Genomic DNA, 52,803 nt, shown 5'->3' on the forward strand with positions numbered 1-52,803 from the left:
GGTCCGGCGCCCCCAGAGTCGTCAATGATGGCATCATCGACGATCGCGTCGTCGATGATCGCGGCGGCGAAATCGCCGCCGGCGACCGCCGCCTCGGCCGCCGCCGCCGCCGCCACCGCCGTGGCGGCGAAATCGGCCGACGCCGCGAACTGCTCGCCCAACAGCGCGCGCAGCGCGCTGTTGCCGCAGGCGAGAAGAAGCCGTTTTCTGGCGTCGGGCGTGTCGGATGCGATGACCATGGCCGGGCAATCTAGCATGACCCGCGAAGATGGCGACCGAGAGGAGACGAAGCGGTGGAGGTGGTGGTCTCGGCGGAGGGACGGATCGACTGGGGCGCAGGCGGCCTGCGCCCTGGGCAAGGGCGGCGTGCGGCCGGACAAGCGCGAAGGCGACGGGGCGACGCCGGCCGGGCGGTTCCCGCTGCGCCGGGTCCTGTACCGGCCGGACCGCGGCCCCGCCCCCGCGACCGCCCTGCCCTGCGCCGCGATCGCGCCCGGGGACGGCTGGTGCGACGATCCCGCCGACCCGGCCTATAACCGCCCGGTCCGCCTGCCCCACCCGGCCGGGCACGAACGGATGTGGCGCGACGACGCCCTCTACGACCTGGTGATCGTGATCGGCCACAACGACGACCCGCCGGTCGCCGGCCTCGGCAGCGCCGTGTTCGTCCATCTGGTCCGGCCGGACGGAGGCCCGACCGAGGGCTGCGTCGCCCTCGCCCGGACCGATCTGCTCGAACTGCTGGCCGCGGCCGCGCCCGGCGACACGCTGATGATCAGGCAGCCGTAGGCTGGGGAGCGACCCGGGTGCCGAACAGCGCGGTGCCGACCCGGACATGGGTGGCGCCGTAGCGCACCGCGGTCTCGAAATCGTCGCTCATACCCATGCTCAGCACCGGCAGGCCGAGCCGTGCGGCCAGGTCGGCCAGCAGCGCGAAATGCAGCGCCGGCGGCTCCGCCACCGGCGGAATGCACATCAGGCCGCGAATCGAGAGGCCGCACTCCCCGGTGCACAGCCGGTAGAGATCCTCGGTCTCGCGCGGCATCACGCCGGCCTTCTGCGGCTCCTCGCCGGTGTTGACCTGGATCAGGCAGTCGAGCCTCCGGCCGGTCGCCGCCATCGCCTCGGCCAGGCTGCGCGCCAGCTTCGGGCGGTCGACCGACTCGATCACGTCGAACAGCCGCACCGCATCCTTGGCCTTGTTGGTCTGCAGCGGCCCGATCAGCCGCAGCTGCAGGTCCGGCCGGGCCGCGCGGCGCTCGGCCCAGCGGCCCTGCGCCTCCTGCACCCGGTTCTCGCCGAACACCCGCTGGCCGGCGGCGAGCGCGGCCTCGATGCGGTCCTCCGGCTGGACCTTGGAGACGGCGACGAGGGTGACCGCGGCGGGATCGCGGCCGGCGGTCCGGGCGGCGGCCTCGATCCGCGACCGGAGCGCGGCGATCGAGTCTGCGAGTGTGTTGGTCGTCATGCCGCCAGAATCCGGCACAACGAGGCGGCATTGCAACGCCCGCGGCAAGGGGCGCGGCGCGGCGTCGCCGATGGCGGCGTCGACCGGCGGCCGCGGCGGGCGGCGGAGTCCGCAGGTGTGATGGCCGTCATACTGCGACAATCCGGCACGCCGATGCGCAATTGCAACGCCCGCGGCCGGAGCGCGGCCTGGCGCCGCAGGGCCTTAACAGGCGCGGATCCCCGCCCCTTCGTCGCCGGACAACCCCCGGTTTGCCAGCGTTCCGGCCGATCGCAGACGCCCGCTCCGATTCCCGTCGGAACCGTTTCAGCCGCATGTTGCAATGGAACCACACGTCCGAGCTTTTGTGACTTCTGTGCAACTTGCGGATTGTCGGGTGGCATGGCTGCCCCGTATAACCTGCAGATCGACGCCATTCGCACCCTGGCTGTGGTGTCGTCTTCGAGGGGACATCTAAGGGACATCACGGCCGTTTCGGCCGCGTTAGGAGGTTAGGAATGAAGAAGATTCTGCTGGGTGGGACGGCGTTGGCCGCTGCCGCTCTGGTGGCGATGCCGGCGATGGCGGAAGACACCCCGGTGACGTCCGGTCTGAGCATGAAGATCAGTGGCTTCGTCGCCTGGGAAGCCGGCCTGATCATCGGCTCGGACGACGACGAACGCGACCGCGAATACGACTTCAACTCGAACGGCCGTCTGCAGTTCGACATCAAGAACGTCACGGATGGCGGCCTCGAATACGGCGCCCGCATCCGTATGAACAACGTCAACCGTCGCCAGGACGTCACGGTCGACCGCCAGTACATCTATTTGAAGGGCGAGTTCGGTATCATCACCCTGGGCGATTCGCCCCAGGTGGCCGGTGACTTCGGCTACTTCTTCGCGCCCGACGACATCCTGAACGCGCAGGGCGGCTACGGCGACAACCTGGACGGCAACTACCGCTACGGCGGCGGCGACTTCTTCTCGCTCGATCCGACCTACCATTCGGGCCTGGATAAGAGCACCAGCATCAAGTACTCGTCGCCGAGCTTCGGCGGCTTCATCTTCGCCGTCGGCTTCACCCCGGTGATCTCCACCGACAAGAACCTGAGCAACGGCACCCAGGGCCGCGCCGACCTGTTCGACGGCGGCCAGTTGTTCGAGAACGCCATCAGCGGCGGCGTCGGCTATGAGGGCGAGTTCGACGGCACCAGCGTCAAGGTCCGCGGCACCGCCAGCTATGCCAACGGCATCGACCAGCATTGGGACCTCGAGACCTACAGCGCCGGTGCCCAGGTCGGCTTCGGTCCGTTCGTCGCCAGCCTGGTCTGGGTCGGCACGCCGAGCGGCTTCGCCAACGGCACCACCGACAAGGGCGTGGACACGATCGGTGCCGGCTTCGGCTGGAGCCTGGGCGCGCTCAACCTCGGCCTCGGCTATGCCTACACCTGGGCCGAGAAGGGCAATGGCCTTGAGGGCTCCGACGACAAGGGCAATGATCTGAAGGACAACCACGTCGCGGTTGCGACCGTGAACTACAACCTGGCGCCGGGCCTGAACACCTACGCCGAGGTGGTTTACGAAATCCAGAACTTCCGTTTCACCAACAACAACAACGTCGAGACCTCCTGGGAGCAGGCTGTCTTCCAGACCGGCGTCTCGGTCGCGTTCTGATCGAACCGATAAAAAGCTAGCCTTCGAGAAGGGAGCGGCTATCATGCCGCTCCCTTTTTCTATCTGGCCCCGCCCATGCCGCCGAGAGTCCTGATCGCCCTGACGACGGTTGCCCTGTCGCTCGCCGCCTGCTCATCCGACGAGGGCATCAAGGTCGGACCCACCCCGGAATTGGGTCCATCCCGCGAGCGCACCCCGGCGGAGAACCAGAGCATCTTCGGATCGCGCGGCCTGACCTTCGGCGCCGGCGCCGACCAGAACAAGGATCTCGGCGAGGGCGCTGTCCTCGGCGTCAACGCCTATCTGTGGCGCGCCAGCCTCGACACCGTGTCCTTCATGCCGATCACCAGCGCCGACCCGTTCGGCGGCACCATCGTCACCGACTGGTACACCGACACGCGGGAGCCGAACGCCCGCTACAAGCTGAATGTCTACATCCTCGGCCGCGAGTTGCGCTCCGACGGCATCAAGGTCAGTGTGTTCCGCCAGGTCCAGGGCAGGGGCGGCTGGTCCGACTCGCCAGCGCCGGCCACCATGGGGACTGCGCTCGAGGACACCATCCTGACCAAGGCGCGGCAGCTGCGCATCACCGGGCTCGAGCAGTCGACCGCCCAGTGAGTTTCGCCGCAGGGCCGGGGATCTTCCGGGCGCCGCGGGATTGATCCCCGGCGCCCTTTCCTTGTAAATGCCTGGGACGGCTTCGCCCCCGTGGCGAAGCCGCAGAGATTCGTGTTTGCAGGACGCCCGCCCCCGGGCGCCCGGCCAGGCTTTCCCGCACAGAGCATCGAGATGTCCCGCTACAACCACCGAGAGACCGAAGCGCAGTGGCAGGCCGTGTGGCGGGAGCGCGGCACCTTCCGGCTCGAGACGCTCGGGGACCGGCCAAAATACTATGTGCTGGAGATGTTCCCCTATCCGTCGGGGCGCATCCATATGGGCCATGTCCGCAACTACACGCTGGGCGACGTGGTGGCGCGGCACCGCCGGGCGCTGGGCTTCGACGTGCTGCACCCGATGGGCTGGGACGCCTTCGGCCTGCCGGCGGAGAACGCGGCGATCGAGCGCGGCGCCCATCCGGCCGCCTGGACCTACGAGAACATCGCGGCGATGCGGGGCCAGCTGCAGTCGATGGGGCTGTCGCTGGACTGGGACCGCGAGATCGCGACCTGCCACCCGGACTATTACCGCCACGAACAGAAGATGTTCCTGGACTTCCTGGCGGTGGGCCTGGCCTACCGCAAGGAATCCTGGGTCAACTGGGACCCGGTCGAGAACACCGTCCTGGCCAATGAGCAGGTGATCGACGGCCGCGGCTGGCGCTCCGGCGCGCTGGTCGAGCGGCGCAAGTTGAACCAGTGGTTCCTGCGCATCACCGAATACGCCGACGACCTGCTGGCGGCGCTGCCGACGCTGGAGCGCTGGCCCGAGCGCGTGCGGCTGATGCAGGAGAACTGGATCGGCCGGTCGGTCGGCGCCCGGGTGACCTTCCCGCTGCAGGGACGTGAGGACGGGCTGGAGATCTTCACCACCCGGCCGGACACGCTGTTCGGCGCCAGCTTCTGCGCCGTCTCGCCCGACCATCCGCTGGCCGACGAGATCGGCCGCGCCGACCCGGCGGTGGCCGAGTTCGTCGCCGAATGCCGCCGCAGCGGCACCAGCGAGGCGGCGATCGAGACGCAGGAGAAGCGCGGCATCGACACCGGCCTGCGCGCCGTGCATCCGCTGGATCCGAACGTCACCGTCCCGGTCTATGTCGCCAATTTCGTGCTGATGGAATACGGCACCGGCGCCATCTTCGGCTGCCCGGCGCATGACCAGCGCGACTTCGACTTCGCCCGCGCCTACGGCCTGCCGATCATCCCGGTGCTGTGGCCGGCCGGCCAGGCGCGGCCCGACGGCGCCACCATGGCCGAGGCGATGGTCAATGCCGATGGCGCCTTCGCCTACGATCTGGGCCCGCTGACGCCCGATCGCCCGCTGTCGGTGGACGAGGCCAAGGACATCGCCATCGCCGCCCTGCAGCAGCGCAAGGCGGGCGAGGGGACGGTGCGCTATCGCCTGCGCGACTGGGGCGTGTCGCGCCAGCGCTACTGGGGCTGCCCGATCCCGATCATCCACTGCGAGCGCTGCGGCATCGTGCCGGTGCCGGAGGACCAGCTGCCGGTGACCCTGCCGGAGGACGTGACCTTCGACCAGCCGGGCAACCCGCTGGACCGCCACCCGACCTGGAAGCACGTCGCCTGCCCGAGCTGCGGCGGCGCGGCCCGGCGCGAGACCGACACCTTCGACACCTTCTTCGAATCCTCCTGGTACTTCGCGCGCTTCTGCTCGCCACGGGCCGAGGGCGCCTTCGATCGCGCCGCGGTCGACCGCTGGCTGCCGGTCGACCAGTATGTCGGCGGCATCGAGCACGCGGTGCTGCACCTGCTGTATTCGCGCTTCTTCGTCCGCGCCCTGAAGCGCTGCGGCTATCTGGGCATCGACGAGCCCTTCGCCGGGCTGTTCACCCAGGGCATGGTCACCCACCAGACCTATCGCGACGCCCACGGCGCCTGGCTGTACCCGACCGAGGTCAGCCGCGACGACCAGGGCGTGTGGACGACGCTGGCCGCCGGCGCGCCGGTCACTGCCGGCCGCATCGAGAAGATGTCGAAGTCCAAGCGCAACACGGTCGATCCGCAGGTGATCATCGAGACCTACGGCGCCGATGCGGCGCGGCTGTTCATCCTGTCGGACAGCCCGCCGGACCGCGACATGGAGTGGACCGAATCCGGTATCGAGGGCGCCTGGCGCTACCTGCAGCAGCTGTGGCGCCTGGTCACCGAGACCCCGGTGGCGCTGCCCGCGGCCGGGTCGCCGCCGCCGAACGGCTTCAGCCCTGCGGCCGAAGGGCTGCGCCGGGCGCTGCACAAGACCATCGCCGGCGTCGGCGAGGATCTGGAGCGGTTCCACTTCAACAAGGCCGTGGCCCGCATCCGCGAGCTGACCAACCTGGTCGCCAAGATTGACGGCGCGGGGCAGGGCGAGGCCTGGGCGCTGCGCGAGGCCTTCGACGGCGTCGTCCGGCTGATCGGCCCGATGGTGCCGCATGTCGGCGAGGCGCTGTGGCAGCATCTGGGCCATGACGGACTGCTGGCCGACGCGCCCTGGCCGAAGGCCGATCCGGCGCTGCTGGTCGACGACACCGCCAAGGTCGCGGTCCAGGTCAACGGCAAGCTGCGCGCCACCATCGTGCTGCCGCGCGACGTGGACGAGGCGACGGCGCGCGAGGCCGCGCTGGCCGACGCCAATGTCGCCCGGGCCCTGGAGGGCCGCACCGTCCGCAAGGTCATCGTCGTCCCGAACAGGATCGTCAATGTTGTCGGCTAAATCCTGGGTTCAACGCGCAGCGCCGCTGCTCCTGATCCTCGCGCTCGGGGCCTGCGGGCTCAGGCCGCTCTACGGCACCAACTCGGTCGGCGCGGCGATGTCCGACCGGCTGGGCCAGGTCAATGTCGGCATCATCGGCGACCGCTCGGGCCAGATCCTGCGGACCGAACTTATCCGCATGCTCAACCCGCAGGGCCGGCCGGCCCAGCCGGCCTACGACCTCGGGGTCACGCTCGCCGAATCGCAGCAGGACGTGAACCTGATCAGCGATCTGACCACGACCCGCCGGAACCTGACGATGACGGCCAGCTTCGTGCTGACCGACCGCAAGACCGGCCAGCCGGTCTTCTCCGACTCGGTCAATGAGATCACCAGCTATAACATCCTGGCCGACCAGTACACGACCCTGGTCGGCGAGCGCGATGCCCGCGAGCGGGCGCTGCGTTCGGTCGGCGAGGACATCCGCACCCGTCTCGCGCTCTATTTCGACCGCCACCCGTGAAGCTGCCGCCGGCCCGGATCGACAGCTTCGTCCGGCGGCCCGATCCCGGCATCCGCGCGGTGCTGCTGTACGGCCCGGATGCTGGCGCCGTGCGCGACCATGCCGACACGCTGGCCCGCGGCGTGATCGACCCGCCGACCGACCCGTTCCGCGTCGCCGAGCTGGCGGCCGCCGAGATCGGCCGCGACCCGTCCCGGCTGGTCGACGAGGTGTTCGCCCTGTCGCTGATCGGCGGCCGCCGCCTGGTGCGGGTGCGCGACGCCACCGATGTGGTTGCGCCGGCGCTGGAGGCGGCGCTGGCGGGCGGCGAGACCGATACGCTGATCGTGCTGGAGGCGGACGAGCTGACGCCGCGCTCGGCCCTGCGCAAGCTCGCGGAAGGGGCGGATGGCGCGGCTGCGATCGCCTGCTACATGCCGGATGAGGAGGCGATCGGCCGCTTCATCCATCGCCTGCTGGCCGAGGCCAGAGTCTCGGCCGATGGCGAGGCCGAGCATCTGCTGGCCGCGTCGCTGGTGGGCGACCGCCAGATCGCCCGGCGCGAGGTCGAGAAGCTGATCGCCTATGCCGGGGAGGGCGGCCGCGTCGATGTCGAGGCGGTGCGCGCCTGCATCGGCGACGCCACCGAGCGGTCGCTGGACGATTTGGCCATGGCGGTGGCCGATGGCGACCTGCCGGGCCTCGACCGCGCGCTCAACCGGCTGCTGTCGGAGGGGGGCGAGGCGGTCGGAACCTTACGCGCCGTGCAGCGCCATTTCCTGCGGCTGCACCAGCTGGCGGTGATGATCGACAGCGGCGACGCGCCGGACGCGGCCATGGCGGCGCTGCGGCCGCCGGTGTTCTTCAAGGCCAAGGCGGCGATCCGCGGCCAGGTCCGGCGCTGGAACCAGGGCCAGATCGGCGAGGCGCTGCGCCGCCTGATCGAGGCCGAGGCCGAATGCAAGCGCACCGGCCGCCCGCCCGAGACCGTCTGCGCCGCCACCCTGCTGCGGATCGCAAGAGCGGTGGCGCGGAAAAACTGAGTTATTTCATATAGTTATCTGAACACTGGTGATCCCCTTGCTGTCATTGCCGGGCTTGACCCGGCAATCCAGAAGGTGTCGACGCTCTCTGGATGCCCGGGTCAAGCCCGGCATGACAAAATGGGGGGACGGGTCCGCCGGCGCGAACCCGCCCCTACCTCGTCTCCTTCGTGCCCCGCAACCGCATCAGCACGGCGCCGAACTGGTCGAGGTTGCTGTACTGGATGTGGATCGTGCCGCTGGTGCTGTCGCGGGTGTCGATCTTCACCTTGAAGCCCAGCCGGGTCTCGATGTCCTGCTCCATCGCCACGATGTTCGGGTCGCGCGCCGTCGGCTTCGACGGGGCAGGGGGCTGCTCGCGGGCGTCGCGCGCCAGCTGCTCGGTCTGGCGGACGTTCAGCCCCTTGGCGATCACCGTCCGCGCCGCCGCCTCCGGGTCCGGGCAGCCCAGCAGGGCGCGGGCGTGGCCGGCCGTCAGCAGCCCTTCCTGCAGCTGCGCCAGCACCGTGTCCGGCAGGTCGAGCAGGCGCAGCGTGTTGGCGATGTGGCTGCGGCTCTTGCCCACCGCCTGGGCCACATCCTCCTGTGTCAGGCTGAAATCGGCGATCAGCCGCTGATAGCCCTCGGCCTCCTCCAGCGCCGTCAGGTCCTGGCGCTGGACGTTCTCGATGATCGCGATCTGCAGCGCGTCGCGGTCCGACATCGGCCGGACCACCACCGGCACCTCGTGCAGCTTGGCCTTCTGCGCCGCGCGCCAACGGCGTTCGCCGGCGATGATGTGGTAGCGGTCGGCCTTGCCCTCGACCGGGCGCACCAGGATCGGCTGCAGCACACCCTGGGCACGGATCGACTCGACCAGCCGGTCCATTTCCGCTTCGTCGAACTTCCGCCGCGGCTGGAACGGGCCCGGGCTCAGGAACTCGACCGGCAGGCTGCGCGGCGCCCGCGGCTCGCCGCCGGCGCTGGCGGCGGCGATGTCGGCCTCCTCGGCCTCGCCGAACAGGGCGTCGAGGCCGCGGCCCAGGCTGGGGCGGCGGCGATGGCTGCTCTCGGCCGCGCTCATGCAGCGCTCCTCTGCTCTTCGCGCTTCAGCATCTCGGAGGCGAGATGAACATAGGCCTGGGCGCCGGAGGAGGCGAGGTCGTAGACCAGAACCGGCTTGCCATGCGACGGCGCCTCGGAGACACGGACGTTCCGCGGGATCACCGTCTCATACACCTTGGCCCCGAGATGCTGGCGCACATCGCGCGCCACCATGTCGGAGAGGTTGTTCCGCCGGTCATACATGGTCAGCACGATTCCCTGCATCTCGAGCGCCGGGTTGAAGGCCTTGCGGACGCGCTCGATCGTCCGCATCAGGTGGCTGAGGCCCTCCAGCGCATAGAACTCGCATTGCAGCGGCACCAGCACGGCATCGGCCGCGGTCAGCGCGTTGAGGGTGAGGAGGCCGAGCGAGGGCGGGCAGTCGATCAACACATAGTCGTAGCCGTCGGCATGGGGCCTGAGCGCGCTGCGCAGCCGGTATTCGCGCCGCACCGCCTCGACCAGCTGCACCTCGGCGCCGGCCAGGTCGACCGAGGCCGGGATCAGGTCCAGCCCCGGCACCTCGGTCGTGACCGCCGAATCGGCGACGCTGGTTGTGCCGAACAGCAGGTCGTAGGAGCCGACGCCGCGCTTGGCCCGTGGCAGGCCCAAGCCGGTGGAGGCGTTGCCCTGCGGGTCGAGGTCGATCACCAGCACGCGCTTGCGCACGGCGGCAAGGGCTGTCGCCAGGTTGATCGCCGTGGTGGTCTTGCCGACGCCGCCCTTCTGGTTGGCAACGGCGATGGTGCGGGTGAGGCGGGGCGTGTCGGCCACCGGGCTCATGGTTGTCATGTGGGCGTCGTCAGCCACGGGCGAACCCCTCGATGCGGATGAGCACGGCGTTGGGATCGGTCCGGCTCGGATGGAGGTCTATGGTCATCTTCGGCGATGCGGCCAGGGTGGTCAAATCAACCGTGGTCAATTCGGCCTCGGCTCCGCGGCCCTTGGGAAAGAGCGCGACAGTGTGCGGGCCGGCGAATCGGGCGGCGTAGCCGAGCAGGACAGGCAGGGCGGCCAGGGCGCGGGCGGTCACCACATCGGCGGGGAAGGGCGGCACCAGCTCGATCCTCCTGGCATGGACCGTCACCGGCGCCCGTGTTTCACGTGAAACAGCGCGCAGAAACTCGGCCTTGCGCTGGTCGCTCTCGATCAGATGGGTCTCCAGCCCGGTCGCCAGCGCCAGCACCAGCCCGGGGAAGCCGGCGCCGCTGCCGAGATCGACCAGCGTCCTGGCGCCTGCCGGGATCAGCGGCACCAGCTGCAGCGAATCCTCGAAATGCCGCCGCCGCAGCTCCGGCAGGGTCGAGGACGCGACCAGGTTGATCGCGCCCTGCCACTTCCGCAGCAGCACCTCGTAGCGGTCGAGCTTGTCGGCGAGATCCGCCGGCGGCGGGAAGGCCGCCTCAGGCAATCGCACGCCGGTCCTCCCCCTCGCGCCGGACATGCTTCAGCAGGGCCACCAGCGCCGCCGGGGTCACGCCCGGCAGCCGGGCCGCAGCGCCCAGGGTCGGCGGCCGTGACCGCTTCAGGATCTGGCGGGTCTCGTTCGACAGGCTGCCGATCGCGTCGAAGTCCAGCTCTGCCGGCAAAGCCAGCCCCTCGTCGCGGCGGAAAGCGCGGATGTCGGCCTCCTGCCGGTCGAGATAGCCGGCGTATTTTGCCTCGGTCTCGATCTGCTCCGCCACCGCCTCGGGCCACGCCGCCAGCTCCGGCCAGATGCAAGCGAGGGCGGCCAGGTCGATTCCGGGATAGCGCAGCAGGTCCATGCCGTCGCGCCGCACGCCGTCCTGGTTCACCGTCAGGCCATGCCGCCGTGCCTCGGTCGGGGTCAGCGACAGCGCCCGGATCCGCTGCCGCGCCGCCTCTAGCGCCGCCGACTTGCGGGCGAACAGATCTTGCCGATCCGCCCCGACGCAGCCGGCGGCGATGCCGCGGGCGGTCAGGCGCTGGTCGGCGTTGTCGGCGCGCAGCACCAGCCGGTATTCGGCGCGCGAGGTGAACATGCGATAGGGCTCGGGCGCGCCGCGGGTGACCAGGTCGTCGATCATCACGCCGGTATAGGCCTCGGCCCGGTCGAGCAGCAGCGGGTCGTTGCCGGCCACGGCACGGGCGGCGTTCAGCCCGGCCATCAGCCCCTGGGCCGCCGCCTCCTCATAGCCGGTGGTGCCGTTGATCTGCCCGGCCAGGAACAGCCGCGGCACCGCCCGCAGCATCAGCGACCGGTCGAGCTGCCGCGGATCCACGAAGTCGTATTCGATGGCATAGCCGGGGCGCAGGATCACCGCCTTCTCCAGCCCCGGGATGCCGAGCACCAGCCCCTCCTGCACGTCGCGGGGCAGGGAGGTGGAGATGCCGTTCGGGTACACCGTCGGGTCGTCCAGCCCCTCCGGCTCCAGGAAGATCTGGTGCCGCTCCTTGTCGGCGAAGCGCACCACCTTGTCCTCGATCGACGGGCAGTAACGCGGGCCGACGCTGTCGATCTGGCCGGAATACATCGGCGCCCGGTGCAGGTTGGCGCGGATCAGCGCATGCGCCGCCGGCGTGGTGTAGGTGATGAAGCAGGAGACCTGCGGCACCGTGATCCGGTCGGTGAGGTCGGAGAAGGGCACCGGCGGGTCGTCGCCCTTCTGCTCCTCCAGCGCGGCCCAGTCGATGGTGCGGCCGTCGAGCCGCGGCGGCGTGCCGGTCTTCAGCCGGCCGAGGGTGAGGCCGAGCCGGTGCAGCGTCGCCGCCAAGCCGATCGACGGCGCGTCGCCGACCCTTCCGGCCGGGCGCTGCTCCTCGCCGATATGGATCAGCCCGTTGAGGAAGGTGCCGGTGGTCAGCACCACCGCCCCGGCACCGAGGGTTCGCCCGTCGGCCAGCACCACGCCGGAGACGCCGCCGGCCGCATCGAAGACCAGGTCCTCGACCGAGCCGGCGACCAAGTCGAGATCCGACTGCTCGGCCAGCACCGCCTGCATCGCCTGGCGGTACAGCTTGCGGTCAGCCTGGGCGCGCGGCCCGCGCACCGCCGGACCCTTGCTGCGGTTGAGGATGCGGAACTGGATGCCGGCGCGGTCGATCACCCGGCCCATGACGCCGTCCAGCGCATCGATCTCGCGCACCAGATGGCCCTTGCCCAGGCCGCCGATGGCCGGGTTGCAGGACATCTCGCCGATCGAATCGAGCCGCTGGGTGACCAGCGCCGTGCGCGCGCCGAACCGCGCAGCGGCCGCCGCCGCCTCGCATCCGGCATGGCCGCCGCCGACCACGATGACATCATACTGTTCCATGGCGGCGGACTTTACGGAGGCGCCGCCGCAGGGTCAAATGTGCCGGCCTGTTTCACGTGAAACACGCGTCAGCCAAGACCTCAGGCTTGAAGGTAAGGCGATTTGACATTACCTCTCAACAAGGCTGCTCCGGGAGGTCCTCCATGACGACATTAACGATCACCGCGAAAGGACAGGTCACGTTCCGGAAGGACCTGCTGCAGCATCTCGGCGTGGAGCCCGGCCAGAAGATCGAGGTCGACAAGCTGCCCGATGGGCGGATCGAGGTGAAAGCGGCACGGACCACAGGAAGCATCGACGACTTCATCGGGCTTCTCGCCGGCAAGACCAAGAAGGTCGCGACCATCGAGGAGATCGACCGGGCCGCCGCTGCCGGCTGGGCCGGCGAGGAATGAAGATCACAGCCGACACCAATGTCCTCATTCGCAGCGTCGTTGGCGATGACGTGGGGCAAGCCCGCGCCGCGGCAAAGATTCTGAAGGAGGCCGAACTGATCGCGGTTGCGCTGCCCAGCCTGTGCGAGTTCGTTTGGGTTCTCCGGAAGGTCTACGGCTTCGACCGGTCCAACATCGCCACTGCCCTGCGGGCCCTGATCGGCAGCAGGACTCTGGTCGTCAATCGACCGGCCGCCGAGGCCGGCTTAGCCGCGCTCGAGGCGGGCGGCGACTTCGCCGACGGCGTGATCGCCTACGAAGGAAGCTGGCTCGGCGGAGAAACCTTCATGTCCTTCGACAGGAAGGCCATCGCCGTTCTTACCAAACAGGGGCTGTCTGCCACACTGCTCTCCTGATCCTCCCGGGCAACGCCTCGTTGCGATGTTTCACGTGAAACACTGTTGCCAAGAAGGGACGTCGCCTGTGCTCTCCATCGTCTCCACCCTGGCTGGCGCTGCCACCGTGCTGGCGACCGCCCTGACCATCCCGCTGGCCCTGCCCCAGCCGGCCGTCCCGCCGGTCGCCGCGGCGACTGAATTCCGGCTGGCCGAAACGGAGCCCGGGCCGGGCCTGACCCCGATCGAGAAGGATGGCCAGACCCTCTATCTCCGGCCGGAGGTCATCATCTCGACGCCCGACATTGCCTCCGCCGAACAGAGCTTCGACCCGCTCTGGGGGCAGCCCGTCGTTTCGCTGGAGTTGAACAGCGCCGGCCGCGACCGCCTCGCCGCGTTCACCGGCGCTCATGTCGGCAAGATGCTCGCCATCACGGTCGACGGCGCCCTGCTGACGGCACCGGTCATCCAGAGCGTGATCCCCGATGGCCGGTTGCAGATCAGCGGCGTGCAGAGCCTGGCCGAGGCCATGGAGCTCGCCGGCAAGCTTGGCCACCCGCCGACACCGTCCAGCCGCTCGCTGGCCGATTCGCTCAGAAGCCGCTTCGAGCACCTCTGAGCCCAACGTTCCACGTGAAACATCTCACTTGCCGATGCAGAAACTGCCGAACAGCAGGTCGAGCATGTCCTCGACATCGACCCGGCCGGTGATGCGGCCGATCGCGCGCAGGGCCAGGCGCAGATCCTCCGCCGCCAGCTCGGGCAGCGGTGCCGACGGGACCCGGGCCAGGGCGTCGAGCGCATCCTCCAGCGCGGCGCGATGACGGGCGCGGGTGAGGGCGGGGGAACCGTCGCCGGTCAGCCGCCGCTCCACCGCCTCGGCCAGGACATCGAGCAGCCGGTCGAGTCCGGCGCCGGTGCGGACGGAGAGGGCGATCTCGTCCTCCGCCCGCGGCGCATCCGGAGCCCGGTCGATCTTGTTGACCACGCGGATGGTATCCGGCCCGGGACCAAGGGCCGGGTCGGGGGAGACCGGCTCGCCAGCGTCGCGGATCACCAAGCGCAGATCGGCCTCGGCGGCGCGGCGATGGGAGCGGCGGATGCCCTCGGCCTCGATCTCGTCGGCGGTGTCGCGCAGCCCGGCGGTGTCGGCCAGCACCACGGGAAAGCCGCGCAGGTCGAGCGCGACCTCGACCACGTCCCGGGTGGTGCCCGGCCGGTCCGAGACGATGGCGGCGTCGCGCCGGGCCAGCGCGTTCAGCAGGCTGGACTTGCCGGCATTGACCGGGCCGAGGATGGCGATGTGCACGCCCTCGCGCAGCCGCTCGCCGCGGCCGGCATCGTCGAGATGGACAGCGATCGCGGCCGAGACCTCGGCCACGATCCGCTCCGTCTCCGCCGCCAAGTCCGGCGGCAGGCCCTCATCGGGGAAGTCGAGCGCCGCCTCGGTCATCGCCAGCGCCCGCATCAGCGCGGAGCGCCAGCCTTCATAGAGCTGGCCCAGAGCGCCGCCCAATTGGCGCAGCGCCTGCAGCCGCTGGGCCCGGGTCTCGGCATCGACCAGGTCGGCGACCGCCTCGGCCTCGGTCAGGTCGAGCTTGCCGGCCAGGAAGGCGCGCTTGGTGAACTCGCCGGGCTCGGCCGGGCGCAGCCCCCCGATCCAGGACAGCGCCTCGACCACGCCGCGGGTCACCGCCCGGCCGCCATGGAGATGCAGCTCGACGACGTCCTCGCCGGTGTAGCTGGCCGGTCCTGGGAACCAGAGGGCGAGGCCGCGGTCCAACGCCGCGCCGTCGGCCGGGTCGCGCAGCTCGGCCAGGGTTGCCAGGCGAGGGGCGGGAAGGGGGCGGCCGGTCAGCGCCTGCAGCGCCGGCCCGGCGTCGGGGCCGGAGATCCGCAGCACCGCCACCCCGCCACGCCCGGCGGGGGTCGCCGGGGCGAAGATGGTGTCGCGGGTGGTCATCGGGCGGCAATCCGGGAGGCGGGTGTTTCACGTGAAACACGCACGCTCAGGACTTGCCTCCCTTGCCGCCGGTCATGCCCTGCCAGAAGGCGCGCTGCAGCGTCTCGAAGCCTTCGATGCTCGCCGGCAGCCAGGTCTTAAACAGCGCCTCCGGCTCCATCGCCGCCAGGTTGGCGCGCATCCGGTCCTCCAGGTCCTTCATCAGGGCCTGTTGCATCGGGCCGACATCCGGCAGGCCGAAAAAGGCCCGCGCCTCCTGCGGCGTACAATCGATATCGATCGAAACCTTCATCGGGATCCTCCGGCGGCGTTATCGTGTCGAGAAGAGTATAGCCGCTGGCCGCGCTGCCAACACAAACCGGGATATCGAGATGCCGAACCGCCTCGCCGAGGAGACGAGCCCCTATCTGCTGCAGCACGCCGACAACCCGGTGGACTGGCAGCCCTGGGGTCCCGAGGCCTTTGCCCGCGCCCGGGCCGAGAACAAGCCGGTGCTGCTGTCTGTCGGCTACGCCGCCTGCCATTGGTGCCATGTCATGGCACATGAGAGCTTCGAGGATCCCGCCATCGCCGCGGTGATGAACCAGTTGTTCGTGTCGATCAAGGTCGACCGCGAGGAGCGGCCGGATGTCGACACCATCTACCAGTCGGCGCTGGCGATGCTGGGCCAGCAGGGCGGCTGGCCGCTGACCATGTTCCTGACCCCGGACGGCGCGCCGTTCTGGGGCGGCACCTATTTCCCGCCCACGAGCCGCTGGGGCCGGCCCGGCTTCACCGACGTGCTGCGCGGCTTGTCGGCCGCCTATGCCACCGAGCCGGAGAAGGTGACCAGCAATGTCGCCGCCCTGGCCGAGGCCCTGGCCAAGCAGTCCGAGAACCAGCCCGGCGCCGGGCTGAACCTGGAGGTGCTGGACCAGGTGGCGAAGCAGCTGGCCGGGCAGTTCGACCCGGTCTGGGGCGGGCTGCGCGGTGCCCCGAAATTCCCGCAGCCGGGACTCCTCGAGCTGCTGTGGCGCGGCTGGCGGCGGTCGCGGCAGCCGGCCTGGCGCGACGCCGTGCTGCGCACCCTGACGGCGATGAGCCAGGGCGGGATCTACGATCACCTCGGCGGCGGCTTCGCCCGCTACTCCACCGACGAGGAGTGGCTGGCGCCGCATTTCGAGAAGATGCTGTACGACAACGCCCAGCTGGTCGACCTGCTGACCCTGGCCTGGCAGGAGACGCGCGATCCCCTGTACGCGGCCCGGGTCGAGGAGACGGTCGCCTGGATCGAGCGCGAGATGATCGCCGAGGGCGGCGCCTTCGCCGCCACGCTGGACGCCGACAGCGAGGGCGAGGAGGGCCGCTTCTATGTCTGGAGCGAGGCCGAGATCGACGCCGTACTCGGAGAGCGTTCGGCTGCGTTCAAGCAGGCGTACGACGTCACGCCGGGCGGCAACTGGGAGGGCAAGACCATCCTCAACCGCCGCCACGACCCGGCGCTGCGCGACGCCGAGACCGAGGCAGCGCTGGCAGAAGACCGGGCCGTACTCCTCGACCGCCGAGGTGTACGCGTACGGCCGGGCTGGGACGACAAGGTGCTGGCCGACTGGAACGGGCTGATGATCGCGGCGCTGGCCCGTGCGGCCCAGGCCTTCGACCGGCCGGACTGGATTGCCCTGGCCGAGACCGCCTTCGCCGCCGTGGTCCGGCAACTCGGGCAGGGCGATCGCCTGGCCCATGCCTGGCGCCGCGGCAAGGCGACCGCGCCCGGGCTGCTGGAGGATTATGCCGACATGGCGGCGGCGGCGCTGGCGCTGCACGAGGCGACGGAGCAGGCCTCCTATCTCGACCATGCCCGGCGCTGGACCGCGGTGCTCGACGCCCATTTCTGGGATGGCGGCCGCGGCGGCTATTTCCTGACCGCGGATGACGGCGAGGCGCTGATCGTGCGCACCAAGAGCGCGAACGACGCCGCGGTCCCGTCCGGCAACGGCACCATGCTGGGGGTGCTGACACGGCTGCATCACCGGACCGGCGACCGGTTGTACGCCCTGCGCGCCGATTCCCTGATCGCGGCCTTCACCGGCGAGCTGCAGCGCAACTTCATCCCGCTCGCCACCTGGTTGAACCGGGCCGAGGACCGGATGGAGCCGCTGCAGATCGTGGTCATCGGGCGCAAGGACGATACTGCCACCCGGGCGCTGCTGCGGGCGGTGCATGGCCGGTCGCTGCCCGGCCGGATACTGCTGCGGCTCGACCCCGGCGCGGCCCTGCCGGACGACCACCCCGCCGCCGGCAAGGCGATGCTGGACGGCAAGCCGACCGCCTATCTCTGCCGCGGGCCGGTGTGCCAGGCGCCGGTCACCGAGCCGCAGGCGCTGCTGGAGTTGATCGGGCCATGACCACGCGAAGCGGGGCACCCGTCGACCGGGCCAGCGCCACCATCGACACCCCGGTCGGCGCGGTGCGGATCACCGTCGCCGGCGGCGTGGTGGCCGCCGTCGATCACTCCCAGGACGCGCCCGACGAGGCGCCGCCGGCGGACAAGCTGCTGCGCCAGGCGATCCGGCAGATCGAGGAGTATTTCGCCGGCAAGCGCCGCCGCTTCGACCTGCCGATGGCGCCGGCCGCCAGCCCGTTCCAGGCGCGGGTGCGGCAGGCGATCATCGACATCCCCTATGGCGAGGCCGCGTCCTATGGCGGCGTGGCGCATATCCTGAACAGCGGCCCGCGTGCCGTCGGCCAGGCCTGCGGCCGCAACGACCTGGTGCTGCTGGTGCCCTGCCACCGCGTCATCGGCGCCGGCGGCACCCTCGGCGGCTACGGCAGCGCCTCCGGCCTGGAGCGCAAGCGCCGGCTGCTGGCCTTCGAGGGATACCAGGGCAAATTCTCGGCGAATTGAATCGATCCTTGGCGGCGCTGGAGGCCCCTTCCAGCCTCCGTGACAAGCCCGCCGGGCTCCGGTTATCGTCCACCCGCTTGCTAAGATTGCTTCGTCCACCGCAACGCTCGAGGGAGAGCGACTCCATGGCGACAGTCACCATCACCGCTGCCGATGGCGGCCGCTTCAACGCGTATCTCGCGCGGCCGGCCTCGGGCTCCGGGCCGGGCATCCTCGTCATCCAGGAGATCTTCGGCGTCAACGCGGTGATGCGCCAGATCTGCGACGATCTCGCCGCCCAGGGCTATGTCGCCCTGTGCCCCGACCTGTTCTGGCGGCAGGAGCCGGGCGTCGACATCACCGACAAGTCGAAGGCGGAGTGGGACAAGGCCTTCGCCCTGATGGGCGGCTTCAACGAGACCGCCGGCATCGAGGACCTGATCGCCTCGCTGGCGGCGCTGCGCGACCTGCCGGAATGCACCGGCCGCGCCGGCGCGCTGGGCTATTGCCTGGGCGGCCGCCTGGCCTTCCTGATGGCCACCCGCTCCGACGCCGACTGCGCCGTCAGCTACTACGGCGTCGGCCTCGACAAGCTGCTGGGCGAGGCCAGCGCCATCACCCGGCCGCTGATGCTGCACATCGCCGAGAAGGACCGCTTCGTGCCGCCGGAGGCGCAAGACCAGATCCGCGCCCGCATGGCGTCGCTGCCGACGGTCACGGTGCATGCCTATCCCGGCCTCGACCACGCCTTCGCCCGCGTCGGCGGCGAGCATTACGACGCGGCCGGCGCCACCCTGGCGAATGACCGCACCGCCGCCTTCCTGAAAACCCATCTCGGCTGAAAGAACCCCATGGTCCACGCCATCCGCATCCATGAGACCGGCGGCCCCGAGGCGATGCGCTGGGAGCCGGTCGACGTGCCGGCGCCCGGCCCGGGCGAGATCCGGATCCGCCACACCGCGGTCGGGCTGAACTACATCGACACCTATATCCGCGCGGGCCTCTACAAGGCCCAGTTGCCGGTGGTGCTGGGCCAGGAGGCCGCCGGGGAGGTCGTCGCGGTCGGCCCGGACGTCACCGGCTTCAAGCCCGGCTACCGCGTCGGCTACGGCAACGGCCCGACCGGCAGCTATGCCGAGGAGCGGGTGATCCCGGCCGAGAAGGTGGTGAAGATCCCGGACGGCGTCACCGACCGCACCGCGGCGGCGATCCTGCTGAAGGGGCTGACCGCCTGGTACCTGCTGCGCCGGACCTTCCCCGTGCAACCGGGCCAGACCATCCTGTTCCACGCCGCCGCCGGCGGCGTCGGGCAGATCGCCTGCCAATGGGCCAAGCATCTCGGCGCCACCGTGATCGGCACCGCCGGCGGGCCGGAGAAGGTGGCGCTGGCCCGGGCCGCCGGCTGCGATCATGTGATCGACTATTCGACCGAGGATTTCGTCGCCCGCGTCCGCGCCATCACCGGCGGCAAGGGCGTGCCGGTGGTCTATGACGGCGTCGGCAAGACCACCTTCGAGGGCTCGCTCGACTGCCTGTCGCCGCGCGGCATGATGGTGTCCTTCGGCAACGCCTCCGGCCCGGTGGCGCCGATCAGCCCGCTGGTGCTGTCGCAGAAGGGGTCGCTGTACCTGACCCGGCCGACGCTGGGCAGCTATATCGCCACAAGGCCGGAATACGAGGCCGCGGCGGCGGAGCTGTTCGACGTGGTGGCCAAGGGCGCGGTGAAGATCTCGATCGCCCAGACCTACCCGCTGCGCGAAGCCACCCAGGCCCATCGCGACCTGGAAGCGCGGAAGACCACCGGCTCGACGGTGCTGCTGCCGTAGGGTCGGCTCCCACTCGTCTCAAGACCGTCATGGCGAGGCGCGCAGCGCCGTGGCCATCCAGTGGTTCGTGTCGCTGGATGGCCGCGCCCCTTCGGGGCTCGCCATGACGTGAGGGGTTGGACACCTCAGGGCGTCGGCGCGGCCGGGGCGGCGTAGGCGCGGAGGAAGGCGTCGACGCCGCTCTTCAGGCCGCGCTGGATCCGCTCCTCGCTCGGCAACTCGATGCCGAGCTCCATCCGCATTTTCATGTGGCCGAGGATCATGGCGCCGAACTGCTCGGCCGCCAGCTCCGGGTCCGGCACCGCCAGTACGCCGCGTGCGGTGGCGGCCGCGAAGAACGACGTCAGATGCGCCTTGCCCTGGCCCGGGCCGGCCTCGTACATCGCCCGGCCGAGCTCCGGGAAGCGCCCTGCCTCCGCCAGCACGTTGCGATACACCTTGATCACGTCGGGGTGCAGGATGAAGCGCAGCAGCGTGCCGCCGGCCTCCATCAGCGCGGCGCGCAGGTCGTCCGGCGGCGGCGACATCGCGGCCAGCCGCTCGAACGCCAGGCAGGCGCTGCCGACGATGGCGGCGAACAGCTCCTCCTTGCTGGTGAAATGGGCGTAGAGCGTGGCCTTGGACACGCCGGCCTCGCGCGCGATCGCATCCATGCTGGCCGCGCCGTAGCCCTGTTCCAGGAAGACACCGTATGCCGCCTTCAGGATCTGGTCCGGCTTCCGGCGGGCCGCGGCTGGCGGCGGAAGCATCTCGGTGAAAGGACAGGTCATCGGCCTACGGCTACGCGAAGATTGAGCTAAACTGAACCGTTCAGTTTCGTCTTGACAACAGATAAGCCAAATCGCACCTTCCGGCAACAAGACTGAACGGTTCAGTTCACCCTCCCCGGTTGCCCCCATGCGCAAGCCCATCATCGTCATCGCGGCCCTGGCCGTGATCGCTGCCGCCGGCACCTTCGGCTACCGCTGGTGGACCGTCGACCGCTTCTTCGAGACCACCGACAACGCCTATGTGCAGAGCGACACCAGCACGCTCAGCCCGCAGGTCGAGGGCGCGGTGGTCGCGGTGCTGGTCACCGACAACCAGATGGTCAAGGCCGGCGACCCGCTGGTCCGGATCGACGACCGCGACTACCGCGCCCAGCTGGCGCAGGCGAAGGCGGAGCTGTCGGCGCAGCAGGCGACGCTGGCGTCGATCGAGCAGCAGCTGGCGCTGCAGGATTCGATGATCGCCCAGGCCAAGGCCAGCGTCGACCAGGCGGCCGCAACCCTGGCCCAGACCGGCAACGACCTGGAGCGGGCGCGCCGCCTGTGGGACACGCGCAACGGCAGCCAGCAGGCCTTCGAGACCGCCGACACCGAGCACAAGCGCGCCGACGCCGCCCTGGCCAGCGCCCAGGCGGCGCTCGTCAACCAGCAGGGCCAGACTGCGATCCTGCAGGCCTCGCACCGCCAGGCCCAGGCCCAGATCGATCGGCTGACCGCGTCGGTCGACCTGGCCCAGATCAGCCTCGACCGCACCGTGATCCACGCCCCGGTCGACGGCGTCGTCGGCAACAAGGGGGTCGAGGTCGGGCAGTATGTGCGGCCCGGCACGCAGATCCTGTCCATCGTGCCGCTGCCCAAGGTCTATGTCGTCGCCAACTTCAAGGAGACGCAGCTGGCCGAGATGCGGGTCGGCCAGTCGGTGACGCTGTCGGTCGACGCCTTCCCGGGCAAGGCCCTGGTCGGCAAGGTCGAGAGCTTCGCCCCGGCCAGCGGCGCCCAGTTCAGCCTGCTGCCGCCGGAGAACGCGACCGGCAACTTCACCAAGATCGTGCAGCGCGTGCCGGTGCGGATCGCGGTGCCGGCCGACAACCAGTTGAGCGGCCTGCTGCGCCCGGGCCTGTCGGTCGGCGTCGCGGTCGACACGCGCGAGGAGGGCACCGGCCCGCTCCTGGCCAGCGGCATCTTCGGCGCCGCCATGGCGGCCGAGTTCCGGCGGTGAGCTCGACGACGGCCGACGCGCTGCCGGTCCCTGCCCCGGCGGCGCCGAAGCGTGCCGGCGCCAGCACCCGGGAGACGATCGGGTTCTTCACCATGGTCGTCGGCATGTTCATGGCGATCCTGGACATCCAGATCGTCTCGAGCTCGATCAGCGAGATCCAGGCCGGCCTCGCGGCCAGCCCGGACGAGATCAGCTGGGTGCAGACCGCCTATCTGATCGCCGAGGTGGTGATGATCCCGCTGTCCGGGTTCCTCTCCCGCCTGCTGTCGACCCGGATCCTCTACGTCATCTCCGCGGCCAGCTTCACCCTCGCCAGCCTGGCCTGCGCGGTAGCCTGGAACATCGAATCGATGATCGTGTTCCGGGCGCTGCAGGGCTTCCTCGGCGGGGCGATGATCCCGACCGTCTTTGCCGCCTCCTTCATCCTGTTCCCGCCCGAACGGCGGGCCGGCATCTCGGTGCTGATCGGCCTGGTGGCGACCATGGCGCCGACCATCGGGCCGACCCTCGGCGGCTACCTGACCCAGGCCTTCTCCTGGCACTGGCTGTTCCTGATCAACGTCGTGCCGGGCGTGCTGGTGACCACCGGCGTGTGGTTCCTGGTCAAGTTCGACAAGCCGAATCTCGAGTTGCTCAAGGGCTTCGACTTTGCCGGGCTGGCGCTGATGGCGCTGTTCCTGGGCAGCCTGGAATACGTGTTCGAGGAGGGGCCGCGCTGGGACTGGTTCGAGGACCGGTCGATCTTCACCTTCGCCGTGATCGGGACGCTGGCCGGAATCGGCTTCTTCGCCCGGGTGCTGAGCGCGCGGAACCCGATCGTCGACCTGCGTGCCTTCGCCGACCGCAACTTCTCGCTCGGCTGCCTGTACAGCCTGATCATCGGCGTCGGGCTCTACGGCGCCGTCTACATCGTGCCCCTGTTCCTGGCCCGGGTGCGCGGCCTGAACAGCCTGCAGATCGGCGAGATCATGTTCGTCACCGGCGTGTTCCAGTTCATCTCGGCGCCGCTCGCCGGCATGCTGTCGAAGAAGCTCGACCTGCGGCTGATGCTGGGGATCGGCCTCGTCGCCTTCGGCACCGGGGTCTACATGATGACCTGGATCACCGCCGACTGGAGCTTCTGGGAGCTGTTCTGGCCGCAGGCGATCCGCGGCATGTCGCTGATGCTGCTGTTCCTGCCGATCAACACCCTGGCGCTCGGCACCCTGCCGCCCGACAAGATCAAGAACGCGTCGGGCCTCTACAACCTGATGCGCAATCTCGGCGGCGCCTTCGGCCTGGCCGGCATCAACACGGTGATGATCGACCGGGCGGCGCTGCACGGCTCGCACATCGCCGAGCACGTCACCCTGACCAACCCGCAGGTGCAGGCGACGGTCGACAATTTCACCCAGATGTTCACCGCGGCCGGCCTCGGCAACCCGGACCTCGCCGCGGTGAAGATGCTGGACAACATGGTGCTGAAGCAGGCGCAGGTGCTGACCTTCGCCGACTGCTTCCTGCTGATGGCCCTGCTGTTCTATGCCGGGCTGCTGCTGATGCCGCTCTTGCGCGCGCCGAAGCCCGCGCCCGGTGGCGGTGGCGGGCACTGAGGCCGAGCGTCAGATCGGCGGCAGCGTCGCCCCGTCCCGGGCGTAGACCTGCGCGATCCGGCAGTTGCCCCGGTCGTACTGCACCACGATCGCGCCGGGCTGGCCCGGCTGCCGGATCCAGGCCTGGCGCTGGCTCAGGTTGTAGTCGTCCGGTCTGCGGGGCGGCACCGGCGCCAGGTCGATGCGGGAGATGCCGCCGGCCGTGAAATGATAGGGCGCCAGCGCACTGGCGACGCGGGCGGAGCAGTCGTAGTCCTCATCCCCCATCAGACTGCGGACCCTTTCGGCCAGTGCCGGATCGGGCGTCGCCGAGGGCGGGACCAGACCGGCGCAGCCCGACAGCGCCAGGACGAGGGCGAGGCTGGAACGAAGCTTGGCCATGCCGATCCCCATAGCTGGTTTCGCCAGCGAAATGGTGTTGCCGGCGTGTCCGGTCAACCGGGGCGCAGCGCAGCGCCGGCCTGAAAACAGAAAGGGCCGCCGATCCTGCGACCGGCGGCCCTTCCGTCGTCCCTTGCGGGACGTTACTGGTTCATGCTCTCGAAGAAATCCGCGTTGGACTTGCTGTGCTTCAGCTTGTCCATCAGGAACTCCATCGCATCCGTCGGGCCCATCGGCATCAGGATGCGACGCAGCACCCACATCTTCGACATGGTGCCCTTGTCGACCAGCAGCTCTTCCTTGCGGGTGCCGGACTTGCCGATGTCGATCGCCGGGAAGGTGCGGCGGTCGGACAGCTTGCGGTCGAGGATGATCTCGGAGTTGCCGGTGCCCTTGAACTCTTCGAAGATCACCTCGTCCATCCGGCTGCCGGTGTCGATCAGCGCGGTGGCGATGATGGTCAGGCTGCCGCCTTCCTCGATGTTGCGGGCGGCGCCGAAAAAGCGCTTCGGCCGCTGCAGGGCGTTGGCGTCGACACCGCCGGTCAGCACCTTGCCGGAGGACGGCACCACGGTGTTGTAGGCGCGGGCTAGGCGGGTGATCGAGTCGAGCAGGATGACGACATCCTTCTTGTGCTCGACCAGGCGCTTGGCCTTCTCGATCACCATCTCGGCCACCTGGACGTGGCGCGTCGCCGGCTCGTCGAAGGTCGAGGAGATGACCTCACCCTTCACCGACCGGTCCATATCGGTCACTTCCTCCGGGCGCTCATCGATCAGCAGCACGATCAGGAAGGCGTCCGGGTGGTTCTCGGCGATCGAGTTGGCGATGTTCTGCAGCATCACCGTCTTGCCGGTGCGCGGCGGCGCCACGATCAGGGCACGCTGGCCCTTGCCGAGGGGCGAGACCAGATCGATGATCCGGCCGGTCACGTTCTTCTTGGTCGGGTCGATCAGCTCCATCCGCAGCGCGTCGTCGGGATAGAGCGGGGTCAGGTTGTCGAAGGTGACCCGGTGCCGGACGTTGTCCGGCTCCTCGAAATTGATCTTGTTGACCTTGGTGAGCGCGAAATAGTGCTCGTTTTCCTTCGGGGCGCGGATCTCGCCCTCGATGGTGTCGCCGGTGCGCACCCCGAAGCGGCGGATCTGCTGCGGCGACACATAGATGTCGTCCGGGCCGGGAAGGTAATTCGATTCCGGGGAGCGCAGGAAGCCGAAGCCGTCGGGCAGGGCTTCGAGCACACCCGATCCAAAAATAGCGACGTCGTTATCGGCGAGCTGCTTGAGGATGGCGAACATCATGTCCTGCTTGCGCAGCATGCTCGCGTTTTCGACCTCAAGCTCTTCGGCATAGGCGAGAAGCTCGCTGGGAGACTTCTCTTTCAGTTCTTGCAGATGCATGGGGACCCTGATGGGCGTGGACAGATCGCCGGCGGCGCGGCGTCTTTGGATTGATGTCTCGCTGGAAGCCTCGGTCCGCGGCACGAAGGGCTCGACCGCGCCGGTGCCTCTGATGAGCGCCGGAAGACCGCTGAGAACAGCAGATGGTTATCGAATGACTTGCCGCAAGTCAATCGTGCTGCCGCATCCGGCGGCATATTGCGCCGCCACGGCAGAAGCGGGAGGATCTAGCAGGGGACGGAACATAGTCGATTCATTTTCAGGAGGGGGATCTTTGATGAGGAACACCGTCGTTCTGGCGGTCGCGGCGGCCTTTGGTCTGGCCGGCTGCAGCGCCACGCCGCGCCAGGCGCCGACTGCGTCGGCAAGTCCGGCGGCCCTGGACCGGTCCGCGTCACTCCCGGTGGCCAGCTTCACTCCGGCCCAGTGCTACGTGCCGCGTCCAAGGGGCGGTGACTATCGCTATTCCGGTGGACCGGGCGACCGCCCGGAGACCGCGATCGTCATCGAAGGGGTCCAGAACAGCCTTGCCGGCGTCGATGCCGAATACGCCTATGTCGGCCAGCATCTGCGCGGATGGAAAGTCTGCGGCCAGGCGCTTTTGAACCCGGGCAACCGGATCTACGACCAACTCCTGCTGCAGGACCCGTCCGGGACGCCCCGGTCGATCCTTTTCGACATCACCGAGTGGTTCGGCAAGGGGTTCGGCCTGCCCTGATCGGTCCCGCCGCTCAGAACGGCCGGACGATCACCATGACCAGGATGATCAGCAGCAGCAGCGCCGGCACTTCGTTGACGATGCGGTAGAAGCGCTCGCTGTGGGGATTGTGGCCTTCGGCGAAACCGCGGCGCCAGCGGATGCACATGTGGTGCAGCACGGTCAGGATGACAACCCCCGTCAGCTTCACATGCAGCCAGCCCTCGGCGAAGAACGCCCAATCGGTCAGCCACAGCATGGTGATGCCGAACACCCAGGTCAGCACCGCCGAGGGCAGCATGATGCCGCGCATCAGCCGCCGCTCCATCACCCCGAAGCGCTCGTATTCCGGCGTCCCCGGCGTGGTCTGCGAATGGTAGACGAACAGCCGCGGCAGGTAGAGCAGCCCCGCCATCCAGGAGATCACGAAGAAGACGTGGAGCGCCTTGATCCAGGGATAGACGTCTGCCATTCGGTCCTCGCTCAAGCCGCTTTGCTGGGACACCCCGAGAACGCCGCCGGGCAGATCCGACCGCCATCCCCGGCCTCACAGGCCGAACCGCGGCGATGGCCGTTCCGCACCAGATCGGCCAGGCCGGCGATGAAACCCTCGTCCGCGCCGACGGTCGCCACCCGCAGGTAGCACGGCGAGCCCGATTCGTCAGCCAGCTTGCGGTATTCGATGTCGAGCTCGACCAGCGTCTCGGAATGCTCGGAGACGAAGGCGATCGGCACCACCACGATCGGCCGCTTCGCGTGGGCGGCCTCGTGGATCACCGCCTCGGTCGACGGCTCGATCCATTTCAGCCGGCCGACCCGGCTCTGATAGGTCGAGACCCAGTCGAGATCCGGGATGCCTGAGGCCTCGGCCAGGGCCGCGGCGGTGCGCTCGCACTGCCACCGATAGGGGTCGCCGGCCTTGACGATCTTCTCCGGCAGGCCGTGCGCCGAGAACAGCACCCGCGGCCGGCCATAGCGCGCCGCCTCCTCATGCGCCGCGCGCAGCCCCGCGGCCATCGTGGCGATGAAGCGGTCCTCGGTCGGATAGCAGCACACGGCCCGCGTCGGCACGTCCAGCCGGGCGATCCGGCAGGCGTCCCGCCACACCCGCAGCGACGACGCGGTCGTGGTCGTGGAGAATTGCGGGTACAGCGGCAGCAGGATCACCTCGTCCGGCGAAAAATCCTTCACCAGCATCGCCGTCTCCTGGCTCATCGGGTGCCAGTAGCGCATGGCGATGAAGGTCTTCACCTCACCGAGATCCGCGAGTGCCGCCTCCAGCGCCCGGGCCTGAGCCTCGGTGTTGGGCAGGAGGGGGGAACCGCCACCGATCTCGGCATAGATGTCCTTGGCCAGGCGGGTCCGCTTCCTGGCGATCGCCCAGGCCAGGATCACCCGCGCCGGGTTCGGGACGCGGATGATCGCCGGGTCGGCGAACAGGTTGAACAGGAAGGGCCGGATCGCGTCCGGATTGTCGGGGCCGCCCAGGTTGAACAGGACGACGGCGATCCGGCGGCTCATCCGCGGTCCCCGCGCAGGTGCCGGACCAGGGCGGCGACATGCTCCGGCGGCGTCTTCTGCAGCACACCATGGCCGAGGTTGAACACGAAGGGACCGCCGCCCAGCGCCGCCGTGATCGCGTCGGCAGCCCGCAGCATCGGTTCGCCGCCGGTCAGCAGCAGGACCGGGTCGAGATTGCCCTGCACCGCGGCCTTGGGCTGCAGCGTCCGGGCGGCCCAGCCCGGCGGCACCGTGGTGTCCAGCCCGACCGCATCCACCCCGGTGCCGGCGAGGTAGCGCTCATACAGCAGCCCGGCGCCGCGCGGGAAGCCGATGATCGGCACCCCGGGCGCCCCGGCCCGCACCGCCGCGACGATGCGCCGGGTCGGTGCGATCACCCAGCGCTCGAACTCCGCCTCCGGCAGCACCCCGGCCCAGCTGTCGAACAGCTGCACCGCCTCGGCCCCCGCCTGGATCTGGCGCAGCAGATAGGCGGCGGTGGCCTCGACCAGCAGGTCGACCAGCCGGCCGAAGGTCTCGGGCTCGCCATAGGCCAGGCGCTTGACCACGCCGTATTCCTTGCTGCCGCCACCCTCGACCATGTAGGTCGCGACGGTCCAGGGGGCGCCCGCGAAGCCGATCAGGGCGGTCTCGGGCGGCAGGGCAGCCGCCACCCGCCCGACGGTCTCGTAGACCGGCCCCAGCACCTCGTGCAGCCGGCCGGCGGACAGGCGGGCGATGCCGGCCGCGTCGGTCACCGGCTCCAGCTTCGGGCCTTCGCCTTCGACATAGTCCAGCGCCTGGCCCAGCGCGTGCGGCACCACCAGGATGTCCGAGAACAGGATCGCGGCGTCCAGCCCGTAGCGCCGGATCGGCTGCAGGGTCACCTCGGCGGCCAGCTCCGGGTTGTAGCAGAGGTCGAGAAAGCTGCCGGCCCGGGCCCGGAGCGCGCGGTATTCCGGCAGATAGCGCCCGGCCTGGCGCATCAGCCAGACCGGCGGCCGGGCCAGGGTCTCGCCGGCCAGCGCGCGCAGGAACGGCTTCGCCGGCGTCGCGGACGGTTCCTCCCGGCTCTGCCCATCCTTATCCATAGAAAGAATCCTTAGAATTAGAGGATGTAGTGGATGCCTGTGGATAATGGGGATTGTGACTCTTCCCAAATCCATCCACAGGTTTTGCCGGCCGGCGCGCGCCTCCCTGTGGATAGCGGGGAAGACGCGCCCGACTCGCTACACCCTCGCCATCGCCCCTGTCCATAACGGGCGGGAGGACTCGGGGTCGCATCGTCCGGCCTCGCCGCTGGCGCACCGAGGCCGGGAATCTCGCCCCCAGCCGGATGGAAGAGTCGACGACTCACCGGCTAGCGGGTGCAGATCGCGTTAAGCCCGCTGAATCCGGGTTCCATCCCCATTTTGCCCACAGACAATCCCCAGGCTCCGGGATAAAAGGGAGGCATGGCGCAGACGAAGACGTTCCACCTACATCTCGTTTCGGACTCGACCGGCGACACCATTCATAGTGTCGCGCGCGCCTGCCTCGCTCAGTTCGAGGGCGCGGAGCCGATCGAGCACTTCTGGAACCTGGTGCGGACCAACCGCCAGCTCGACATGGTGGTCGAGGAGATCCGCGACCACCCCGGCGTCGTCGTCTTCACTTTGGTCGATGACGGGCTGCGCCACCGGCTGATGGATGTCTGCGGCACGCTCGGCGTGCCCTGCATCTCGGTGCTCGACCCGATCATGGGGGCGTTGGCGCAGCAGCTCGGCATGGCGGGGCACGGCCGGCCGGGCCGGCAGCACGCGATGGATGCCGCCTATTTCCATCGCATCGAGGCGATGGACTACGCGCTGGCGCATGATGACGGCCATCTGACGGGCGAGCTGCACCAGGCTGACGTCATCCTGATCGGCGTGTCGCGCACCTCGAAGACACCGACCTGCCTCTATTTGGCCAATCGCGGGGTGAAGGCGGCGAACGTGCCCTTCGTCCCCGGCCTGCCGCTGCCGGAGGACCTGCACAAGGTCAGCCGGCCGCTGATCGTCGGGCTGACCAAGGATCCGGAGCGGCTGATCCAGCTGCGCCGCAACCGGATGCAGATGCTGAACCAGGCCCAGACCACCGATTATGTCGACCCCGAGCAGGTGCGGTCGGAGGTGGCGGAGGCGCGGCGCTATTTCGCCAAGCATCGCTGGCCGGTGCTCGACGTCACCCGCCGCGCCATCGAGGAGACGGCGGCGGAGATCCTGTCGCTGCTGGCCCGGCGGGGGCGCAGCGCGGGGATCCCCGGGGCATGAGCGCACTGGTCCTGGCCTCCGGCAGCGCCACGCGGCGGGCGATGCTCGAGGCTGCCGGCGTCGCCGTCACCGTCAGCTCGGCGGCGATCGACGAAGGCGAGATCAAGGCGTCGATGCGGGCCGAGGGCGCCTCCCCGGCCGACGTCGCCGAGGCGCTGGCGGTGCTGAAGGCGCAGCGGGCGTCACGGCGCCATCCCGGGGCCCTCGTCATCGGCGCCGACCAGATGCTGGATTGCGATGGCGTCTGGTACGACAAGCCGGCCGACCGGGCGGCGGCCCGCGACCAGTTGCTGGCGCTGCGCGGCCGCACCCACACTCTGACCTCGACCGCGGTGGCGGTGCGCGACGGCGCTCGGCTGTGGCACGCGACCGACCGGGCGCGGCTGACCATGCGGTCGTTCAATCCCGTCTTCCTCGAGGGATATCTCGACGCCACCGGCGACGCGGTGCTGTCCTCGGTCGGCGGCTATCAGCTGGAGGGGCGCGGGGCGCAGCTCTTCGCCAAGGTCGAGGGCGACCATTTCACCGTGCTGGGCCTGCCGCTGCTGCCGCTGCTCGGCTTCCTGCGCGACCACGGGGTGCTGCCGTCGTGACCTTGACCGCGAAGGGCCGCCTGGCCGGGGTGATCGGCTGGCCGGTCGGGCATTCCCGCTCGCCCCAGCTGCACGGCCACTGGCTGGCCCGCTACCGGATCGACGGCGCCTATGTGCCGATGGCGGTGCCGCCGGAGCGGCTGGAGGCGTCGCTGCGCGGCGTCGCCGCCCTGGGCTTCCGCGGCTGCAACGTCACCGTGCCGCACAAGGAGGCGGCGATGGCGCTGGTCGACGAGCTCGACCCGCTGGCCCGGCGCATCGCCGCTGTCAACACCATCGTGGTGCGCGAGGATGGCAGCCTGTTCGGCACCAACACCGACGGCTTCGGCTTTCTGGCCAATCTCCAGGCCGGCACGCCCGGATGGTCGGCGGGCCGCGGCCCGGCGGTGGTGGTCGGCGCCGGCGGCGCGGCCCGGGCCGTGATCGTCGCCCTGGCCGATGCCGGCGCGCCGGAGATCCGCCTGGCCAACCGCACCCGGGCCCGGGCCGAGACCCTGGCGGCGGAACTGGGCGGTCCCGTCACCGTGGTCGACTGGGAAGACCGCGCCGCGGCGCTGGACGGCGCCGCCCTGCTGGTCAACACCACGACCGAGGGCATGGTCGGCCGGCCGGCGCTCGACCTGCCGCTCGACACGCTGCCGGCGGATTCGCTGGTCAACGACATCGTCTATGTGCCGCTGGAGACGCCGCTCTTGGCCGCCGCGCGGGCCCGCGGCAATCCGGTGGTCGACGGCGTCGGCATGCTGCTGCACCAGGCCCGGCCGGGCTTCGAGGCCTGGTTCGGCGTGGCGCCGACGGTCGATGCCGCTCTGCGGGCGGCGGTGCTGGGAACCGGCTGATGCGGATCCTGGGCCTGACCGGCTCGATCGGCATGGGCAAGTCGACGGCGGCGGCGATGTTCCGGCGCGACGGCATCGCCGTGCACGACGCCGACGCCGCGGTGCACGACCTGATGCGGCGCGGCGGCGCCGCGGTGCCGGCGGTAGCGAAGGCCTTCCCGGAGGCGGTGCGCGACGGCGCGGTCGACCGCAAGGCGCTGGGCGCGCTGGTGTTCGGCAAGCCGCAGGCGCTGCGCCGGCTCGAGGCGATCCTGCACCCGCTGGTGCGGCGCCGCATGCGCCGCTTCCTGCAGCAGGCCGGGCGGCGCGGCGACGCGCTGGTGGTGCTGGACATCCCGCTGCTGCTCGAGACCGGCGGCGAACGCTTCTGCGACGCCGTCGCCGTGGTCAGCGCGCCGCGCCTGCTGCAGCGCCAGCGGGTGCTGGCCCGGCCGGGGATGACGCCGGAGAAATTCGCCGCCATCCTGGCGGCGCAGATGCCCGACCGCGAGAAGCGTCGACGGGCGGATTGGGTGGTGCCGACCGGCCTCGGCCGCCGGCCGACGCGGCTGGCCCTGCGGGCGCTGCGGCGGCGGGCGCTGGCCCGGCCGGGTCGGCGCTGGCGGCCCTCATTGAAGGTGGTGTGATGCGCGAGATCGTCCTGGACACCGAGACCACCGGCCTGCATGCGCTGGGCGGCGACCGCCTGGTCGAGATCGGCGGGGTCGAGATGATCAACCACGTGCCGACCGGCCGGCACCACCATGTCTACATCAACCCCGAACGGCCGGTGCCGATGGAGGCCCAGCGGATACACGGGCTGACCGACGCGTTCCTGGCCGACAAGCCGGTCTTCGCCGAGGTCGCCAGCAGCTTCCTGGACTTCATCGGCGACGCCAAGCTGGTGATCCACAACGCCGAATTCGACATGAGCTTCCTGAACATGGAGCTCGGCCGGCTCGGCCTGCCGCCGATCCCGATGGCGCGGTCGATCGACACGGTGGCGCTGGCCCGGCGGCGCTGGCCCGGCGCCCAGGCCTCGCTCGACGCGCTGTGCCGCCGCTTCGGCATCGACAATTCCGGCCGCACGCTGCACGGGGCGCTGCTCGACGCCCAGCTGCTGGCCGAGGTCTGGCTGGAGATGTGCGGCGGCCGCGAGCCGGGCCTGGCCATCACCACGACGGTCGAGATCACCGAGACCACCGTGGTGGTCGAGCGCATCGCCCGCCCGGCCCGGCCGCACGCGCCGACGGCAGAGGAGCTGGCCGCCCATCTCGCCTTCATCCAGGGTCTGACCGACCCGCTGTGGCTGAAGGAAGGCTGAGGGGAGAACGCCGGGAGCCGTGATCATCCATCTCAACGGCTGGCCCGGGGCGGGCAAGCTGACGGTGGCGCGGGTCCTCGCCCGGAGGCTGCAGGCCCGCCTGCTCGACAACCATACACTGCACAATGTGGCGGCGAGCCTGTGCGACCGCGGCACCGACGCGTACTGGTCGCTGTGTGAGCGGGTGCGGGACCTGGCCTATGACCGGATCCGCGCCCTGCCGCCGGACGCGGTCCTGGTGATGACCAATTCCTTCTTGAGGGAACCGCCCCGCGACGTCGAGGCCTGGGGCCGGATCAAGGATCTCGCCGCCAGCCGCGGGGACCGGCTGGTCGCCGTGACGCTGGACTGCGATCTCGACGAGAATGTCGTCCGGGTGCGCGGGACCGACCGCGCCGGCAACCGCAAGCTGACGGATCCGGAGCCGTTGATCGCCTGGCGCGACGAGTATCACCTGATCGTCGACGACGCCCACCACTGGGTGGTCGTCGACAACACCCGCCTCACGCCGGAGCAGGCGGCTGACCGGATCGTGGCCTATCTCGACGGGCTGTCGCCGCGCGGGCCTGCCCCGTAAACGGCGATGCCCGGGCTTGTGACCCAGGCATCCAGAGGCTGTCGACATCTCCTGGATTGCCGGGTCAAGCCCGGCAATGACAGAAAATAAGGGAAGAGTCCGGCGTCAGTTCACGCTCGGCTGGTTCTCGCCCTCGGCGCGGGCGCGCAGGGCGGCCAGCTGGCGGCGGAACAGTTCGGTGAAGTCGATCGGCTGGATCAGCAGCGGCGGGAAGCCGCCGTTGCGCGTCGCCTCGGCGATCACCGACCGGGCGAACGGGAACAGCAGGCGCGGCGCCTCGATCAGCAGCAGCGGCGCGGTCTGCTCCTTGGTCACATTGGCCAGCGCGACCACGCCGCCATAGCTCAGCTCGCACAGGAAGGTGGCGGCGTCACCGGTCTTGGCCTCGGCCTTGATGTGCAGCACCACCTCGAAGGCGTTCTCGGCCAGTTGCTGGGTGCGGACGTCGACATTGACCGTGACCTGCGGCGGGGTCGCCTGCTGGGTCAGGCTGCGCGGCGCGTTCGGGTTCTCGAAGGACAGGTCCTTGACGTACTGCGCCGAGATCTGCAGCGAGGGCTGCAGCGGCTGCGCCGCGTCGGGCTGCTGGTTGTCGTCCGACATGAAAACTCTCCCTGGAAACTTCTGGCTCGGCTGGCCGGCGAAAGACGGGGGTCTCGCTAGCACGGAACCCGTGGCGGCGACAACCGGGCAGAACCACCCGTCAGGACGGCCGGCGCCCGTCGCCGTCGTCCGGCCCGCCCCAGCGCGAATCCTCGATCTTCGGCAGCGACGGATCGCGGCCGCCTTCGGGCTTCACTTCGGTGTAGTCGGCGTCGATCACCGTACCGCCCGGTCCTGGTCCGCCGGGGCCGCGCCCGCCGGGCCAGACGGTGAAGCCGCCGCGCCGCTTCGCCTGCACGCCGAGCCAGCGGATCAGCATGCGCCGCACCGGCGGCAGCAGCAGCGGCAGCGCCATCAGGTCGCTGAGGAAGCCGGGGAAGATCAGCAGCAGCGCCGCCAGCACCAGCAGGGCGGCATGGGCGACCGGCTCGGCCGGCGGCTCGCCGCGGGCCAGCGCCGCCTGCATCTCGCGCAGCGCCCGCATCCCCTGCCGCTTCAGCAGCAGCGAGCCGATCACGCCGACGGCGACGAACAGCACCAGGGTGGCGAGCACGCCGATCCAGCGGCCGACCACGATGAACACCGTGATCTCGGCCAGGAGCGGGACAAGAAGCAGCAGGGCGAGGAGGGGCATCGGTTTCCCTTGCCGTTTGGGGGTCGGCAGCCTATCTGTCGGGGGCAGGCGTCGTTCCTGACCGCGCATCCTGGCCTGGACGGCTGTCCGCCGAGTGTTTGCTTCATCCGGACGGGCCGTCCAAGAGGTAGTGTCGCGCGGCGCCCGGGTCCAGAGCGATGCATTCGGCGCCGGCGCGGGCGCGCGACAAGTGAAGGGAGCGATGGGCGAAGGCTCTTTCCTCGATATCCTGGTTCTGGCGGTGATCGCCGGGTTCCTGATTCTGCGGCTGCGCAGCGTGCTCGGCCGCCGGACGGGGACCGAGCAGCGGCGTCCGAACCCGATCGCCCAGCAGCCGACGCGGCCCGAGGCCCGCACCCCCGACAACGTCGTGACCATGCCGGAGCGGCCGCGCGCCGCCGGCAATGGCGAGGCCGGCCCGGCCAGCGGGCTGACCCAGATCAAGATCGCCGACCGCAGCTTCAGCGAAAGCACCTTCGTCGGCGGCGCCCGCGGCGCCTTCAAGATGATCGTCGAGGCCTTCGCCAGCGGCGACACCGCGACGCTGCGCCCGCTCCTGTCCGACGAGCTGTATGACGAGTTCAGCGGCGCGATCCGCGACCGCCTGGCCGCCGGCCACACGCTGGAGGAGACGGTGGAGTCGGTCGACCGCGCCGAGATCGTCGACGCCCGGATGGACGGCCGCACCGCCTTCGTCACCGTGCGCGTCGTGTCGCGCCAGAAGACCGTGCTGCGCGACGCCGACGGCAAGGTGATCGAGGGCAGCCCGGACCAGACGGTCGAGGTCACCGACATCTGGACCTTCGCCCGCAACACTCGCGCCAACGACCCGAACTGGGCGCTGGTCGAGACCCGCGAATCCCACTGACCCGCCGATGCCGTCGCTCCTGACCCGTCCGGCCCGGCCTTGTCCGGGCCGTGGCCGTTCGGCCGAGGATGCCGACCGCTGATCCGGCATGGCCAAGACCCGCAAACCGAGCGAGGAAGAGCGCCGCCTCTGGCGTCTCGTGACGCAGGATGTCGCGCCGCTGCGGCCGCCCGATCCGGCTTCCCCGCCGCCTCCGCCTGAACCCGTCCCCTCTCCGCCGCCGCGCCCGGCCCCGCCCGGCCAGCGCCCCGTCGCCGCGGCGCCGAAGCCGGCCGGGCCGGCGGCCGCGCCGAAGCGGCTGCGCTCCGGCGACCTCACCGGCATCGACGGCCACCGCGCCGACCGGCTGCGCCGCGGCAAGCAGGAGATCGAGGGCCGGCTCGACCTGCACGGCATGCGGCAGATCGAGGCGCATGATGCGCTGATCGGCTTCGTCGCCGCGGCCCAGCAGGCCGGCAAGAAGACGCTGCTGGTGATCACCGGCAAGGGCAGCTTCTCGAACGGCGACAGCGTGCTGCGGGCCAATGTGCCGCTGTGGCTGAACGAGCCGCCGCTGCGCGACAAGATCCTGGCCATCACCCCGGCCCATCCCCGCGACGGCGGCGCCGGCGCGCTCTACGTCGTGCTCAGGCGTCGGCGCGAGGGGTAGAGCCTCAGCGGATCAGGTCGATGGTGACGCCCACCGCGCCGGCGATGTCCTGCCAGGGCCGATCCGCCGTCATCGCCGGGACGCCCAGCCGCTTTGCCAGGGCCAGGCAGGCCCGGTCGCCGAGAGACAGCCCCGCCGATCGGGTCAAAGGCAGCAGCATCCCTGTTGTATAGGCAAGCAATTCGTCGAACGGGGCGCGTTCGCAGGGCAGCGCGTCGAGCATTGTCCGGATGCCGGTCTCGTCGGCGCCGCTGCGGGCGTAGTAGCCGACGACCTCCGAGAGGTTGATCGTCGTCACCACTGAATCCGCCACGACCGCCGCGACCTTCTGCGCGCCGGGCTCGTCAAGCAGCAGGGCCAGGATGGCAGAGGCGTCGATGACCGCCGTGCTCATTCGCGCTCGGCCTCTCGCCGCCGCTCGGCCAGGAAGTTGTCCACCGACGCGTCCGCCACCCGATCGCCGAGCAGCCGCCGGCTGAGGGCCTGGGCCTGGGCCACCGACTCCGCCACTGTGCGGATCCGGATCTCGCGGCCATCGAGGTCGACCACCACGTCGCCGCCATGTTCCAGGCCGATAGCCCGGCGCAGCTCTACCGGGATGCTCAGGCGCCCGGATTCGGAAACCTTGGCTCTAACCACAGTCATGGCGCGGCTCCACGATATGCCATATCAGGAGAAGATGGCGTCATGTGCGGCCCGTGGCAAGGGTGCGATTCAGGTCACATGGCCCGCCACCCCGAACTCCGCCAGAATCCAGCCCCGCACCGCCGTTACGGTTTCGCTTTCGACCCCCGGCCGGCGGACCAGGTGGAAGCCCATGCCTTCGATCGCCGGGCCGAAGGGCTGGACCAGCGTGCCGGCCGCCAGCTCCGCCGCCACCAGGGTCAGGCTCAGCAGGCCGACGCCGTGGCCGGCCGCGACCGCCTGGATGGCGTGGCTCTCATCGGTGCAGTGCAGGGCCGAGGCGCTCCGCTCCGGCAGCCCGGCGGCGGCGAACCAGCGCGGCCAGGACGGCTTCTCCGGATGCGGCACGCGCCATTCGAAATGGACCAGGCGGTGCTGCGCCAGCTGCTCCGGCGCCGTCAGCCCCAGCGCGGGATGGGCGACCGGCGCCAGCCGGTCGGTGCCGAGAAGTTCCGACCGCAGCCTGGGATACACGCCGCCGCCATAGCGGATGGCCAGGTCGGCGGTGCCGGCGGCCAGGTCCACCGGCTCGTCCGCCGCCAGCAGCCGCAGGGTGACGTCCGGCCGCCGCTCCTGGAACGACGCGACGCGGGGCACCAGCAGCCGGGCGGTGAAGGCGCGGGTGGCCGTGAGGGTCACGATGCTCGGCCGGGACCTGGCCGACAGCCCGTCGATGGTGCGGGCGAAGGCGTCGAAGCCGTCGCGCAGCACCGGGTACAGGCGCTGCGCCGCCTCGGTCATCACCACCTGCCGGGTCCGCCGCTCGAACAGCCGCAGGCCCATCGTCTCCTCCAGCAGGCGGATCTGATGGCTCACGGCCGTCGGGGTCACCAGCAGCTCCTCGGCCGCGCGCTTGAAGCTGAGATGGCGGGCGGCGGCCTCGAAGGCACGCAGGGCGGCAAGCGGGGGCAGGCGGCGCATGATGGTCCGAACGGATGAATTCACCTCAGCCATAGGATGAGGAATTCGCCTTTGTCCGCAAGCCGGAAAACGCACATCTCCTGGCCCGGAGATCTTCTGGAGCTCAGCCATGACCACGATCCTGCACATCGATTCCAGCGCCCGCCTCGGCCGCTCGCACAGTCGGCGCCTGTCGGCCCGCTTCGTCGAGGCCTGGCTGGCCCGCCGGCCGGGCGACATGGTGATCCGCCGCGATGTCGGCCTGGAGCCGCCGCCGCCGGTGACCGAGGCCTGGATCGCCGCCGCCTTCACGAAACCCGATCGTCGGACGCCGGAGATGCGCGCCACCCTGGCGCTCAGCGACGCGCTGGTGGACGAGCTGGAGCGTGCCGACCTGATCGTCGCCGGGGTGCCGATGTACAATTTCGGTCTGCCGGCGCCGATGAAGGCCTGGGTCGACAACATCGTCCGGGTCGGCCGCACCTTCGGCTTCGACCGCAGCCGGCAAGGCGAGCCCTATTGGCCGATGCTGTCCGGCAAGCGGCTGGTGACGCTGGGCGCCCGCGGCGACTGGGGCTACGACCCGGGCGGGCGGCTGGCCGGCCTCAACCATGTCGAACCGCATCTGCACACGGTGTTCCGCTACATCGGCATCCCCGACGCGGTGTCGGTCGCGGCGGAATACGACGAGTTCGCCGATGAGCGGGTCGAGCGGTCGCTGCAGGCGGCGGAGGCCGAGATCGACCGGCTGGTGGCCCGGATAACGGCGGAGGCGCAGGCGGCTTGACGGCGCAGGCCGGCGGCGCTGAGCTGAGGCGCCGCCCCTCATCCGTCGGGACACCGATGACAGCATCTTTCGGCACTGAGGCCCGACACCGTCTTGGCACCGCTCTGGCGGGCGCTGGATTCCGCTGGGTGGCCGGGCGCGACGATCCGCAGGGCTTCGGCGACGGCCATGCCGATGCCTGTTCGCCGACGGCCTGCCTGCGCGTCGTCCGGGACCGGGGGCAGGTGTTCCTGCAGGCCCGGCCCGCCGATGCCGAGGATTGGATCGCGGTCGAGCGCCTTCTGCCCGATATCCCCGGCCCTGCACCCACGCTGGCTGCCGTTGCGGGCTATATCGAGGCGCATCTCCGGGACCTCACCGATGCGCTGACCGGCCGTTAGCGGACGACCCGAGACTTTCACACAGCCGTCATCCGGCTGTCATCGGCCGACCCCACTCTCCGGCCGCTTTCCGTTCGAGAGGGGGTTCCATGCTTCCGTTCCGCAGTGCCGCCGTTTCCCTGCTTGTCCTGGCCCTGTCCGCCGCCGGCGCCCTGGCGGGCGACGACCCGGCGCCGCAGACCTATCCGGCGGTGCTGGAAGGCCATGCCGTGCTGCCGGCGATGACCTTCGCCGCGCCGCCGGCCGATGCGCCGGCAATGTTCGCCACCTCGGCCAAGTTCGCCGGCCCGACGCTGGCCCGGATCGACCGGCCGTTCAGCGTCATGGGCACCACCGGCAGCAAGGATGCCGTGCGCGAGACCGGCGTGCTGTTCCCCTTCGTCGGCCAGGCGGTGCAGGGCTTCAGCGGTATCCGGCCGGTCGGCAACGGCGAATACGTCGTCATCACCGACAACGGCTTCGGCGCCAAGGCGAATTCGCCGGACGCGATGCTGATGGTGCACCGGGTCAAGCCGGACTGGCAGACCGGCCGGGCGGCCGTTCTGAACACGCTGTTCCTGAGCGACCCGGACAAGAAGGTGCCGTTCCGCATCGTCACCGAGGCGACCCAGGAGCGCTATCTGACCGGCGCCGATTTCGACATCGAATCGGTGCAACTGGTCGGCGACCACTACTGGTTCGGCGATGAGCTGGGGCCGTTCCTGATCGAGACCGACGCCGCCGGCCGGGTGCTGACCGTGGTCGACACCGTGGTGGACGGCAAGCCGGTGCGCTCACCCGACAACCCGGACATCACCATGCCGGGCGCGCCCGGCCCGGTCGCCTTCGAATCGCGCCGCAGCAAGGGCTTCGAGGGCATGGCGGCGTCCGAGGACGGCAAGACCCTGTACCCGCTGCTCGAGGGCGGGCTGTGGGACGCGGCCAAGGGCGCGCCGGAAACCGACGCCCAGGGCCATGAGGTTCTCCGCGTGCTCGAATTCGACGTCGCGTCGAAGAAATACACCGGCAAGTCGTGGAAGTACCGGCTCGAGGCCAACGGCAACTCGATCGGCGACTTCAACCTGATCGGCGGCACCCGCGGCCTGATCATCGAGCGCGACCAGGGCGAGGGCGACGCCGCCAAGGCCTGCCAGGGCGCGCCGAAGCCGGACTGCTTTGCCACCCCTGCCAAGCTGAAGCGGGTCTATCTGGTCGACTTGGCGGATGCCGATGCCGACGGCATCCTGCGCAAGATCGGCTCGATCGACCTGCTGGCGATCCAGGACCCGGACCACAAGGCGCGCCAGGGCGGCCATGACGGGGCGCTGAGCTTCCCCTTCGTCACCATCGAGAACGTGGCGCGGGTCGACGCCGACCACATCATCGTCGCCAACGACAACAACCTGCCCTTCTCCTCCGGCCGCGCCGTCGACCGGCAAGACGACGAGGAGTTCGTGCTGCTCAAGGTCACCGAACTGCTGAACGCGAAGTAGCAGGGACGGCCTCCGCGGGCTGGTCCCGCGGGGGCTTCAATCCTCGACGAACCGCCAGCCCCGGCCGGCCGCTTCGATCCGGCCGGTCCGGCTGACATGGCTGCCGGTGACCAGCCAGCCATGCTTGGCCGCCTCCTCCAGCAGGAAGCGGCGGCTCTGCAAGGCCAGTGCCGGGTCGAGGTCGTAGGTGAGGCCGACCTCCGGGTCCTCGATCTGCGGATCGCCGAGATGGATGGCGTCGGCCCAGATCAGCAGGCTGTCCTGGCCCTCGCCGATGCGATAGCCGCTCTGCCCGGGCGTGTGGCCGGGCAGCGGCACGGCCTCGACGCCCGGCATCGCCTCGACCGGCCCCGGAGCGATGGTGCGGATGCGGCCGGCATAGGCCCGGGCCAGGTCGGCAGCTGTCTTGAAGTTGCCGCGCCGGGCCGGCGGAAAGGTCTCGGCGACCGCCGGATCGCCGTAGAAGGCGAGGTCCCGCTCCGGGATCAGGATCTCCGCGCGAGGTAGCCAAGGCCGGTCGCCGTCGAGCAGGCCCAGGGCGTGGTCGCCGTGCAGATGGGTCAGCAGCACGCGGTCGACCTCTTCGGGACGCACCCTGGCTGCCGCCAGGGCCGCGCGCGCCTTGCCCAGCGCCGGGCCCCAATGGTCGCCCGTGCCGGCATCGATCAGCGAGACGCCGTTCGCCCCGGTCAGGAGATAGCAGTTGACGTCGATGCTGATCTTGTCGCCGGGCCAGCCGTCGATCAGGCGCCGGCTGGAATCCTCGCCGGCGGCATGGGTCAGCACGGACTTCGGGGCCTCGAAGATGCCGTCGAGCAGCACGGTGACATCGTAGCGGCCGAAGCGCCTGGCGGCAGCGGACATGTCGATTTCCTCGCCGGCGACTACAGGATGAACTTGCTCAGATCGGCGTTCTTGGTCAGGGCGCCGACCTTGTCGTGGACATAGGCGGCGTCGATCCTCACCGTCTCGCCGGAGCGGTCGGAGGCGGTGAAGCTGACCTCGTCCAGCAGGCGCTCCAGCACCGTGTGCAGCCGCCGGGCGCCGATGTTCTCGACCGCACGGTTGACCTCCGCCGCCAGGTCGGCGAGCGCATCGATGGCGTCCTCGGTGAAGTCCAGCGTCACCTCCTCGGTGCCGAGCAGGGCGGTGTACTGCTTGACCAGACTGTGCTCCGGCTCGGTCAGGATGCGGCGGAAATCGTCGCGGGTCAGGGCCTGCAGCTCGACCCGGATCGGCAGGCGGCCCTGCAGCTCCGGCAGCAGGTCCGACGGCTTGGCCAGCTGGAACGCGCCGGAGGCGATGAACAGGATGTAGTCGGTGCGCACCGTGCCGTATTTGGTCGCCACCTGGGTGCCCTCGATCAGCGGCAGCAGGTCGCGCTGCACGCCTTCGCGGCTGACATCGGCGCCCGCCCGCTCCGACCGCGCCGTGATCTTGTCGATCTCGTCCAGGAAGACGATGCCGTTCTGCTCGACCAGGTGGATGGCCTCGGCGGTCACCTTCTCCTGGTCCAGCAGCTTGTCCGATTCCTCGGCCATCAGCACGACATGGCTCTCCTGCACGCTCATGCGGCGCGGCTTGGTGCGGTTGCCGAAGGCCTTGCCGAGCATGTCGTTGAGGTTGAGCATCCCCATCTGGGCGCCCGGCATGCCGGGGATGTCGAAGGTCGGCAGCCCGCCGCCGGTGTCGGCGACCTGGATCTCGATCTCGCGGTCGTTCAGCTGGCCCTCGCGCAGCATCTTGCGGAACTTCTGCCGGGTCTCGGCCGAGGCGCTGTCGCCCACCAGCGCGTCCAGCACCCGCTCCTCGGCGCGGATCTCGGCCTTGGCCGCGACCTCCTTGCGCAGCGTGTCGCGGGTCATCTTGATCGCGATCTCCAGCAGGTCGCGGATGATCTGCTCGACATCGCGGCCGACATAGCCGACCTCGGTGAACTTGGTCGCCTCGACCTTCAGGAACGGCGCGTTGGCCAGCTTCGCCAGGCGGCGCGCGATCTCGGTCTTGCCGACGCCGGTCGGCCCGATCATCAGGATGTTCTTCGGCAGCACCTCCTCGCGCAGCGCCTCGGGCAGCTGCTGGCGGCGCCAGCGGTTGCGCAGGGCGATGGCGACGGCGCGCTTGGCGTCGTGCTGGCCGACGATGAAGCGGTCGAGCTCGGAGACGATCTCGCGCGGGCTGAAATTGGCGGTGTCGGTCATGTCGGGTCCTTCGCGGCGTCGGGTCGGCGGGTCGGCAGGGCCGCGATCACAGGCTTTCCAGCGTGACGTTATGGTTCGTGTAGATGCAGATGTCGCCGGCGATCTTCATCGCCTTGCGCGCCACCGTCTCGGCGTCCAGCTCCGGGCTCTCCATGAAGGCGCGGGCGGCGGCCAGGGCGAAGGGCCCGCCGGAGCCGATGCCGATCAGCCCGTCATCCGGCTCCAGCACGTCGCCGGTGCCGGTCAGGATCAGCGACACTCGGGCGTCGCACACCGCCATCATCGCCTCCAGCCGGCGCAGATAGCGGTCGGTACGCCAGTCCTTGGCCAGCTCGACGCAGGCCCGGGCCAGCTGGCCCGGATGCTTCTCCAGCTTGGCCTCGAGCCGCTCGAACAGGGCCATGGCGTCGGCGGTCGCCCCGGCGAAGCCGGCGATGACGCTGCCATCGCCCAGGCGCCGCACCTTGCGGGCGGTGCCCTTCATCACGGTGTTGCCGGCGGTGACCTGACCGTCGCCGGCGATGACGACGCGGTCGTTCTTGCGCACGGCGAGGATGGTGGTGCCGTGCCAGGCGGCACTCTCGGAAGACGACATGCAGGAATCCGGAACGCTGGGGTTGGGGCGAGCCGTCCGGCCCGCACCGCCTAGATTGGACCGTCCGGCGGGGGGATCAAGTCTTGCGGACCGTCCTGTCTGGACGATCGGGCCTATGGGAGTCGGCCGCAACCCCATGTGAGCCTGCGGTGTTTGGAGGTATTCTCGATCATAGCCTGTCGACTTAAACTCGTCTGATCGTTGGGGGATACCATGAGGGTGGGGAGCACGGTCAAATTTGCTGCCGCCCTTGCATTCAGCGGCTGTCTCTGCGTCATGGCGGCAGAAACCCGCTCAGAAGATGCCCGGCCGGACCAGACCCTAAAGCCGATGCGGAGCATCCAGATTGAAGTACCCATAGCAGAGATCAGCAATCTGATTGATCGGCTGAATATTTGGGCTCAGTCGGAAGGCTTCGCCACCAGGGTCAAACCGCCGCTTATTGCTGAAGACAGTTACCTTCTACAGTTTTTTCGCGAAGATCTGAGAGTTATCGGAACCAATGGCAACCCACGGGCGCGCGGCCATCTTTCGCTCTCTATTTACAAATCACATGATACCACCCAGATGATTGCAATCGACTACGTGGCTCGCGAAATGGCAAAAGTAGGCAGATCGGTGCCGCAGGCGAAAGTGACGGAGACGCCGGGAAAATAGGCCTGACGCTTCAGGCTGGCTGCGGCGGTCAGATGCGTCCGCCGGCCTGGGCTACCATCGTCGGATTGGTCCGAGCCTCCCTGCCCTCCGGGCATGGCTCCTTCACTGGCGATGCGCCGGGCTTCCTGATAAGACACCTGGGCCATGGACGGAACCGCCTCCTCCCCAGCCCGCACCCGGCCGACCCGCAAGCCTGCCGCCGCTGCCGGCCGCCGCGCCACGGTCGACCGCGCCACCCGCGAGACGCGGATCAGCGCCACGGTCGATCTCGACGGCACCGGCCGCTCCGACATCCAGACCGGTGTCGGCTTCCTCGACCATATGCTGGACCAACTGGCCCGGCATGGGCTGTTCGACCTGACGGTCCGGGCCGAGGGCGACCTCCATATCGACTTCCACCACACCACCGAGGATGTCGGCATCACCCTCGGCCAGGCCTTCGCCAAGGCGCTGGGCGACCGCCGCGGCATCCAGCGCTACGGCGAGGCGCATGTGCCGATGGACGAGGCGCTGTCCCGCGTCGCCGTCGACATCTCGGCCCGGCCTTATCTGGTGTGGGATGTCCGCTTCACCCGCGACAAGCTGGGCGAGATGGACACCGAGCTGTTCCGCGAATGGTTCCACGCCTTCGCCCAGAACGCCGGGCTGACGCTGCACGTCGCCAACCTGTACGGTGAGAACAACCACCACATCGTCGAAAGCTGCTTCAAGGCGCTGGCGCGCGCCCTGCGCGCCGCCACCGCCATCGACAGCCGCCGCCCGGACGCCGTGCCCTCGACCAAGGGCACGCTCGGCGGTTCCCTCTAGCTCCGGGACTCCCGCATGGCCATCGCCGTGATCGACTACGGCTCCGGCAATCTCCGCTCGGCCGCCAAGGCGCTGGAACGCGCCGCGGCGGAGCGCGGGGCGGCGCAGGAGATCATCGTCACCGCCGATGCCGAGGTGGTGCGCCGGGCCGACCGGCTGGTGCTGCCGGGTGTCGGCGCCTTCGGCGACTGCAGCCAGGCGCTGGGCGCCCTGCCGGGCATGCGCGAGACGCTGGAGGAGCGGGTGCGGCAGGCCGGCGTGCCGTTCCTCGGCATCTGCGTCGGCATGCAGGTGATGGCCGGGGTCGGCCATGAGCATGGCGATTTCCTCGGCCTCGACTGGATCCATGGCGCCGTGGTGCCGCTGGCCCCGGCCGACCCCGATCTGGTGGTGCCGCAGATGGGCTGGAACAACCTGGCGGTCGAGGAGGACCATCCGGTGCTGGATGGGCTCGCCGGCCAGGACGTCTATTTCGCCCATTCCTATGTGATGGTGCCGGCCGACCCGGCCGAGGTGCTGGCGACGGTGGACTATGGCGGCGCGCAGACCGCCGCGGTCGGCCGCGACAACTGGATCGGCGTGCAGTTCCATCCGGAGAAGAGCCAGGCGGCCGGCCTCAGGCTGCTCGGCAATTTCGTGACCTGGACACCATGAGCGAAGCGACTGCCCCGGTGCCGGCGGTGTCGGTCGGCCGGCTCGACCGGTTCCGCAGCAGCGACCTGCACGATTTGTGCGACGCGGCCGAGCTCGCCATCCTCGAGGGCGGCGGTTTCGGCTGGGTCAAGCCGCCGCCGCGCGAGACCATGGAGCGCTATTGGGGCGGCGTGGTGGCGATGCCGGGCCGGCACCTGTTCGTCGGCCGGCTCGACGAGGTCATCGCCGGCGCCATCCAGCTGGTCGATCCGCCGGTGAACAACGAGGCGCAGGCCTTCGCCGCCGGCGTGTCCGGCATGTTCGTCGCCCCCTGGGCCCGCGGCCACGGCCTGGCGAGGATGCTGGCCGAGGCGGCGGAGACCGAGGCGCGGGCGCGAGGTTACGGCCTGCTGACGCTCGATGTGCGCGACACCCAGACCGCAGCGATCCGCCTGTTCGAGAGCTTGGGATTCGTCCGTTGGGCGACGAACCCGTATTATGCCCGCGTGAACGGCCGCCTGATCGGCGGCTGCTACTTCCACAAACCGCTGATCCCGCCGACCGAGGCGGGGCTGGACCCGACGCCATGATCCTCTATCCGGCCATCGATCTGAAGGACGGCCACTGCGTCCGTCTCGTCCGCGGCGAGATGAGCGAAGCCACGGTCTTCAACCTGGACCCCGCCGAGCAGGCCAAGGCCTTCGCCGAGCAGGGCTTCAGCTGGATCCATGTGGTCGACCTGAACGGCGCCATCGCCGGCCATCCGGTGAACGCCGAGGCGATCGGCGGCATCCTCACGGCCACCTCGCTGCCGGTGCAGCTCGGCGGCGGCATCCGCGACCTGGAGCGGATCGAGTTCTGGCTCGAGCGCGGCGTGGCCCGGGTGGTGCTGGGCACGGTCGCGGTGCGCGACCCGGACCTGGTGCGCGAGGCCTGCCGCCGCTGGCCCGGCCGGATCGCGGTCGGCATCGACGCGCGGGAAGGCTTCGTGGCCATCGAGGGCTGGGTCAAGACCTCGACCGTCAAGGTGCTGGACCTGGCGCTGCGCTTCGAGGATTCCGGCGTCGCCGCGATCATCTACACCGACATCAACCGCGACGGCGCGATGGGCGGGCTGAACGTCGAGGCCACGGCCGACCTGGCCTTCGCCCTGACCACGCCGGTGATCGCCTCGGGCGGCGCCTCCTCGCTCGACGACCTGCGCGTGATCAAGCGCGAGGAGCGGTCGGGCATCGCCGGGGTGATCTGCGGTCGCGCGCTCTACGACGGCCGGATCGACCCGAAGCAGGCGCTGGCGATCCTGTCCGGTCCGGTGCCGGTGGAGGCCTGACGCCATGCTCAAGGTCCGGGTCATCCCCTGCCTCGACGTCAAGGACGGCCGGGTGGTCAAGGGCGTCAACTTCGAGAACCTGGTCGATGCCGGGGACCCGGTGGAGCAGGCCCGGCACTATGACCGCGAAGGCGCCGACGAGCTGGTCTATCTCGACATCGCCGCGACCCATGAGAACCGCGGCGTGCTGTTCGACGTGGTCCGCCGCACCGCCGAGCAGGTGTTCATGCCGCTGACCGTCGGCGGCGGCGTGCGCAGCGTCGACGATGTCCGGGCGCTGCTGCTGGCCGGGGCCGACAAGGTGTCGATCAACTCCGCCGCCGTGGCCCGGCCGGAGCTGGTGTCCGAAGCGGCGGTCAAGTTCGGCAGGCAATGCGTGGTGGTGGCGATCGATGCCAAGCAGGTGTCGCCCGGCAAATGGGAAATCTTCACCCATGGCGGCCGCAAGGGCACCGGCATCGACGCGGTCGACTGGGCCGACCGGATGTGTGCCGCGGGCGCCGGCGAGCTGCTGGTGACCTCGATGGATCGCGACGGCACCAAGGAGGGCTTCGACCTCGAACTGCTGCAGGCGATCCGCAAGGTGGTCGGCATCCCGATCATCGCCTCGGGCGGGGTCGGCACGCTGCAGCATCTCGCCGACGGCGCGCTGTCCGGCGGCGCCACCGGCCTCCTCGCCGCCTCGATCTTCCATTTCGGCACCTATTCGATCGCCCAGGCCAAGCAGCACCTGGCCGCGGCCGGGCTGCCGGTGCGGATGGCGGCATGAGCACGGTCGACGCCCGGGTGCTGGACCGGCTGGCCGCCGTGATCCGGTCGCGGCGCGGCGCCGATCCCGCCTCCAGCTACACTGCCAAGCTGTTCGCCCGCGGCCGGCCGAAGATCGCCCAGAAGCTGGGCGAGGAGGCGGTCGAGACGGTGATCGAGGCGATGCGCGGCGATGCCGACGCCATCGCCGCCGAAAGCGCCGACCTGCTCTACCATCTCCTGGTGCTGTGGGCCGATGCCGGGGTGGCGCCGGAGACGGTCTGGGCGGTGCTGGAGGCGCGGGAAGGCGTCAGCGGCATCGCCGAGAAGGCGGCGCGGCCGACGGAGTGACCGCGCCCGCCCGTGCGGGGGTGGCTGGCCGGGACCGCGACAACACGTCGCCGCCAGCATGACAATCGTCGCTGGGTGGCGGCTGAATTTCGCCGCGATTCAGCAGCATGTGTCACATTCATCAGCGAAGACCGAGGACGACCGATGGCCTATGATCCGAGCAACGTCTTCGCCCGCATCCTGCGCGGCGAGCTGCCGTGCAAGAAGGTCTATGAGGACGACCACGTCCTGGCCTTCCACGACATCAGCCCGCGGGCGCCGGTGCATGTGCTGGTCATTCCCAAGGGCACCTATGTCTCGATGGACGATTTCTCGGAGCGCGCCGGCGACGCCGAGGTCGCAGCCCTGACCCGGGCGGTCGGCCGGATCGCCCGCGAGCTCGGCCTGGCCGCGCCCGGCTACCGCATCCTGTCGAACATCGGCGAAGACGGGCACCAGGAGGTACCGCACCTGCACATCCACATCTTCGGCGGCCGGCCGCTCGGCCGCATGCTGGATCCCGCCATCGCCCCATGACCCTGCCGGTCTCTGCCGAGGCGGAAGCGCCGGCCAGCCGTTCCGGCAGGCCGCGCCGACGCACCGTTACCCTGGCCCGGACGCTCGCGGTCGCCATCGGCGGCCTGGTGGCGATCGCGGTCGCGGCGGTGCTGGCGATCTACTGGACCACGGCGGCGCGCACCACCTTCGACCTGCTGACCAACCAGGCCGAGATCGGCGTGGCCTCGGTCGAGGCGCAGCTGCGCCAGCATCTCGAGCCGGTGTCGAACGAGCTCGGCAGCCTCGCTTTGCTGCTGCAGCAGGGGCGGCTCGACGCCGACAACATGGACCAGTTCTCGACCATGCTGACCGGCGCGCTGGCGGCCTCGCCGCAGGTGCGCTCGATCGCCTATCTGACCGACGACCTGCGCATCCGCGGCGTCACCCACCAGCAGGACGGCAACTACGAGACGTTCGACGAGAAGAACGACGCCGAGGAGAGCCGCGCGGCGCTGGCCGAGGCGGCCGGCAAGGTCGACGCCTATTGGGGCGAGATCCTGTATCTGCGCGACGGGCCGCACGCGACGGTGATGAATCTGCGCCAGCCGGTGCGGCGCGACGGCCGGCTGGTCGGCGTGCTGTTCGCGGTGGTCACGGTGCAGGACCTGTCGAAGTTCCTGGCGCGGGTGTCCAGCGACCCGTCGCAGGTGCCCTTCATCCTCTATGGCGAAGACCGGGTGCTGGCCCATCCGCGCATGGCCACCGACCCGCCGCCGGCCTCGGTGGAGGAGCCGCTGCCGCGGCTCGACCAGGTCGGCGACGACTTGCTCGCGGCGCTGTGGACCAAGGGCTCCCCGGTCACCGTGCGCAACCCGCGGGTGCGGATCCGCGAGGTCCAGATCGGCGACCAGGACGAGCTCTTCCTGTACCGCACCATCTACGGCTTCGGCCCGACCCAGCTGATCCTCGGCATCCATGTGCCGGGCGACGCGGTCGGCGCCGAGGTCTGGCGGGTGATCCGCGCCGGCCTGGCCGGCCTGGCGGTGATGGTGCTGGCGATCATCGTCGGCGTCTTCGTCGGCCGTATGATCGCCCGCCCGGTGCGCGCCTTCTCCGACCAGGCGCGGGCGGTGGGGACGCTGGAGTTCAGCCAGCTCAAGCCGCTGCCCGGCAGCGTGTTCAAGGAGCTGAACGAGGGCGCCCAGGCCTTCAACACCATGCTGGTGGGGCTGCGCTGGCTCGAGACCTATGTGCCGAAAAGCCTGGTCCGCCGCCTGATCACCAAGGGCGACGGCGAGGGCGTGGTCTCGATCGAGCGCATCCTGACGGTGATGTTCACTGACATCGCCAATTTCAGCGGCGCGGCGGAGCGGCTGCCGGCGGCGCGGATCGCGGCCTATCTGAACGAGCATTTCGCCATGCTGGCGGGCTGCGTCGAGGCCGAATCCGGCACCATCGACAAGTTCATCGGCGACTGCCTGATGGCGTTCTGGGGCGCGCCGGAGAAGATGAAGGACCATGCGCCGCGGGCCGCCCGCGCGGCGCTGGCCATCGCCGCGGTGATGCAGGCCGAGAACGACCGCCGCGCCGCCATCGGCCGGCCGCGGCTGCGGCTGCGCATCGGGTTGCACAGCGGCCCGGTGGTGGTCGGCAACATCGGCGCGCCGGGGCGCACCAACTACACCATCGTCGGCGACACGGTGAACATCGGCAACCGGCTGGAGCAGCTGGGCAAGGTGCTGTCGGGCGACGAGGACACGACGATCCTGATCAGCGCCGAGACCGCGGCGCTGCTGGGCCCGGAATTCGAGATGAAGAGCCTGGGCCCGCGCCGCGTCCGCGGCCGCAACGGCGAGGTCGAGATCTTCCGGCTGGTCGGCATCAAGCCGACGGCCTGAGGCGCCCCGCTTCGCACCGCAATTCCGCCACCTTGGTCCCTCTGAATCGGCTCCAGCCAGGGAGGGGGACCAGCCATGTCATCCGATCGCGATCTGGGAATGGGCCGGCCGATCAGCCGGCGTGACTTTCTTGACGGTGTCGCCCTGACGGTGGGCGCGGCGGCGCTGGGCGGGCCTCTGTCCCGCAGCGCCTTCGCCGGGCCGGCCGCCGCCTATCCGCCGAAGCTGACCGGCCTGCGCGGCCATCACGAAGGCTCGTACAGCGTCATGCACTCGGTGCGCGACGGCACCTTCTGGGAGAAGGCGGGGGCGCCGGAGGCGACCGGCGAGCGCTACGCCCTGGTGGTGGTCGGCGGCGGCATCTCCGGCTTGGCGGCGGCGGTACAGTACCGCAAGCAGGCCGGGGCGGGCGCCCGCATCCTGGTGCTCGAGAACCACGATGATTTCGGCGGGCATGCCAAGCGCAACGAATTCACCGGCGCCGGCGGCCGCATGATCCTCGGCTATGGCGGGTCGCAGTCGCTGCAGACGCCCAGCTATTTCAGCCCGGCGGTGAACGCGCTGCTGGCCGATGTCGGGGTCGAGCCGAAGCGGTTCGAACAGTATTACGACCAAGGCTGGGCCGAGACGCGCGGCCTCGGCCGCGCCGTGTTCTTCCCGAAGGAGGTCTTCGGCGCCGACGCGCTGGTCAAGGAGGCCGATGCCGCCGCCGACTGGGTGCCGCAGTCGCCGCTGACCGACAGGGCCAAGCAGGACCTGATCGCCCTGATCGATTCGCCGGCCGACTACCTGCCCGGCCTGTCGCGGGCGGAGAAGCTGGACCGGCTGTCGAAGACCACCTACGCCCAGTTCCTGACCGATCTGGTGAAGGCCGATCCGCAGCTGGTCGCGTATTTCCAGAGCTCGACCGAAGGCTATTTCGGCGTCGGCATCGACGGCACCACCTGCCTGGACGCCTGGGCCAACGGCAATCCCGGCTTCGACGGCATGGATCTGGGCGACGAGGTCTACCCGACCATGAGCCCCAGCGGCCGCCTGGCCCGCACCGACCCGGACGAGTACATCTACCATTTCCCCGACGGCAATGCCGGCATCGCCCGGGCGCTGGTGCGGTCGCTGATCCCGGCCGCCATGCCCGGCAGCACCATGGAGGACCTGGTCCTCGCCCAGGCCGATTACGGCAGGCTGGATGTCGACGGCCAGCCGGTGCGGATCCGGCTGGGCTCCACTGTGGTCCGGGTGAAGCACCAGGGCGACCCGGCCTCGGCGAAGGCGGTCGACGTGGCCTATGTGCAGGACGGCAAGCTGCGCACGGTCCAGGCCGGCCATGTGGTGCTGGCCTGCTGGCACCGGGTGATCCCGTTCCTGACCGACGAGCTGCCGGCGGCGCAGGTCGAGGCGCTGCGCGACCAGCAGAAGGTGCCGCTGATCTACACCAACGTGCTGATCCGCAACTGGACCGCCTTCGCGAAGCTCGGCATCGAAGGCTTCGAGTCGCCGGGCCATTTCTGGTCGGGGGCGGAGATCGACTTCCCGGTCAGCATGGGCGGCTACGGCTTCGCCGACACGCCGGAGGACCCGGTGCTGCTGCATCTCAGCAAGGTGCCGCTGCAGCCCGGCCTGTCGTCGCGCGAGCAGTCGCTGGCCGGCCGCATCCAGCTGACCCAGCTGACCTTCGAGGACATGGAGCGCGAGATCCGCGACCTGCTGGGCCGGGCCCTGTCGGGCGGCGGCTTCGATCCGGCGCGCGACATCGAGGCGATCACCGCGAACCGCTGGTCGCACGGCTACGCCTATGAATACATGCGGCCCTGGGACGCCTTCTGGCCGGACGGTCCGCTGCCGATCGTGGCGGCCCGCAAGCCCTGGGGCCAGATCGCGATCGCCAATGCCGATTCCGGCGCCTATGCCTATGTCCACTCGGCGATCGACCAGGCCACAAGGGCGGTGCGCGAGCTGCTGGGCACGCCCGACGGCGCCCCGGCCTTCGCCGACTTCCCCGGCCCGCCGCGCGACCAGCTCGGGCTGCTGTAGGCTAGGAGGGCTGGCGTGGCGCCGTGGGTTCGGCCGACGATGCCGCCCGCGGCGCCCTCCTCCCGCGGGTGTTGACCAGGACCACCCCGGCGATGGCGACCGCGCCGCCCAGCAGCGTCTGCGGCCCCGGCGTCTCGCCCAGCAGCGGCACGGCGATGGCGGTGGCGACCGGCGGCACGAGGTACAGGAAGTTCGTCGCCCGCGCCGCGCCGAAATGGCCCAGCGCATAGGTCCAGGTGGCGTAGCCGATGGCGGCCGGCAGCACGCCGAGCCCGATCACCGTGGCGATGGTCGTCGCGCCGGCCCGCGGCAGCTCGCCCGCCGCCTCCGGCAGCCAGGGCGACAGCCACAGCGCGCCGGCCAGCAGCGTCCAGGCGGTACAGGCCAGGGCACCGTATCGCGCCACCAGCGGCTTCTGCAGCACGACGTAGCAGGCCATGCACAGCGCCGACCCCAGCACCAGGCTGGCGCCGGCGCCGAAGGCCAGGCCGCCCGGCTGGGCCGAGGCGATCAGGGCGATGCCGGCGAAGCTGACCAGCGTGCCGGCCCAGCCGCGGGCGCCGAAGCGCTCCCCCAGCACCAGCCGGGCCAGCAGCGCGGTCAGGATCGGCGCGGTGTTGACGATGAAGCTGGCGGCCCCGGCCGCGACGCTGCGCTGCCCGCTGTTCAGCAGGATGTTGTAGGCGGCGATGCCGATCAGCCCGCACAGGGCGAAGCGCAGCAGGTCGGGCAGGGCCGGCCGCGCCGGTCGGCGCCAGGCCAGCCAGGCCAGCACCAGCACCGCCGCCACGGCAAAGCGGGCGGCGGCCAGCGGCACCGGCTGCAGCTCGCGCAGCGCCAGGCGGATCGCCGGGAAGGCCGCGGCCCAGGACAGGATGGTGACGGCCACGGCGGCATAGGCCCGGCGGGCCTGGGGGGCGCGGCTGGACACGGATGCACCTCGGGTCGACTCAGGGCCACCGTTCTCGCACCGGCCGTGCTGTTGACATACGGCACCGATCGAGCGCGAGCTGTGTGCATGGATCACAGCTCGACGTCCGAACGCTTATTGGCCGGACGGCCGCCGCTCGACAGCCTCGACACCGTCTGCGTCGTCGCCCGTCACGATTCCTTCAGTGCGGCCGCCGAGGCGCTCGGGC

General features: G+C 70.1%; 61 protein-coding genes (1 of these 61 only partly in view). 38 read left to right on the plus strand and 23 right to left on the minus strand.

The annotated features are described in order from the left end of the window. The coding region (locus ACTOWL_RS07600) for a hypothetical protein (RefSeq protein ID WP_441320599.1) at positions 1 to 239 on the minus strand (239 nt) is incomplete at its 3' end. Positions 240 to 255: 16 nt separating this feature from the next. Here ACTOWL_RS07600 and ACTOWL_RS07605 point away from each other — a divergent pair. Next, positions 256 to 789: a L,D-transpeptidase family protein gene (locus ACTOWL_RS07605; protein ID WP_441320600.1), complete on the plus strand. Its 534-nt coding sequence runs from the start codon at positions 256 to 258 to the stop codon at positions 787 to 789. On the opposite strand, the gene ACTOWL_RS07610 is transcribed toward ACTOWL_RS07605, so the two are convergent. Beyond that, entirely contained in the window at positions 776 to 1,468 is a 693-nt protein-coding gene (locus tag ACTOWL_RS07610) for a YggS family pyridoxal phosphate-dependent enzyme (RefSeq protein WP_441320601.1), read from the minus strand. The two genes, ACTOWL_RS07605 and ACTOWL_RS07610, sit on opposite strands and share 14 nt — an antisense overlap. Positions 1,469 to 1,965: 497 nt before the next feature. Here ACTOWL_RS07610 and ACTOWL_RS07615 point away from each other — a divergent pair, with 497 nt between their 5' ends. From ACTOWL_RS07615 to holA, 5 genes are all read left to right on the plus strand, one after another. Further along, complete coding sequence (locus ACTOWL_RS07615; RefSeq protein ID WP_441320602.1) at positions 1,966 to 3,123, plus strand: porin; 1,158 nt, start codon at positions 1,966 to 1,968, stop codon at positions 3,121 to 3,123. Between the two features lie 75 nt (positions 3,124 to 3,198). Further along, on the plus strand, positions 3,199 to 3,741 hold the full coding sequence (locus tag ACTOWL_RS07620; protein WP_441320603.1) for a DUF3576 domain-containing protein: 543 nt from the start codon (positions 3,199 to 3,201) through the stop codon (positions 3,739 to 3,741). 171 nt (positions 3,742 to 3,912) lie between these two features. Beyond that, positions 3,913 to 6,492 carry a leucine--tRNA ligase gene (gene leuS, locus ACTOWL_RS07625; protein ID WP_441320604.1) on the plus strand — a complete coding sequence of 860 codons (2,580 nt, stop codon included), beginning with the start codon at positions 3,913 to 3,915 and terminating at the stop codon, positions 6,490 to 6,492. Further along, complete coding sequence (gene lptE / locus ACTOWL_RS07630; protein ID WP_441320605.1) at positions 6,479 to 6,994, plus strand: LPS assembly lipoprotein LptE; 516 nt, start codon at positions 6,479 to 6,481, stop codon at positions 6,992 to 6,994. The genes leuS and lptE overlap by 14 nt, the downstream gene beginning before the upstream one ends. Next, a complete protein-coding gene (holA, locus tag ACTOWL_RS07635; RefSeq protein WP_441320606.1) occupies positions 6,991 to 8,016 on the plus strand; it encodes a DNA polymerase III subunit delta in 1,026 nt (341 codons plus the stop codon). The genes lptE and holA overlap by 4 nt, the downstream gene beginning before the upstream one ends. Positions 8,017 to 8,170: 154 nt before the next feature. Here holA and ACTOWL_RS07640 read toward each other — a convergent pair whose 3' ends face one another. From ACTOWL_RS07640 to mnmG, 4 genes are read right to left on the minus strand one after another with little or no spacing between them, the layout of a single operon-like run. Further along, positions 8,171 to 9,079 (minus strand): ParB/RepB/Spo0J family partition protein, encoded by a 909-nt coding sequence (locus ACTOWL_RS07640; protein WP_441320607.1) that lies wholly within the window; start codon positions 9,077 to 9,079, stop codon positions 8,171 to 8,173. Continuing rightward, complete coding sequence (locus tag ACTOWL_RS07645; protein WP_441320718.1) at positions 9,076 to 9,891, minus strand: ParA family protein; 816 nt, start codon at positions 9,889 to 9,891, stop codon at positions 9,076 to 9,078. Before ACTOWL_RS07645 ends, ACTOWL_RS07640 begins: the two co-directional genes overlap by 4 nt. Positions 9,892 to 9,901: 10 nt before the next feature. Next, positions 9,902 to 10,516, minus strand: coding sequence for a 16S rRNA (guanine(527)-N(7))-methyltransferase RsmG (rsmG, locus tag ACTOWL_RS07650; protein ID WP_441320608.1), 615 nt, complete (start codon positions 10,514 to 10,516; stop codon positions 9,902 to 9,904). Further along, a complete protein-coding gene (mnmG, locus tag ACTOWL_RS07655; RefSeq protein WP_441320609.1) occupies positions 10,503 to 12,374 on the minus strand; it encodes a tRNA uridine-5-carboxymethylaminomethyl(34) synthesis enzyme MnmG in 1,872 nt (623 codons plus the stop codon). The genes rsmG and mnmG overlap by 14 nt, the downstream gene beginning before the upstream one ends. A gap of 143 nt (positions 12,375 to 12,517) precedes the next feature. On the opposite strand from mnmG, the gene ACTOWL_RS07660 reads away from it, so the two are divergent. The 3 genes from ACTOWL_RS07660 to ACTOWL_RS07670 all read left to right on the plus strand — a co-directional run bounded on the left by ACTOWL_RS07660 (position 12,518) and on the right by ACTOWL_RS07670 (position 13,762). Beyond that, complete coding sequence (locus ACTOWL_RS07660) at positions 12,518 to 12,769, plus strand: AbrB/MazE/SpoVT family DNA-binding domain-containing protein (protein WP_441320610.1); 252 nt, start codon at positions 12,518 to 12,520, stop codon at positions 12,767 to 12,769. After that, positions 12,766 to 13,164: a type II toxin-antitoxin system VapC family toxin gene (locus tag ACTOWL_RS07665; RefSeq protein ID WP_441320611.1), complete on the plus strand. Its 399-nt coding sequence runs from the start codon at positions 12,766 to 12,768 to the stop codon at positions 13,162 to 13,164. The genes ACTOWL_RS07660 and ACTOWL_RS07665 overlap by 4 nt, the downstream gene beginning before the upstream one ends. A gap of 67 nt (positions 13,165 to 13,231) precedes the next feature. Next, entirely contained in the window at positions 13,232 to 13,762 is a 531-nt protein-coding gene (locus tag ACTOWL_RS07670; RefSeq protein WP_441320612.1) for a SecDF P1 head subdomain-containing protein, read from the plus strand. Between the two features lie 24 nt (positions 13,763 to 13,786). Here the strand turns inward: ACTOWL_RS07670 and mnmE are convergent, their stop codons facing one another. Both mnmE and ACTOWL_RS07680 read right to left on the minus strand, forming a co-directional pair. Then, positions 13,787 to 15,106, minus strand: a complete 1,320-nt coding sequence (mnmE, locus tag ACTOWL_RS07675) for a tRNA uridine-5-carboxymethylaminomethyl(34) synthesis GTPase MnmE (RefSeq protein ID WP_441320613.1) — start codon at positions 15,104 to 15,106, stop codon at positions 13,787 to 13,789. A gap of 46 nt (positions 15,107 to 15,152) precedes the next feature. After that, the gene (locus ACTOWL_RS07680; RefSeq protein ID WP_441320614.1) at positions 15,153 to 15,398 is read right to left on the minus strand and encodes a DUF6489 family protein; all 246 of its coding nucleotides are present in this window, start codon (positions 15,396 to 15,398) and stop codon (positions 15,153 to 15,155) included. 79 nt (positions 15,399 to 15,477) lie between these two features. Here ACTOWL_RS07680 and ACTOWL_RS07685 point away from each other — a divergent pair, with 79 nt between their 5' ends. From ACTOWL_RS07685 to ACTOWL_RS07700, 4 genes are all read left to right on the plus strand, one after another. After that, positions 15,478 to 17,490 carry a thioredoxin domain-containing protein gene (locus ACTOWL_RS07685; RefSeq protein WP_441320615.1) on the plus strand — a complete coding sequence of 671 codons (2,013 nt, stop codon included), beginning with the start codon at positions 15,478 to 15,480 and terminating at the stop codon, positions 17,488 to 17,490. Next, complete coding sequence (locus ACTOWL_RS07690) at positions 17,487 to 17,990, plus strand: methylated-DNA--[protein]-cysteine S-methyltransferase (protein ID WP_441320616.1); 504 nt, start codon at positions 17,487 to 17,489, stop codon at positions 17,988 to 17,990. The genes ACTOWL_RS07685 and ACTOWL_RS07690 overlap by 4 nt, the downstream gene beginning before the upstream one ends. A gap of 125 nt (positions 17,991 to 18,115) precedes the next feature. Then, positions 18,116 to 18,811: a dienelactone hydrolase family protein gene (locus tag ACTOWL_RS07695; RefSeq protein ID WP_441320617.1), complete on the plus strand. Its 696-nt coding sequence runs from the start codon at positions 18,116 to 18,118 to the stop codon at positions 18,809 to 18,811. Between the two features lie 9 nt (positions 18,812 to 18,820). Next, positions 18,821 to 19,795, plus strand: coding sequence for a quinone oxidoreductase family protein (locus tag ACTOWL_RS07700; protein ID WP_441320618.1), 975 nt, complete (start codon positions 18,821 to 18,823; stop codon positions 19,793 to 19,795). 125 nt (positions 19,796 to 19,920) lie between these two features. Here the strand turns inward: ACTOWL_RS07700 and ACTOWL_RS07705 are convergent, their stop codons facing one another. Continuing rightward, complete coding sequence (locus ACTOWL_RS07705; protein WP_441320619.1) at positions 19,921 to 20,565, minus strand: TetR/AcrR family transcriptional regulator; 645 nt, start codon at positions 20,563 to 20,565, stop codon at positions 19,921 to 19,923. A gap of 127 nt (positions 20,566 to 20,692) precedes the next feature. Here ACTOWL_RS07705 and ACTOWL_RS07710 point away from each other — a divergent pair, with 127 nt between their 5' ends. Both ACTOWL_RS07710 and ACTOWL_RS07715 read left to right on the plus strand, forming a co-directional pair. Continuing rightward, positions 20,693 to 21,781 carry an HlyD family secretion protein gene (locus tag ACTOWL_RS07710; protein ID WP_441320620.1) on the plus strand — a complete coding sequence of 363 codons (1,089 nt, stop codon included), beginning with the start codon at positions 20,693 to 20,695 and terminating at the stop codon, positions 21,779 to 21,781. Next, positions 21,778 to 23,373, plus strand: coding sequence for a DHA2 family efflux MFS transporter permease subunit (locus tag ACTOWL_RS07715; protein ID WP_441320621.1), 1,596 nt, complete (start codon positions 21,778 to 21,780; stop codon positions 23,371 to 23,373). Before ACTOWL_RS07710 ends, ACTOWL_RS07715 begins: the two co-directional genes overlap by 4 nt. Positions 23,374 to 23,382: 9 nt before the next feature. Here ACTOWL_RS07715 and ACTOWL_RS07720 read toward each other — a convergent pair whose 3' ends face one another. Together ACTOWL_RS07720 and rho are read right to left on the minus strand one after the other, a co-directional pair. Continuing rightward, positions 23,383 to 23,754 (minus strand): hypothetical protein, encoded by a 372-nt coding sequence (locus ACTOWL_RS07720; RefSeq protein ID WP_441320622.1) that lies wholly within the window; start codon positions 23,752 to 23,754, stop codon positions 23,383 to 23,385. 143 nt (positions 23,755 to 23,897) lie between these two features. Beyond that, the gene (gene rho / locus ACTOWL_RS07725; protein WP_441320623.1) at positions 23,898 to 25,154 is read right to left on the minus strand and encodes a transcription termination factor Rho; all 1,257 of its coding nucleotides are present in this window, start codon (positions 25,152 to 25,154) and stop codon (positions 23,898 to 23,900) included. 10 nt (positions 25,155 to 25,164) lie between these two features. Here rho and ACTOWL_RS07730 point away from each other — a divergent pair, with 10 nt between their 5' ends. Beyond that, positions 25,165 to 25,872 carry a hypothetical protein gene (locus tag ACTOWL_RS07730; protein ID WP_441320624.1) on the plus strand — a complete coding sequence of 236 codons (708 nt, stop codon included), beginning with the start codon at positions 25,165 to 25,167 and terminating at the stop codon, positions 25,870 to 25,872. Between the two features lie 13 nt (positions 25,873 to 25,885). Here ACTOWL_RS07730 and hemJ read toward each other — a convergent pair whose 3' ends face one another. Genes hemJ through hemE form a run of 3 tightly spaced genes read right to left on the minus strand, consistent with a single transcriptional unit; the run spans position 25,886 to position 28,442 of the window. Continuing rightward, entirely contained in the window at positions 25,886 to 26,323 is a 438-nt protein-coding gene (gene hemJ, locus ACTOWL_RS07735) for a protoporphyrinogen oxidase HemJ (RefSeq protein WP_441320625.1), read from the minus strand. Positions 26,324 to 26,334: 11 nt separating this feature from the next. Continuing rightward, positions 26,335 to 27,372 (minus strand): ferrochelatase, encoded by a 1,038-nt coding sequence (gene hemH, locus ACTOWL_RS07740; protein WP_441320626.1) that lies wholly within the window; start codon positions 27,370 to 27,372, stop codon positions 26,335 to 26,337. Then, a complete protein-coding gene (hemE, locus tag ACTOWL_RS07745) occupies positions 27,369 to 28,442 on the minus strand; it encodes a uroporphyrinogen decarboxylase (protein WP_441320627.1) in 1,074 nt (357 codons plus the stop codon). The genes hemH and hemE overlap by 4 nt, the downstream gene beginning before the upstream one ends. A 363-nt stretch (positions 28,443 to 28,805) precedes the next feature. Between hemE and ACTOWL_RS07750 the strand changes: the two genes are divergently transcribed. Genes ACTOWL_RS07750 through ACTOWL_RS07775 form a run of 6 tightly spaced genes read left to right on the plus strand, consistent with a single transcriptional unit; the run spans position 28,806 to position 32,957 of the window. Further along, complete coding sequence (locus ACTOWL_RS07750) at positions 28,806 to 29,645, plus strand: pyruvate, water dikinase regulatory protein (RefSeq protein WP_441320628.1); 840 nt, start codon at positions 28,806 to 28,808, stop codon at positions 29,643 to 29,645. Further along, positions 29,642 to 30,238, plus strand: a complete 597-nt coding sequence (locus ACTOWL_RS07755) for a Maf family protein (protein ID WP_441320629.1) — start codon at positions 29,642 to 29,644, stop codon at positions 30,236 to 30,238. The genes ACTOWL_RS07750 and ACTOWL_RS07755 overlap by 4 nt, the downstream gene beginning before the upstream one ends. Further along, positions 30,235 to 31,077 (plus strand): shikimate dehydrogenase, encoded by an 843-nt coding sequence (locus tag ACTOWL_RS07760; protein ID WP_441320630.1) that lies wholly within the window; start codon positions 30,235 to 30,237, stop codon positions 31,075 to 31,077. The genes ACTOWL_RS07755 and ACTOWL_RS07760 overlap by 4 nt, the downstream gene beginning before the upstream one ends. After that, positions 31,077 to 31,703 (plus strand): dephospho-CoA kinase, encoded by a 627-nt coding sequence (gene coaE / locus ACTOWL_RS07765; protein WP_441320631.1) that lies wholly within the window; start codon positions 31,077 to 31,079, stop codon positions 31,701 to 31,703. The genes ACTOWL_RS07760 and coaE overlap by 1 nt, the downstream gene beginning before the upstream one ends. Continuing rightward, positions 31,703 to 32,380, plus strand: a complete 678-nt coding sequence (gene dnaQ, locus ACTOWL_RS07770) for a DNA polymerase III subunit epsilon (protein ID WP_441320632.1) — start codon at positions 31,703 to 31,705, stop codon at positions 32,378 to 32,380. Before coaE ends, dnaQ begins: the two co-directional genes overlap by 1 nt. 19 nt (positions 32,381 to 32,399) lie before the next feature. Continuing rightward, positions 32,400 to 32,957, plus strand: a complete 558-nt coding sequence (locus ACTOWL_RS07775) for a hypothetical protein (RefSeq protein WP_441320633.1) — start codon at positions 32,400 to 32,402, stop codon at positions 32,955 to 32,957. Positions 32,958 to 33,062: 105 nt separating this feature from the next. On the opposite strand, the gene secB is transcribed toward ACTOWL_RS07775, so the two are convergent. Next, complete coding sequence (secB, locus tag ACTOWL_RS07780) at positions 33,063 to 33,560, minus strand: protein-export chaperone SecB (protein WP_441320634.1); 498 nt, start codon at positions 33,558 to 33,560, stop codon at positions 33,063 to 33,065. Between the two features lie 100 nt (positions 33,561 to 33,660). Beyond that, positions 33,661 to 34,194 (minus strand): FxsA family protein, encoded by a 534-nt coding sequence (locus ACTOWL_RS07785; RefSeq protein ID WP_441320635.1) that lies wholly within the window; start codon positions 34,192 to 34,194, stop codon positions 33,661 to 33,663. Positions 34,195 to 34,396: 202 nt separating this feature from the next. Between ACTOWL_RS07785 and ACTOWL_RS07790 the strand changes: the two genes are divergently transcribed. After that, positions 34,397 to 35,062 carry a Tim44/TimA family putative adaptor protein gene (locus tag ACTOWL_RS07790; RefSeq protein WP_441320636.1) on the plus strand — a complete coding sequence of 222 codons (666 nt, stop codon included), beginning with the start codon at positions 34,397 to 34,399 and terminating at the stop codon, positions 35,060 to 35,062. Between the two features lie 88 nt (positions 35,063 to 35,150). Beyond that, complete coding sequence (locus ACTOWL_RS07795) at positions 35,151 to 35,711, plus strand: Smr/MutS family protein (protein WP_441320637.1); 561 nt, start codon at positions 35,151 to 35,153, stop codon at positions 35,709 to 35,711. A gap of 4 nt (positions 35,712 to 35,715) precedes the next feature. Here the strand turns inward: ACTOWL_RS07795 and ACTOWL_RS07800 are convergent, their stop codons facing one another. From ACTOWL_RS07800 to ACTOWL_RS07810, 3 genes are all read right to left on the minus strand, one after another. Further along, on the minus strand, positions 35,716 to 36,105 hold the full coding sequence (locus tag ACTOWL_RS07800; RefSeq protein ID WP_441320638.1) for a PIN domain-containing protein: 390 nt from the start codon (positions 36,103 to 36,105) through the stop codon (positions 35,716 to 35,718). Beyond that, entirely contained in the window at positions 36,102 to 36,356 is a 255-nt protein-coding gene (locus ACTOWL_RS07805) for an AbrB/MazE/SpoVT family DNA-binding domain-containing protein (RefSeq protein WP_441320639.1), read from the minus strand. The genes ACTOWL_RS07800 and ACTOWL_RS07805 overlap by 4 nt, the downstream gene beginning before the upstream one ends. 69 nt (positions 36,357 to 36,425) lie before the next feature. Continuing rightward, entirely contained in the window at positions 36,426 to 37,316 is an 891-nt protein-coding gene (locus ACTOWL_RS07810; RefSeq protein ID WP_441320640.1) for a LysR substrate-binding domain-containing protein, read from the minus strand. A gap of 109 nt (positions 37,317 to 37,425) precedes the next feature. Between ACTOWL_RS07810 and ACTOWL_RS07815 the strand changes: the two genes are divergently transcribed. The 3 genes from ACTOWL_RS07815 (at position 37,426) to ACTOWL_RS07825 (ending at position 39,934) form a co-directional block, all read left to right on the plus strand. Further along, the gene (locus ACTOWL_RS07815) at positions 37,426 to 38,082 is read left to right on the plus strand and encodes an FMN-dependent NADH-azoreductase (protein ID WP_441320641.1); all 657 of its coding nucleotides are present in this window, start codon (positions 37,426 to 37,428) and stop codon (positions 38,080 to 38,082) included. Positions 38,083 to 38,210: 128 nt separating this feature from the next. Further along, a complete protein-coding gene (locus ACTOWL_RS07820) occupies positions 38,211 to 38,462 on the plus strand; it encodes a hypothetical protein (RefSeq protein ID WP_441320642.1) in 252 nt (83 codons plus the stop codon). Positions 38,463 to 38,551: 89 nt separating this feature from the next. Then, positions 38,552 to 39,934 (plus strand): esterase-like activity of phytase family protein, encoded by a 1,383-nt coding sequence (locus ACTOWL_RS07825; RefSeq protein WP_441320643.1) that lies wholly within the window; start codon positions 38,552 to 38,554, stop codon positions 39,932 to 39,934. A 36-nt stretch (positions 39,935 to 39,970) separates the two neighbouring features. On the opposite strand, the gene aidB is transcribed toward ACTOWL_RS07825, so the two are convergent. The 3 genes from aidB to hslV are packed head-to-tail and all read right to left on the minus strand — an operon-like array spanning position 39,971 to position 42,730. Then, a complete protein-coding gene (gene aidB / locus ACTOWL_RS07830; protein WP_441320644.1) occupies positions 39,971 to 40,798 on the minus strand; it encodes an AidB family quorum-quenching N-acyl homoserine lactonase in 828 nt (275 codons plus the stop codon). Between the two features lie 20 nt (positions 40,799 to 40,818). Then, the gene (gene hslU / locus ACTOWL_RS07835; RefSeq protein WP_441320645.1) at positions 40,819 to 42,135 is read right to left on the minus strand and encodes an ATP-dependent protease ATPase subunit HslU; all 1,317 of its coding nucleotides are present in this window, start codon (positions 42,133 to 42,135) and stop codon (positions 40,819 to 40,821) included. Positions 42,136 to 42,181: 46 nt separating this feature from the next. Then, on the minus strand, positions 42,182 to 42,730 hold the full coding sequence (hslV, locus tag ACTOWL_RS07840; protein WP_441320646.1) for an ATP-dependent protease subunit HslV: 549 nt from the start codon (positions 42,728 to 42,730) through the stop codon (positions 42,182 to 42,184). A gap of 219 nt (positions 42,731 to 42,949) precedes the next feature. Here hslV and ACTOWL_RS07845 point away from each other — a divergent pair, with 219 nt between their 5' ends. The 10 genes from ACTOWL_RS07845 to ACTOWL_RS07890 all read left to right on the plus strand — a co-directional run bounded on the left by ACTOWL_RS07845 (position 42,950) and on the right by ACTOWL_RS07890 (position 51,664). Next, positions 42,950 to 43,387 carry a hypothetical protein gene (locus tag ACTOWL_RS07845; protein WP_441320647.1) on the plus strand — a complete coding sequence of 146 codons (438 nt, stop codon included), beginning with the start codon at positions 42,950 to 42,952 and terminating at the stop codon, positions 43,385 to 43,387. A gap of 144 nt (positions 43,388 to 43,531) precedes the next feature. After that, positions 43,532 to 44,194, plus strand: a complete 663-nt coding sequence (gene hisB / locus ACTOWL_RS07850) for an imidazoleglycerol-phosphate dehydratase HisB (RefSeq protein ID WP_441320648.1) — start codon at positions 43,532 to 43,534, stop codon at positions 44,192 to 44,194. Positions 44,195 to 44,209: 15 nt separating this feature from the next. After that, positions 44,210 to 44,848 carry an imidazole glycerol phosphate synthase subunit HisH gene (gene hisH / locus ACTOWL_RS07855; RefSeq protein WP_441320649.1) on the plus strand — a complete coding sequence of 213 codons (639 nt, stop codon included), beginning with the start codon at positions 44,210 to 44,212 and terminating at the stop codon, positions 44,846 to 44,848. Further along, positions 44,845 to 45,417 carry a GNAT family N-acetyltransferase gene (locus ACTOWL_RS07860; protein WP_441320650.1) on the plus strand — a complete coding sequence of 191 codons (573 nt, stop codon included), beginning with the start codon at positions 44,845 to 44,847 and terminating at the stop codon, positions 45,415 to 45,417. Before hisH ends, ACTOWL_RS07860 begins: the two co-directional genes overlap by 4 nt. Then, positions 45,414 to 46,157 carry a 1-(5-phosphoribosyl)-5-[(5-phosphoribosylamino)methylideneamino]imidazole-4-carboxamide isomerase gene (hisA, locus tag ACTOWL_RS07865; RefSeq protein ID WP_441320651.1) on the plus strand — a complete coding sequence of 248 codons (744 nt, stop codon included), beginning with the start codon at positions 45,414 to 45,416 and terminating at the stop codon, positions 46,155 to 46,157. The genes ACTOWL_RS07860 and hisA overlap by 4 nt, the downstream gene beginning before the upstream one ends. A 4-nt stretch (positions 46,158 to 46,161) precedes the next feature. Beyond that, the gene (hisF, locus tag ACTOWL_RS07870; RefSeq protein WP_441320652.1) at positions 46,162 to 46,926 is read left to right on the plus strand and encodes an imidazole glycerol phosphate synthase subunit HisF; all 765 of its coding nucleotides are present in this window, start codon (positions 46,162 to 46,164) and stop codon (positions 46,924 to 46,926) included. Continuing rightward, on the plus strand, positions 46,923 to 47,255 hold the full coding sequence (locus ACTOWL_RS07875; RefSeq protein WP_441320653.1) for a phosphoribosyl-ATP diphosphatase: 333 nt from the start codon (positions 46,923 to 46,925) through the stop codon (positions 47,253 to 47,255). Before hisF ends, ACTOWL_RS07875 begins: the two co-directional genes overlap by 4 nt. A gap of 144 nt (positions 47,256 to 47,399) precedes the next feature. Continuing rightward, the gene (locus tag ACTOWL_RS07880) at positions 47,400 to 47,771 is read left to right on the plus strand and encodes a histidine triad nucleotide-binding protein (protein WP_441320654.1); all 372 of its coding nucleotides are present in this window, start codon (positions 47,400 to 47,402) and stop codon (positions 47,769 to 47,771) included. Continuing rightward, a complete protein-coding gene (locus tag ACTOWL_RS07885; RefSeq protein WP_441320655.1) occupies positions 47,768 to 49,630 on the plus strand; it encodes an adenylate/guanylate cyclase domain-containing protein in 1,863 nt (620 codons plus the stop codon). The genes ACTOWL_RS07880 and ACTOWL_RS07885 overlap by 4 nt, the downstream gene beginning before the upstream one ends. 75 nt (positions 49,631 to 49,705) lie before the next feature. Continuing rightward, complete coding sequence (locus ACTOWL_RS07890) at positions 49,706 to 51,664, plus strand: NAD(P)-binding protein (RefSeq protein ID WP_441320656.1); 1,959 nt, start codon at positions 49,706 to 49,708, stop codon at positions 51,662 to 51,664. 1 nt (position 51,665) lies between these two features. Here the strand turns inward: ACTOWL_RS07890 and ACTOWL_RS07895 are convergent, their stop codons facing one another. Next, on the minus strand, positions 51,666 to 52,595 hold the full coding sequence (locus ACTOWL_RS07895) for a DMT family transporter (protein ID WP_441320657.1): 930 nt from the start codon (positions 52,593 to 52,595) through the stop codon (positions 51,666 to 51,668). Between the two features lie 117 nt (positions 52,596 to 52,712). Here ACTOWL_RS07895 and ACTOWL_RS07900 point away from each other — a divergent pair, with 117 nt between their 5' ends. Further along, positions 52,713 to 52,803, plus strand: the start of a protein-coding gene (locus ACTOWL_RS07900) for a LysR substrate-binding domain-containing protein (protein WP_441320658.1). Its footprint extends 785 nt past the window's final position; only the first 91 of its 876 coding nucleotides appear in the window; the start codon lies at positions 52,713 to 52,715; its stop codon lies off the right edge, out of view.

The sequence above is a fragment of the Inquilinus sp. CA228 genome, from assembly GCF_052078665.1.
Lineage (GTDB): Bacteria > Pseudomonadota > Alphaproteobacteria > DSM-16000 > Inquilinaceae > Inquilinus.

Bases quoted from the DNA above. Each gene is read 5' to 3' on its own strand.
- ACTOWL_RS07815 (WP_441320641.1), top strand. From the start codon at position 37,426: ATGACCACGATCCTGCACATCGATTCCAGCGCCCGCCTCGGCCGCTCG.
- ACTOWL_RS07885 (WP_441320655.1), top strand. From the start codon at position 47,768: ATGACCCTGCCGGTCTCTGCCGAGGCGGAAGCGCCGGCCAGCCGTTCC.
- ACTOWL_RS07665 (WP_441320611.1), top strand. From the start codon at position 12,766: ATGAAGATCACAGCCGACACCAATGTCCTCATTCGCAGCGTCGTTGGC.
- ACTOWL_RS07710 (WP_441320620.1), top strand. From the start codon at position 20,693: ATGCGCAAGCCCATCATCGTCATCGCGGCCCTGGCCGTGATCGCTGCC.
- ACTOWL_RS07680 (WP_441320614.1), bottom strand. From the start codon at position 15,398: ATGAAGGTTTCGATCGATATCGATTGTACGCCGCAGGAGGCGCGGGCC.
- ACTOWL_RS07800 (WP_441320638.1), bottom strand. From the start codon at position 36,105: ATGAGCACGGCGGTCATCGACGCCTCTGCCATCCTGGCCCTGCTGCTT.
- hisA (WP_441320651.1), top strand. From the start codon at position 45,414: ATGATCCTCTATCCGGCCATCGATCTGAAGGACGGCCACTGCGTCCGT.
- ACTOWL_RS07605 (WP_441320600.1), top strand. From the start codon at position 256: ATGACCCGCGAAGATGGCGACCGAGAGGAGACGAAGCGGTGGAGGTGG.
- ACTOWL_RS07805 (WP_441320639.1), bottom strand. From the start codon at position 36,356: ATGACTGTGGTTAGAGCCAAGGTTTCCGAATCCGGGCGCCTGAGCATC.
- ACTOWL_RS07730 (WP_441320624.1), top strand. From the start codon at position 25,165: ATGGGCGTGGACAGATCGCCGGCGGCGCGGCGTCTTTGGATTGATGTC.
- lptE (WP_441320605.1), top strand. From the start codon at position 6,479: ATGTTGTCGGCTAAATCCTGGGTTCAACGCGCAGCGCCGCTGCTCCTG.
- ACTOWL_RS07690 (WP_441320616.1), top strand. From the start codon at position 17,487: ATGACCACGCGAAGCGGGGCACCCGTCGACCGGGCCAGCGCCACCATC.
- ACTOWL_RS07810 (WP_441320640.1), bottom strand. From the start codon at position 37,316: ATGCGCCGCCTGCCCCCGCTTGCCGCCCTGCGTGCCTTCGAGGCCGCC.
- ACTOWL_RS07890 (WP_441320656.1), top strand. From the start codon at position 49,706: ATGTCATCCGATCGCGATCTGGGAATGGGCCGGCCGATCAGCCGGCGT.
- hemH (WP_441320626.1), bottom strand. From the start codon at position 27,372: ATGAGCCGCCGGATCGCCGTCGTCCTGTTCAACCTGGGCGGCCCCGAC.
- ACTOWL_RS07795 (WP_441320637.1), top strand. From the start codon at position 35,151: ATGGCCAAGACCCGCAAACCGAGCGAGGAAGAGCGCCGCCTCTGGCGT.
- hemJ (WP_441320625.1), bottom strand. From the start codon at position 26,323: ATGGCAGACGTCTATCCCTGGATCAAGGCGCTCCACGTCTTCTTCGTG.
- coaE (WP_441320631.1), top strand. From the start codon at position 31,077: ATGCGGATCCTGGGCCTGACCGGCTCGATCGGCATGGGCAAGTCGACG.
- ACTOWL_RS07875 (WP_441320653.1), top strand. From the start codon at position 46,923: ATGAGCACGGTCGACGCCCGGGTGCTGGACCGGCTGGCCGCCGTGATC.
- ACTOWL_RS07785 (WP_441320635.1), bottom strand. From the start codon at position 34,194: ATGCCCCTCCTCGCCCTGCTGCTTCTTGTCCCGCTCCTGGCCGAGATC.
- hisF (WP_441320652.1), top strand. From the start codon at position 46,162: ATGCTCAAGGTCCGGGTCATCCCCTGCCTCGACGTCAAGGACGGCCGG.
- ACTOWL_RS07825 (WP_441320643.1), top strand. From the start codon at position 38,552: ATGCTTCCGTTCCGCAGTGCCGCCGTTTCCCTGCTTGTCCTGGCCCTG.
- ACTOWL_RS07755 (WP_441320629.1), top strand. From the start codon at position 29,642: ATGAGCGCACTGGTCCTGGCCTCCGGCAGCGCCACGCGGCGGGCGATG.
- ACTOWL_RS07640 (WP_441320607.1), bottom strand. From the start codon at position 9,079: ATGAGCGCGGCCGAGAGCAGCCATCGCCGCCGCCCCAGCCTGGGCCGC.
- aidB (WP_441320644.1), bottom strand. From the start codon at position 40,798: ATGTCCGCTGCCGCCAGGCGCTTCGGCCGCTACGATGTCACCGTGCTG.
- ACTOWL_RS07660 (WP_441320610.1), top strand. From the start codon at position 12,518: ATGACGACATTAACGATCACCGCGAAAGGACAGGTCACGTTCCGGAAG.
- hisH (WP_441320649.1), top strand. From the start codon at position 44,210: ATGGCCATCGCCGTGATCGACTACGGCTCCGGCAATCTCCGCTCGGCC.
- hemE (WP_441320627.1), bottom strand. From the start codon at position 28,442: ATGGATAAGGATGGGCAGAGCCGGGAGGAACCGTCCGCGACGCCGGCG.
- ACTOWL_RS07880 (WP_441320654.1), top strand. From the start codon at position 47,400: ATGGCCTATGATCCGAGCAACGTCTTCGCCCGCATCCTGCGCGGCGAG.
- hisB (WP_441320648.1), top strand. From the start codon at position 43,532: ATGGACGGAACCGCCTCCTCCCCAGCCCGCACCCGGCCGACCCGCAAG.
- hslV (WP_441320646.1), bottom strand. From the start codon at position 42,730: ATGTCGTCTTCCGAGAGTGCCGCCTGGCACGGCACCACCATCCTCGCC.
- ACTOWL_RS07700 (WP_441320618.1), top strand. From the start codon at position 18,821: ATGGTCCACGCCATCCGCATCCATGAGACCGGCGGCCCCGAGGCGATG.
- ACTOWL_RS07750 (WP_441320628.1), top strand. From the start codon at position 28,806: ATGGCGCAGACGAAGACGTTCCACCTACATCTCGTTTCGGACTCGACC.
- ACTOWL_RS07790 (WP_441320636.1), top strand. From the start codon at position 34,397: ATGGGCGAAGGCTCTTTCCTCGATATCCTGGTTCTGGCGGTGATCGCC.
- ACTOWL_RS07645 (WP_441320718.1), bottom strand. From the start codon at position 9,891: ATGACAACCATGAGCCCGGTGGCCGACACGCCCCGCCTCACCCGCACC.
- secB (WP_441320634.1), bottom strand. From the start codon at position 33,560: ATGTCGGACGACAACCAGCAGCCCGACGCGGCGCAGCCGCTGCAGCCC.
- ACTOWL_RS07615 (WP_441320602.1), top strand. From the start codon at position 1,966: ATGAAGAAGATTCTGCTGGGTGGGACGGCGTTGGCCGCTGCCGCTCTG.
- ACTOWL_RS07620 (WP_441320603.1), top strand. From the start codon at position 3,199: ATGCCGCCGAGAGTCCTGATCGCCCTGACGACGGTTGCCCTGTCGCTC.
- ACTOWL_RS07685 (WP_441320615.1), top strand. From the start codon at position 15,478: ATGCCGAACCGCCTCGCCGAGGAGACGAGCCCCTATCTGCTGCAGCAC.
- ACTOWL_RS07860 (WP_441320650.1), top strand. From the start codon at position 44,845: ATGAGCGAAGCGACTGCCCCGGTGCCGGCGGTGTCGGTCGGCCGGCTC.
- hslU (WP_441320645.1), bottom strand. From the start codon at position 42,135: ATGACCGACACCGCCAATTTCAGCCCGCGCGAGATCGTCTCCGAGCTC.
- ACTOWL_RS07705 (WP_441320619.1), bottom strand. From the start codon at position 20,565: ATGACCTGTCCTTTCACCGAGATGCTTCCGCCGCCAGCCGCGGCCCGC.
- mnmG (WP_441320609.1), bottom strand. From the start codon at position 12,374: ATGGAACAGTATGATGTCATCGTGGTCGGCGGCGGCCATGCCGGATGC.
- leuS (WP_441320604.1), top strand. From the start codon at position 3,913: ATGTCCCGCTACAACCACCGAGAGACCGAAGCGCAGTGGCAGGCCGTG.
- mnmE (WP_441320613.1), bottom strand. From the start codon at position 15,106: ATGACCACCCGCGACACCATCTTCGCCCCGGCGACCCCCGCCGGGCGT.
- ACTOWL_RS07610 (WP_441320601.1), bottom strand. From the start codon at position 1,468: ATGACGACCAACACACTCGCAGACTCGATCGCCGCGCTCCGGTCGCGG.
- ACTOWL_RS07695 (WP_441320617.1), top strand. From the start codon at position 18,116: ATGGCGACAGTCACCATCACCGCTGCCGATGGCGGCCGCTTCAACGCG.
- ACTOWL_RS07720 (WP_441320622.1), bottom strand. From the start codon at position 23,754: ATGGCCAAGCTTCGTTCCAGCCTCGCCCTCGTCCTGGCGCTGTCGGGC.
- rho (WP_441320623.1), bottom strand. From the start codon at position 25,154: ATGCATCTGCAAGAACTGAAAGAGAAGTCTCCCAGCGAGCTTCTCGCC.
- dnaQ (WP_441320632.1), top strand. From the start codon at position 31,703: ATGCGCGAGATCGTCCTGGACACCGAGACCACCGGCCTGCATGCGCTG.